Raw genomic sequence first — 55,415 nt, 5'->3', positions numbered from 1 at the left:
GGTTAAAGACCTCTCCCTAGCAAGCCAGGGAGCCGCCAAGATATCCTGGGCCGAGCAAAACATGCCTGTACTGATGCTGCTGAGGAGAAAGTATAGTGAAGCCAAGCCGTTTAAAGGAGTAAGGGTAGGGGCCGTCCTCCACGTAACCAAGGAGACAGCCGTGCTTATGAAGGCTTTCATCGACGCCGGCGCCGAGGTGGCCCTAGCCGGCAGCAACCCTTTATCCACGCAGGATGACGTGGCAGCAGCCCTCGTAGAGTACGGTGTACACGTGTATGCTTGGAGGGGTCAGTCAGGGGAGGAGTACTACTGGTGCCTCGAGAAGATAGTTGAGTGGAGACCCCAGATAGTGCTGGATGACGGTGCAGACCTACATGCACTCATACATGAGAAACACGTACAACTGGCTAGCAGCATAGTTGGAGGCACAGAGGAGACGACCACCGGGGTCATAAGGCTCAGAGCCCTGGAGAGAGAAGGGTTGCTCAAGTACCCGGTGATAGCTGTAAACAACGCGTACACGAAGCACATGTTTGACAACAGGTATGGGACGGGGCAGAGCACCTTCGACGGGATACTGAGGGCAACCAACATGCTTATAGCGGGTAAGGTAGTCGTGGTAGCCGGCTACGGCTGGGTGGGCAAGGGGATAGCGGCCAGGGCAAGGGGGCTCGGTGCCAGACGAGTCATAGTGGTAGAGGTCAACCCGATTAGAGCGCTTGAAGCAGTCTACGATGGTTTCGAAGTAATGCCTATGAGTGAAGCCGCCGAGGTAGGCGACATCTTCATAACGGCCACAGGCAACAAGGCTGTCGTGAGAAGAGAGCATTTCGAGAAAATGAAGAACGGTGCAGTCCTAGCTAATGCTGGACACTTCAACGTCGAGGTATGGATACCCGACCTAGAGGCACTCTCCAGATCCAAGAGGCAGATACTGCCATATGTGACAGAGTACGAGTTAAGTGACGGTAGGAGAATATACCTGCTCGCCGAGGGCAGACTAGTGAACCTGGTGGCAGCTGAAGGGCATCCAAGCGAGGTCATGGACATGAGCTTCGCAAACCAGTTCCTTGCATCACTCTACATGTTGGAGAACAAGGGTAGCCTGCCTTTGAAAGTCATGAATCCCCCGGTGGAGCTAGATGAAATGGTGGCGAGGCTGAAGCTGGAATCCATGGGTATCCGGATAGACTCCATGACAAGGGAGCAGGAGGAGTACGTTAAATCATGGAGACACGGCACCTGAGCCGCTGGCAGGGGCTCTAAATGGGGCTCGTTAAGCGGAAGCCCAGTGGCACCGAGCTCCTTGAGCTAAGGGGGATAGCGAGGCTCCAATTCGGCGTCGGCGACGAGTTCATACCTGAAGACATCGAGGTCGCAGTAAGCCCCAACACGTTTAAAATACGCATGGTGCTGCTGAACGATTCAAGGTATCTAACCATCAGGGCCGGCGACTACAGGTTCAACCTACACGTGGCGTCAGGGAGGGTTTTAAACACCATGCTGCCGCATCCCAGGCTACGCGTCTATGTGAAGGAGGACTACGTGGGTTTCGTGGCTAAGGGAGGCAACCTCTTCTGTAAACACGTGTTGATGGCCGACCCAGACATAGCTCCCAATGACGAAGTACTAGTGGTATCCCCCCGGGGGGAGCTCATAGCGGTTGGCAGGGCAATCGTGCCCGGCCGTGAAATGGTTTACTATAAAAGAGGGGAGGCTGTTAGAGTTAGAGAGGGAGTGGAGGAGGAGAGCTAATGATATCCTTCATCAAAACCGGCAGCATAGACCTAAGGGAGCTCGAAGCCCCATACCTGGTGACAGGATACCAGGGCTTCGGGATGGTGGGCTACCTGACAACCAGGCACATAGTCCGGGAGCTCAAGCTTCAGAAAGCAGGCTTCATTAAAACCAGGTACATGCCTGAATTCACCCTGTACAGCAGGGATCGTGGACTAGTATACCCCTTCGAAGTGTACGCTGGGAGAGCAGGCGGCAGCAACATAGTTGTCGTCCTCCATAATGCGACGCCCGCTGAGAGGGAGAGAACCATGTACGCTGAATACCTGGCCTCACTGGCCAGGGATCTAGGCGTTAAAGAAGTAATACTGGTAGGCGGGCTCGACCCAAGCATCAGGGAGGATGAGAAGGAGAAGTACAGGTGGATACCCATAGGGGATACAGGGATAAGGCTTGACGCGAAACTCCTCGAGGATAGACATGTAATAGGGCCACTGGCCTTGACAATGGTGTTCATGAACGCGTACGGGTTGAAGGGGGTCACTATACTCTCATACACTGAGCTATATAGGCCGGATCCGAAGGCGAGCGCCGTAGCGGTTGAGGTTGTAGGAGACATACTCGGAGTGAAGATAGATACCTCGTCCCTTCTAGAGGAGGCATCAATAATAGAGGCTATTGAGGCCGAGAGAGAGAAAGTCGAGAAGGCTATTGAGGAATCAGAGAGGAAATCTCGTTTATCCTACATATAGCCAGCTTCCCCTTTAAAACCGGGGAGGACTCCACGAGCCTAGCATATAGTTCCCTATCAAACCATCCCGACTCAACAACCACTATCTTATCGAAGCCTCTTCCAGCGAGATCCATGAAGACCCCTCTAATCCTTTCAAACGGGATATCGCCCCTGGAAAACCTGGATTCATGCTGGTAGAACGGGTAGGTCGACGCCAGCTCCGGCGGCACCACGCCCAGGAAGGGATGGAGGAAGACTATCCTCACACTCCCATTACCCTTATACTTCTCTGAGACCACAGCATACTCCTCCTGGCTTGTATACGGCTTCCTGTAGGCTGGGATAACCACCAGGTATCCCCTGCCACCGGGCTGCCCAAGCATTCCAAGAACCCTTGAATACGTGGACTCCACTCTAGGGTTATACGCCGACGACCTGTCAACTATCAGCAACGCTCTCGCATCGGGCTTGGTCAACGGGTTGTACCGCTTCAATAAATCCCTGTGCTTCACGAGAACCCTGAATGCTTCGCGGAGGCTTGGATGACCCCTGCTCCGGTGCTCAAGCATCTCCCATAGCCTGCCCTCCATTATCGCCTGCCTAATGCTCCTCAACTCCTTGGCCAGCATGTAGAGGTTGTGGAGTGCCAGCAGTCTAACCCTCTCCCGTCTAGGTAGTTCAAGAAGCTCCCTCACAGTGTAACGGCTGCAGACAGGGCAGTTGCATGGGAGGTAATGGAGGTCCCTTATGCTCCTAGTACCGGTTTCAACCATGTATCTCTCGTCGCGAGCATACAGTATGTAGCTGGCTGAATCAAACAGGTCGCCGCCCGCTGCGACGAGGAAGGGGAGGATCATTGGGTGTCCTACCCCGAATACATGTATCGGCTTACCCGGGGGCAGCGTGATCCTTGCCAGGAGAGTTAGCTCAACTATCTTTGAGTAACTATACCTCTCGAGGAGAACCGTGGGCGATCCCACAGCATACACGCTGTACACTGGGAGCCTCCACGCCAGTATGGAGGATCTCAACACTAGATCCCTGTAGGGGAGTCCCTGGATCGGTAGGGTCCACAACTGGTCGCTCCCAGATATCAGTGGTGAGGCTTCAACAGCCCTCCTGTAGGTCTCGTAGACGCTTTCAACAGCCTCCCTGTACGAGGCGTTATTGCCAGTGGGCTTGTCGAGTATCACCCCGATGTCCACGCCTATGTCCCTCTGGTAGGCGACAATAGTCCTGTTATCTACCTCGACATCCCCGTAGACGAGAACCTGGTATCCTCCCGAATCCGTCATTATGGTTTTATCCCATTTCAGCTCACCGTGTATGGGTTTGACAACCCCCTTATTCCTCTTGTAGAACAGGTACGCGTTCGTTATTATCCCGTTGAAACCCAGCTCTAGGAGCTTGTCAAGTGAAACCTCCTGCTTCAATGGGTCTACAACGGGAAAAAGATAAGGTGTCTCGATGACGCCGTGCCTAGTGGTAAGGCGGGCCAGCCTGCCCGCTAGGTCGTATTCCCGGGGCTCGAAAAACACCTCTTATCCCTGTACAAGCTTCCTCCTGTACTCCATGTACTTCTTATAAATGCTGTGAAGGGTTTCAGCTATGGGGCCTGAGCCTATTACGCCGTCCTCGCCGACCCTGTAGCGTCCCTGAACCTCTACAACCCTTGCCTCCGGTATCACCTTAACCATGTGATCCGGGATCTTCATCTCCCTGAGCACCCATTCCTTGAACTCCTCCGGGTTGAAGAGGGGCTCCTCCATTATCACTATCTCCGAGATCCTCTCTCCCTTTATCATTACTCTTGGAACCCTGTTCCCCTTCTCGTCTACGGCACTCCTCAACATGATGTTGAGGCCTGGGTGATCGAAGCCTACTAGTACACCGTCATAGTATCGTCCATCGCTCAGTACCACACGTATCTTCTTATCTATCATTGATGCGAGCTCGCTGACAAGCCTCCTGGAAGCGTCGACAACCGACATACACAACCACCAAAGCTTATTAACACACTACAAGCCTTTAATTACATAGCATCCCGGAAAATAAAGACAGGTGTTCCAGATGCTCAGAGACGAGTGCGTTGTAAGCGAGGTGCAGCAACTGAGGACGCCGAAGGTCTACCGGTTGAAAACCACCTGTAGCGATGGCCTAGCCATAGAGGTTGAACTCCACGAGGATGTCATCGCACAGCCGAGGATCAGCTCGAAGGTCAGGATCAACGTGTCGGGAAGCAAGGAGGAGTGCCTTGGAAACGATTTCTGCGCACATGGATACGTGGTCTCCGGGACTGAGATAGGGGGCCTCCACAGGGTTGTAATATCCCTGGGTGGACTACTAGTGATCCTTAAGTCTCCCCGGCCACTAGAGTTCAAGCCCATGGATAAAGTCTACGTCGGGCTAACCATCACAGGTTAACCCGCCTACTCCTCGAGAACCCTGGTTTTAAACAAAGCGTTTCCTCTTCCCTCTACTCATCAACCAGCATAGGCTATAGTACCTCAATCTAAAAAAAGTGGTGTTTCCGCTGGGGGAAACACGTAGCTAAGCGGAGTGATAGTATATAATGTAGGTGTCGCCGTCATCATATATCTCCTGGGGTGCAACCGCGTACAGGTACTTCAGGGAGAACCCTGGGTTAGCATCAATGTCTGGGCCTCCCACCGCCTTGTAGCTGGCCCAGACGAGCTCTGAGCAGTAGTAGCTGCTCCCATAGACCTGCTTTGTGTACAGGCCCCAGTCATATGGTTTCCCCAGCTGCGATAGAGCAAAGGCCACAGCCCTTGAACGAATATAGTCGGTTGTAGCAACCCTTAGAACAGCCACGGTGTCATACCTGGATAGGAAGCTCTTCAACGGGTTCAACTGTACTCCTCCATCAGGCAGGGATTCAACCACTATCCAGTCGCCTCTGGCACTGTCGAACCACACGACCATACCTACATGGCTCCAGTAACCCGGGATCAGCTTGCTCGTTAAATCAGGTGAGTGGCCTATCACTATGTCGCCCGGGCGAATGCCCGAGGGGTATGGATGCGTGTAGACGCCCTCGCTCTTATATATTGCTGCAACAGCCGGTTGAAGCGTTGTCAACAAGGAGACCAGGGTGATCACGAGCAGTATGCTGCTCGCACTCCTCATCGAACCCACCATAATCCCTCCAGAATACATACTTCTCACGGGCTTTAAAAACGTGACGCACCGGTATCACTGCCCGGCCTCCTCCTGTAACTGGAAGCCCTGTTTCTCAAGGAAGGAGGTCAGCCACCCTGCCTCCAGCACTCCCTTAATAGCTCCCTCAGCCTCACAAGCCTCGTCGCAGTCCCAACATCTATTGAGAGGGCTTGGGAGACCTCTCTCCCAGTGAACGATGCTCCGGCATTCCGCTCCAGCTCCAATAGCTTATCGTATAGTTCTCTATGCACAGCCCAGTGGCTCACCCTGCCTTCTCCGAGGGAGACAACTATGTATGCGTCTCCAAGCTGAATAATGTACACGCCCCCCGTGATACACGTGGAGAGTCTCAGCTCCTCAACATGCCTGGCGAACCCCCTGCTGACATAGTATCTCCCCCCTGCCTCCTCAACAACCCCGCTTTTAAGAAGCCACCACAATGCTCTTTTAACGAGCTGCGTCCTCAAACCCGTCATACTCCTCAGGTCGTCGAGTGTAGCACCCTGGGATGAATATATCAGGTAGATGAAGGGGTAGAGCCATGGATCAGCCATCACTATGGAATATAGGAGCCCCCTGTAATCAGTTCTCTCATCACGTGGCTTAACACTGCCCAATTGATGACACCGTGAAGCATTCCTCACAAAGATATTGATCCCAACCCTGATACATGTTTTTAAACATCCCTGCGAAACAGTACGGTGCACTAGTCATGGTGACTGAGCAATTATAGGGGGAGACACTGTACACGTTGACCCTGCTCGCATAGGTGATAATAGCCGTCTACCCGCTCACCCGGTACACGTATGGTTTGATGGCTAGGTGAGGCACCCCAACAGGCTACACGCTGGCTGGCGCAATTGGTTTAACCTCAGCTATACTGGCAACCCTAGTGGAGCACTTCGAGATACATGAGAAGATCGACAACATAACTATCCCGGTGGTAAGCTTCACCACCCTACTGTGCTTCAGGCTCCTGTAGTCTCAAGCTTTAAAAGTCCTCCACATGATTTGTTAAACCGGGTAGTGCTGAGAGTGAGCGGTTATGGGCAAGGTTAGGATAAGGGTTGTCAAAAGGACTGCACGCGAGCTATTGGAGAAGTACCCGGAGCTGTTCACACGTGACTTCCAGCATAATAAGACAGTTGTATCTAAGCTGGTTGAAACCCGGTCAAAGAAGATACGGAACCTTATAGCGGGATACGTTACACACCTCGTGGCTGTCCGCGCTAAGCGTGAGGCCATGGCGAAGCATGAGTAGGAATACTATTCTCGAGTTCTCCCGCCTCGGAGACGGATTATACCGCGTGTTCTTCCTCGGTAGAAGCATATACCTGGAAATGTATCTCTGCCGTAAGAAGCATGGATCCCTTGGCGAAGAGGTTTCAGAACTGGGATTGGAGGGTGCTGCATCAATAATCCCTAGAAGCATGGTGTCAAACCCTTCTCAAATCGTTCAGGGAGCAATACACTTATCCATATACGGGGATAAGCTCTCCAGGTTCAGGAACAAGGGGCTACTGTTAATGATGCTTTCAACAGGCCATCAACAGTTGTCCACGCTACTCCAGGAGGCTGAGAAAAGATTCCTGGAGGATGAAGAATACTACTTGGTTAAAGTGTACACGGGTGGAGGCAGCGACCACGCCGTATCCACCATGGTGAGGAAGCCTGGGAACTGTAGAATCGTTGAAACACCCCTATGCAGCGAGGATTGCGCAGGACTCCTGGTAAAAAACCTTTATGCCCTACTCGCACTGGTCTAGGGGCCCTACCACTCTTCCTCTTCCCATTCCTCCTCTTCCCACTCCTCTTCCTCCCATTCCTCCTCCCATTCCTCTTCCCACTCTTCCTCGAGCCACAGCTTCACTACGCTGCACCTCTCCGCATCTCAATTATTTCTGGGATTGGAGGGGTATTTAAATAAACACGGGGGCTCCGAGCCCTCCACGTGTTCGATAGCCGTGTCCAAACCTTTATAACCCGGTTTAACCAGCAATAGTTAAGACGTGTGTCTACTGTGGTGAGATGAATGGTCAAGTTCTGCCCGAGGTGCGGGGGGCCACTGGTACCAGTTAAAAAGGATGACGAAGTAGTCCTGAAGTGCAACAGGTGCGGCTACGAGGCGAAGACCGATGTCAAGAAGGAGAGGTATGGTGTTAAATACCAGGTTGACGCTAGCAAAAGGGTTGTAACCGCGCAGGCCACTGAGGCCAAGGAGGCTAAGCTCTCGCCTGAGGAAAGGGAGATACTTAGAGAGTACTACGAGGTCCTACTCGAGGAGCTTGAACAGGAGGAAAGCGAGTCCGAGGAGTCGGATTAAAGCCTTATACACTGTGCCTCAGCTGCACATCCCTCCTCATCGAGTCCTCAGAGCCGTCACCACTCATCATGCCTCAAGCACATAGTGCTTGAAGACCCAACTATGCTTGTTGCACTCACACCTTATTAACTTGCAACAGGTAATAAAGCACAGTGAGCCCGCGACGCATACACTGGCGTTGTCCTCATCCATGGGCGCTGCACGCGTGCTTCAAGGGGGTTCGAGGAATGGTTAGGGTTGCAGTAGTAGATAGAAACTACTGTAAGCCGGATAAGTGTAGCCTGGAGTGCATCAGGTTCTGCCCTGTGAACAGGGGGAGGAGGAAGAAGGCCATAGAGTTAAGCGGCGACAACAAGTATGTCGTGATAAGCGAGGATGCATGTATAGGCTGCGGCATATGCGTTAAGAAGTGCCCGTTCCACGCTATATCAATAGTCAACCTCCCGGATGAATTAGAGAAGACACTGGTGCATAGGTACGGGGAAAACATGTTTAAACTATACAATCTACCGGCTCCAAGGACAGGCAGCATCCTGGGCGTGGTCGGCAGGAACGGTGCGGGGAAATCCACCAGCATCAAGATACTCGCCGGGCAGTTGAAGCCCAACCTAGGCAACTATAGTAGTCCACCTGACTGGGACACCGTGATAAAGTACTTCAGGGGCACCGAGCTCCAAGCCTACTTCACGAAGCTGGCCAGCGGCGAGGTCAAAGCGGTTGTGAAGCCACAGTACATTGAGGCGGCTAGAAGGATCCTGAAGGGCACTGTGAGAGAACTCATGGTGAGAGCGGATGAAAGAGGACTGTGGCGCGAAGTAGTGGACGAGCTCAACCTATCCCACCTCCTCGAGAGAAGGGTCGACGAGTTAAGCGGTGGAGAACTACAGAAGTTCCTTGTCGCAGCCGTGCTCGTGAAGAACGGTAACGCATACTTCTTCGATGAACCCTGCAGCTACCTGGATATCAGGGAGAGGATCAGGGTGGCCAATGTGATCAGGGAGTTCAGCGACTACGCCAGGAACTACGTGGTGGTGGTTGAACACGACTTAATGGTGTTGGACTACATGAGCGACAATATAGTGGTAGTCTACGGTGAACCCGGCGTATACGGCGTGGTGTCAAAGCCCTACGGCACGAGGACAGGCATAAACCACTATCTGAAAGGATACCTGCCAGCCGAGAACATGAGGATAAGGGAGGATGAGCTCAGGTTCAGAATCCAGGTGCAGGAGAGGAAGACTGAGACAGGAGCCTACCCGGTGCTTAAATGGGATGCAATGGTCTTCCAATACGAGTCATCAGGCTTCAGGCTCACAGTGGAACCCGGCGACGCTTACACTGGAGAGGTGCTCGGGATACTTGGCCCCAATGGAGTCGGTAAGACAACATTCCTTAAACTCCTCAACAGGGAGGCTGAGCCATTAGAGGGAGCTGTCCTGATATCCGCTGAGAAGATAAGCGTTAAGCCACAGGAGTTATCGCCCCGAGTATTCAGCGAGGAGACCGTTATGGCTAACCTTAAGTCGGCTTCGCCGGCAACCCTGGATCCATCCTCCTGGATCTATCATGAGCTCGTGAGGAAGCTCGGGTTGAACAGGATGCTGGAGAGAAGGGTCGACGAGTTAAGCGGTGGAGAACTACAGAAGCTCGCCGTGGCAGTGGCGCTCGCCAGGGACGCTGACCTCTACTTCCTAGACGAGCCCTCCGCCTACCTAGATGTCGAGGAAAGGATCAGTGTGGCGAAAACCATTCGTAGAATAGTCGAGGAGAAGGGTAAGACCGCGCTGGTCGTGGAGCACGATCTCCTAGTACAGAACTACATCTCGGATAGGGTTATGGTTTTCCTAGGGAAGCCGGGTGTCGAGGGCCATGCACACAGCCCGGTCAGCCTAAGGGAAGGGTTTAATAGGCTGCTCAGGGAACTAGACATAACTGTTAGGAGGGATAGTGAGAGCGGGAGACCCAGGATAAATAAGCCTGGCTCGGTTATGGATAGGGAGCAGAAGGCCCGCGGGGAATACTATCTGCCTGATTAATCTTTTAATCAATTAATTAAATATTCTAATACATGGAGCCAAAAAGATTTATTAGTTTTTCACATAGATAATTAAAAACGGTGCGAATCATGTGTGCGAAGGTAACACTCTCAGTTATTAAAGCAGACCTAGGCAGTATTGCAGGCCACCACATGCCCCACCCCGATCAACTAGCCGTTGCAACAAAAATACTGGCTGAAGCCAAGCAGAAGGGTTTGATAATAGACTTCTACGTAACCCACGTAGGCGACGACATCCAGTTAATAATCACCCACAACAAGGGACCCGACCACCCAGACATCCATGGGTTAGCATGGGACGCCTTCAAAGCAGCCACCAAAGTAGCCCGTGAACTCAAACTCTACGCGGCCGGCCAAGACCTCCTCTCCGAAGCATTCTCAGGCAACGTTAAGGGCCTAGGGCCCGGCGTAGCCGAGTTGGAAATGGAGGAGAGGGAGGCCGAGCCCGTGGTGACGTTCCACGCTGATAAAACCGAGCCAGGAGCCTTCAACCTCCCCTTATTCAGGATATTCGCGGACCCCTTCAATACGGCGGGACTAGTGATAGACCCCAAGATGCACGACGGCTTCGTCTTCGAGGTATACGATGTCTTCGAGGGCCGGAGCGTGCTATTGAAGTCGCCTGAAGAAATGTACGATATCCTCGCGTTGATAGGCACCCCTGGGAGATACATTGTGAGAAGAGTATACAGGAAGAGCGACAACCTGCTGGCAGCAGTTGTAAGCGTGGAGAGATTGAACCTCATAGCAGGCAAGTACGTTGGGAAGGATGACCCAGTAGCAATCGTGAGAGCACAGCACGGGCTACCCGCCGTAGGCGAGATCCTTGAAGCATTCAGCTTCCCCCACCTAGTGGCGGGATGGATGAGGGGCAGCCACAACGGGCCATTAATGCCCGTCCCCATGAGGTATGCTAGAGTAACAAGGTTCGACGGTCCGCCGAGAGTCATAGCGCTTGGATGGAACATCTCCAACGGGAGGCTAATAGGGCCGGCAGACCTATTCGACGACGTGGCCTTCGATGAAACAAGGAGGCTGGCGCAGAACATAGCCGAGTACATGAGGAGGCACGGCCCCTTCATGCCGCATAGACTGGGACCCGAGGAAATGGAGTACACTACCCTCCCAGCTGTACTGGAGAAGTTGAAGGATAGATTCGTCAAAAGCGAGGAAGTCAAAGTGGTCAAGAAGCACAGCGACATGTTATCCGGGAGCTGAAGCACAGCTACCACAGAGAGGAAAAGGGGTTGAAGACATGGTTAAGCCAATACTAGCAGTGAACTTTAAAGCATACTACCCGCATAGCTTCGGTGGAAACGCCTATAGGATAGCCCTCGACGCTGTCAGAGTCTGGAGGGAGACAGGGGTAGAAGTAATACTGGCCCCGCCCTTCACAGAGCTGAGGAGGATCCTTGAAGCCGTGAGTGGAACCGAGGTCAAGGTATACGCGCAGCACGCGGACCCCGTTGAACCCGGGGCCGTCACAGGCTTCATCCCTCTTGAAGGGTTAAAGGACGCAGGGATCCATGGCGTGATACTCAACCACAGTGAGCACAAGCTCAGGGTCTCAGAGGTAAACTACCTGGTTAAGAAGGCTAAGAGCCTCGGGTTGAAGACACTTGTATGCGCCGACACACCTGAGACAGGTGCAGCCGTAGCCGTGTTGGAGCCCGACATGGTTGCCGTGGAGCCACCCGAGCTAATAGGTACGGGTGTAAGCGTTAGCAGGGCTAAACCGGAGGTAGTGACGAATAGTGTGAACATGATTAGGAGGGTTAACGAGAAGGTGACCGTGTTGACTGGTGCAGGTATCTCCAACGGTGAAGACGCATACATGGCGGTTAAGCTTGGAACAATGGGTGTCCTAGTGGCATCCGGAATAGTTAAGGCGAAAGACCCCTATCAAGTCATGAAGGATATGGCTGAGGGCATGTTGAAGGCCCTATAGCTTTTTCCTCTAGGCGACCTCGGCTGGCGTGTGGAACCCGTTCTCGGGCAGGAGGTGTTCAGCTTTATAACGCTTCACACGTGATATACTCTAAACCAGGTGCCGCCGTAGCTCAGCCCGGTGGAGCGCCGGCCTCGTATCGGCTCGGTAACCGGAGTCGCTGGTCAGCCGGTGGACGCGGGTTCAAATCCCGCCGGCGGCTTCCCACGGCGTCACTGTAGCTGGCTAATCCTGATCTCATGCATGTTATCCCGTGGCTTAGCGTATGTTTCAACCACTATGTCGCCCGGCCTCACATGTCCTTTGCCAACCAGTGTTTCAAGCAGTTTCCTCACGCCTCTCTCATACTCGTCTTCCCCGCTGATCAACCGCGACATGTCAACTATGTTCAACCCGTATCTCAACGAGAGCTTCTCGGCAAGCAGTTTGTCGCCGACTCCAACATAGATCCTTATCTGCGGCCGGTACTTTGAGAGCAGGGTCGGCATGCGGCCCGACCTACTGTAGCCCACTATGACGCCTCCAAGGCTCTCTGCGAGCAATACTAGTCCCTGCACGTATTTATCCAGTAGATCCCTGGCCTCGATGCTACTCCTGTACTCTGACACCAGGGCGGTGGAGAGACTGGACTCGGCTGCGTCAATTATCTTCCTAGCCCACTTAACTACTTCGACAGGGTACTTGCCGACGGCTGTCTCATTAGTGAATAAGACGGCGTCGACGAGATCCTTTACAGAGTTGTAGAGATCAACCACGTCACTCCTGCTGGGCCTCGGGTTCTCAATCATGGATTCAAGCACTTCCGTTGCAACTATCACAACCCTACCCTGCCTCACAGCCTCCCTGACTATCCTCTCCTGTATCAATGGGAGCTCTTCCAGGGGGAAGTGCAGCCCTAGGTCTCCGCGTGCAACCATAACACCGTCCACCAGCCTTATGATCTCACCCATATTGTTGAAGCCGCTCCTCGTCTCTATTTTCGCTATGAGCCCCGGCACCCATCCATGCTTAGCCAGTATATCCCTAGCTACCTCGACATCCCTCTGCCTCCTCACATAGCTCAAGGCCACGAAGCTGGCTTTGACCTCACTGGAGAACTTGAAAACCCTCCTATCAGTTTCACTGGGGAATAATACATCGTACTCCTTGCCCTCCACGACCACCTTCTTCCTGGGCTTCACGACTCCTTCATTCAACGCCAGGGCCTCGACGAATCCCTCGCCCACCTCGCTGACGCGGAACGATACCTCGCCGTCACCGTAGAGTATGGTGTCGCCTATGGAGGCTGCACTGTAGAATTCCCGTGCCGGGACAACGATGTGCTTCCCTTCCTTAGCATCCGGGTCCATTGAGAACAATACTTTATCGCCGCGAACCACCTTGAACTCCTGGAAGTCGCCGCTCCTAACCTGGGGTCCCGGAGTATCCAGTATAAGTGGGATCGCCTGGTCGAGCTCCGAGGACACCTCCCTCACTATCTTCACGTACTCCAGCCAATCGGCTTCATCGCCGTGGGCGCAATTGATCCTGAAGCCCGCTGCACCCTCCCTAACCATCTTCTTAACTACATCGTGATCCCGGCTACTGGGCCCCAGGGTAGCTATTATTTTAACCTTGACCAATCCATCCACCTAGAGCTTGTCGACAACCTCTACTAGTTTAACACCCTTTAGAAGCCCCTGCTCCCTGGCCTTGACTGTGGCGTCAGATATCTCCTTCCCAAGCATGTCTTCAACGCTTCTAACCCCTGAGACCTTGACGGCGGCCACCCCTAGTCTCTCAGCCGCCTGAATGTCTAGTAGGCCGCACATTGCGAACCCTTTCTCACCAATCAAGATTACCGCGGGCGGACTGTTAGGTAAGGAAACCTCGATCCCGGTTAACGTCTTACCGCCTACGACGATCTTTTTCACCCTGACGAGCTCCGAGGACTCCATGGTGAAGCATGCACCCGGGTTCCAGTCTACGAGAGCCCAGTTATCTCCACACCGGCTTAAATACACGGATGCCTTGACACGGGTAGAGGAGCGGTGCCCGATCCCAGCTCAGAACGGCTGCGAGGCCTCTCGGACCTCACGGCCGTTCTGACGTGGCCGGCTTAACTTCCGGGTTCGAAACGAGACCGGGTGTTGCCCGGCCACTATGGCCGGGTCGGGCACCGTAGTCCCATAATCTATTACTGGGGTTTTAAAACCTTACTCTTCTCGACAGCGTAGATACCCGTGATCTTCGTTGCACCACCACACTTAGGGCACTTGCCTTTCTCAAGCCCTATGAAGTCCCCTGCCTCGAAGTCCCTTTCAATCCTGTAGCCGCAGCTTGTGCATTTAAGCAGAACCCTGGTTACATACTCCTCTCTCTGAGGCTTCCTGGGGCGGGACTCAAGGTAGAGGTAGACTATTAGGGCTACCACTATTGCGAGCATCAATATATTGTATAGTGTGTTAGGGTCTAGGTTCACGGCTGCCTCACCCAGGTATCCCCATGGTGTTCCCTATCCCAGCCACTATTATTGTTGAATACGGCTTAGTATGCTCCTCCATGATTTTCTCAAGATACTTCAGTGTTGTCTCAGCGCTTTCAAAGATCTCCTTACGCATAACCGTTATGGCTTCACGTAAATCCATCTTAACTATGAGCGCCCTCAAGGGGATCCCGTGCTTTGAGGCAGCCCTCTCTATAGCTATCTTCTCCGGGCCCGGGTCACCTATCGCTGCGCCAACACCCTCGGCAATCGAGCCCGTTGACTCCCCCTCAAGCTTCAATGCCGCGTCAACCGTGATTATGAGGTCTACCCCACCGTTCAACTCGTCGACAAGCCTGCTTATAACGGCTCCTGGATGCCCTACATTGCTGCCGGGTCCCTCGGCTTTCACGACGAATATCCTCCTATCCTTATACCATAGCTCCGTGATAGACGTGTCCTCGAGCACCCTTGTCGAGACCTTCTTACCTGACTCTATGAGCCTGTATGCTACCAGCGGTCCAACACCGTCGCCTATGGGTTTCCCCGTTGTGAAGGCGTCGAGGGCTTCATGATACGTGTTCACATACTTCAATATCTGGGGCATCTGTAACTGTAGCTGCATTATCAGTATCCAGTTGTTCTCTTTTTCACCAGTCAACAAGTAGTGTCTTACAACCTTGTAGATCATGTGGAGTACTCCAACTATTGAGAGCGTTGTCTCCACGAGGCTTCTCTCATACTTCCCCACGTGCGGCAGGCTTGACTCAACCATCTTCCTGACGGTTGTATCGGTTGTCCGGATCAAGTGATCCATTCTCTTTATTATGTCTATCGGCTCCACTTCAACGGGCTCTATAGTGAAGAACTCTATCACCCTGTCCACAAGCACCTCAGGTGTCTGGAGACCCAGGTTCCTTAACATGTTCTTCGCCCTCTGCTTATCCTCCTCCACGATGCTGCTGATCAAGCCGAGCTTCATACGTATATCAGTGATCCATATCTTCATCTGGATCTTCTGGTTAAGCCCGGTTACAATCAGGAAGAAGAGTATGAGCCAGATCACCTGTATTATGAGCGAGGTCGTATCCCCATCCATCGCGCATCCACTCCACTATAGAGGGCACCGGGGTCCAGGCTGCATCCACATGTAGACAAGCCTGAACCAGGCTCCACCCCGCCCAGCTCCCCGGGTATGGAGGCAACCTTCATCGACGCAGGGCTGCCACATATAATCACTCAATGAATTCAAGGGCTGGAGGAGTTTATAAGTTTCTTGCTCCCCGGCTAGCCGGGGTGATCACCCCCGTGATAAGGCCGGCTTCAAATAGTGGTCACTATGACGTCGCTCTGGGTCACTATGAACGTGTGCTCGAACTGCGACACCAATCCCCCGGACCTCTCAACCAGCACCGGGTACTCGTGGAGCACCCCGGCCTTAGCCATGAAGCGTACTGCCATCTGGGGGTTACCAGTGTACTTCAACAGCCATCTCTCGGCAAATGGGAGCGTCCTCCTCTCATTGAATACTTTCTCGTAGACCTCTACGACACCAGGGGGTAGCCTGGCCTTCTTCCTTTTAAGTGAATATATCGTAACGCTCCTCCCCTCTGACACAAGGCCGACGCCTGTTGAGGCGAATGGCTCCACAGCGTACACGCCGGGTCCCAGCCTCCATCCAGCGAAGAAGTCGTTGTAATTCGGTATGCTGAGCCCCGAGTGTATCACGTACTGGTCTATGCTGTGCCCGCTGAGGTTTCTCACGGGGTTGAACCCCCTCGACTTAATCGTCTCCTCTATGATCCTCCCTATCTCGCTCGCCTTGACCCCGGGCTTCACGAATTCGACAACTCTTTCCAACGCGCGTTGCGATGCCTCAACAAGCCCTTCGTAAGCCGGGTTGAATGAAACAGTTGTCGCTGTGTCAGCTATGTAGCCGTCGACATGCACACCTAGATCAATCTTCACAATAGATCCGTCAGGTATAATGCTGCTGTCACCGGGTGGAGGAGTATAGTGGGCTGCAACATGGTTGACCCCTATGTTCACTGGGAAAGCCGGCTCGCCGCCAAGCTCCCTTATCCTGCCCTCAACGCGCTCGGCTACCTCAAGGAGACTCATACCCGGCTTCACTAGTTTAGCAGCCTCCTCCCTTACAACTCTCGCTATCCATCCAGCCCGCTTCAGCTTGGAGACCGCGTCATCCGAGAGCATGCCCAGCCACCGGGCGTCAATGAACCCCGGTTGAATGGCGATCACTTAGATCACTTATTAACACTGCGTTGACCCTCCACCCTAAAGGACGAGGCTCTCGACTGCGAACCCGGAACAGATGCGGGAAGCAGTGAGCCGTAGCCGACTTTACATGATTTTTCTTCCTCTATGAGTATCGCCTTAACTCTTTTTCCATGTAGTTTCTTCAGAGGCCGGCAGGATATATAGCCCTCGATCAATAGAGATATCTTGTGGAGCCCGGTGACCCGGCATGGGTGTAATCAAGTACCTCGGCCACAGCTTCTTCGAGATAACTCTCACAGGCCTAGACGGTGCCGTTAAAAACATATTGATCGACCCCTGGGTTGAAAACCCGTTGAGCCCGGTGAAGGTGGGCGATTACAGGGATAGGAGGATAGACTACGTGATCGTCACGCATGATCACGGAGACCACATGGGGAACGCCATAGAGTTGGCGAAGGCCACGGGGGCCACGTTGATCGGCATATACGAGACAGCATTATACGCTGAGGAAAGAGGCGTGAAAGCAGTGGGCGGAAACATTGGCGGAGCACTTAAGATAAGTGATGTAGAAGTAGTGTTAACGCCTGCAACACACAGCAGTACAAGGGGCTCGCCCACCGGTGTGATCGTACATGGGAGAGACCTAACAGTGTACCATGCAGGCGACACCGGGCTGTTCAGCGAGATGGCCCTGATAGGTGAGCTCTACAGACCCGACGTAGCCATGCTACCCATAGGAGGACACTTCACGATGGGTATACGTGAAGCCGTTAAAGCCGTGGAGTTAATCAAGCCCAAGATAGCTATACCAATGCACTACAATACATTCCCACTGATACAGGCCGACCCAGAGGAGTTCAAGAGACTCGTCGAAGCCAAGACAGGGGTTAAAGTAGTGGTGTTAAAGCCCGGTGGAACCCTCACATACCCATAGTTTTTCACCCATTGCAATCAAGCACCAGGGAGCCACTGCCTTTTGAAGCGGTGGGAAGGCCAGAAGGGATATAAGGGTATACACCACGATAGTTCTAGGTGACAGCCCCGCTCCCACCTAGAGGAGCTTGTGGGAGGAGAGCCGTTGGCCTCGATGACCACAAGTGTTAGGGGTGGGGGACACTCCTCACATGTATGCAGCCATACCCGGGTCCCCTACCACTCTGCTCAAAGCCCTCGCCGCGGGCTCCATGGTAGTGTTTTTATCCTGCTTCACTGCTAGATATACTCATTGCTTGAAACCGCATGGTGATCCCATGGACATAGATGTAAAGGTCGGCCTCGCCGCACGGAACACGGTTGAAGTTGTAACAGTCGAGGAGCTCAGGAAAGTCTTCGAGGAGAAGCCCAGGCCCCGGGGATACATAGGGTTCGAGCCCAGTGGACTCGTACATGTAGGATGGCTTGTCTGGATGTTCAAGGTCAGGGATCTCGTTAAAGCCGGCGTGGACTTCCACATTCTCGAAGCAACCTGGCACGCCTACATAAATGACAAGCTGGGCGGGGACATGGAGTTGATTCGCAAGGCGGCGAGGTACACGAGGATAGTGTTGGACGCCATAGGGGTTCCTGAGTCCAGTGTGAAATACATTGATGCAGAGGAGTTGGCGAGCGATAAGGACTACTGGGCGACACTGCTGAGGGCGGCGAAGCACACGAGCCTTGCAAGGGTTAGGAGAGCACTCACGATAATGGGGCGTAGGATGGATGAGGGGGAGACAGACTTCTCTAAGCTGATATATCCCTTGATGCAGGTAACCGACATATTCTACCTGGACCTCGACATAGCTTTAGGGGGAATGGATCAAAGGAAAGCACACATGTTGACCAGGGACATAGCGGAGAGGCTTGGACGCAGGAAACCCGTGGCAATTCACACCCCGATAATAACAGGGCTGCAGGGACCCGGCGAGAGAATGGGTGGCGGAGAATATGATGAAGTGGCAGCCAGTGTGAAGATGAGTAAGAGTAAGCCTGAGACCGCTGTATTCGTGCACGACAGCCCTGAAGCCGTTGAAGCCAAAATCCTTAAAGCCTACTGTCCCCCGCGAACGGTGGAATTCAACCCTATAGTGGAGATCAACAAGTACCTCCTGTTCCAGCAGGAGGGCTTCAAGCTAGTAGTGGAGAGACCTGAGAAATACGGGGGAACCATCATCGTTGAAAACTACGCTGACCTGGAGAAAATGTATGTGAACGGCGAGATCCACCCATTAGACTTGAAGAAGGCTACAGCCAACGCGTTAAACAAGCTCCTAGACCCCATAAGGAGACGTATAGAAAGTGATCCAGAAGCACGTGGAGTACTTGAGGAGCTTTCGAAGGCGAAAATCACAAGGTAGCGTCAAACCTTTAAAACCCGGCTATCAATCACAGTGAATAATGGTGGGCCGGTAGCTCAGCCTGGAAGAGCGCCGCCCTTGCATGGCCTCTCCAGGCTTCACCGAGGTCGAGGAAAGGCGGAGGTCCCGGGTTCAAGTCCCGGCCGGTCCACTAATCCTCCCATACCTTATTACGACTGGAAGCCTCACCCTTTAGGGCGGGAGGAGGTCAGAGCAAGGCAGGGTGAATCATGGAGGCATCGATAGGCACGAGGCCTCTCCCTAAATCTTAAAAAAAGAAATGGGATAAGCGTGAAGAAGCGGCTACTGCCTCACCTTCTCCTCCACGATTATCATTGTGACGGTTGTCCTTATGTCAGGGTACTTCCTTATCTTGTTGGTGACTATCTCCCTTATCTTCTCAAGGGCCTCCGCCTCGATCTTCAGGACTATGTCGTAGGTTCCATACACTACGTAGGCCTCCTTCACCTCGGGTATCTTAAAGAGTTCGTCAAGGACCTTGGCCTCCGCGCCTATCTCCGTCTGAATGAGGATTATGGCCGATGACTTCGCCATTGCCATCCCCATGTTATTATTGTGTCCACAGGAATAATAAATGTTACCACGAACAGATGCGGGGAACCGGTGATCCGCCCTAAGGGAACCCTCGCCCCTTTAGGGCGGGGAGGGGGTCAGTCAATGCGGGATATTAAGGGTGGAACCACCTACTAGTGATCCCGTGGCCGGGGTACGTGGGGGAGGCGGCCTTTTGAACATACATGTCTACGTGTTGCTGCACCGTGAGGACGACCCCTTGAAGAACACTGCGGTGAAGATGGTTAGAATGGGGTTAGCCACACTAGTCGACGCTAGGAGGCTTAGAGCCAGGCCAGTGGTCCTGAACCCCTACTCCCAGGAATACCTTGGCCCATGGCTACGTGACACAGTATTGCAGCAGGGAATCCTAGTGGTTGACGCGAGCTGGAGGAGGCTCAGCCCCTCAAGGTTCACAGGTATAAGGGGCCTCCATGTGAAGCTGCCTCCACTACTACCAGGCAACCCTGTCAACTACGGTAAGCCCTGCATACTTTCAAGCATAGAGGCTGTTGCAGCATCACTCTACATAACAGGCTTCCACGAGGAGTACTCAAGGCTGCTCGGCCTCTATAAGTGGATGAAGACCTTCCACGAGCTCAACAAGGAGCTCCTCGACGCATACTCGAAGAGTAAAACCCCCGGTGAGCTGGAATCAGCGATCTCAGAGTTTTGGCCCGCCAGCCCTCCATGCTGATACAGCGCGGCCGGGCCGTAACCCGCATTCTGTTCACCCCACATTTGTCTATGCGGCCCACACCGGTCGCGTGGCCCTCACACCGGGACCGGGCCTTGCACCATGCGGGACGGCCGTTTCAACGCCTCCACCACCGTCCTCAACGGCTTGGCAACCCCGTCACCGGGGCTCGGCCGTCTTCACCGCCATCCAGTGGTGGCCGTACCGTTTCTGTGCCGTAGCCACGGGGACTGCCCGTGCCCCTTACGGGGCCGCACTGCCACGGGGTGTGCGGAGTTTCCTCACCCCGTCACAGTTCCGGGGCGTGAGTGGGGCGCCCGGCCGCGTATCAAACTCTAGTGTAAACCCCTTATAAACACCGTGGAGGGGTCTCCACCGGCAGCCCAGGGGTGGAACCAAAGGTTTCAATAGACTGCCGGCTTATAAACCCTGAATAGAACACCCCCACCCCTCCCCTTCCACTGGAATCCCGGATCCCATGTTCCATTTCCAATAAACCATTACGAGTTTCCATGATTGATCAAAGCTATTATACAAATAAATCATTATACAAACTGACTTAAGCAATTACTCCTCTCTCAGGAGGCAATGAAGAATCAATAAAATTTATTTCCAGTTGAAGCAAAGGGGTGGGGGACTGGTAGGAGGGGTTTCACTTGAACACCACCCCCGGAACCCTTGGTTCCAGGGGTGGGATGAACATGGGATCGCTTGAGACGGCTTGGACTCCACTCGCAATCATACCCTGGAACAAATGGTTCATGATGGATCAACAATACGGGTCCACTTGCACTCCACCCGTGGAACAAATGGTTCTACCCCTTTGCTTCTTATGGAGGCGTGGACAGTGAGGCTACTGTGAAAGCTTATATATCTTTCTCATGTGATAAGCTCCTATGTAGGGTGAATGATGTGAGTTCTGAGCGAGTCCTGAATGTGGGTAGGAAATCTCTCGACGACTACATTGTAGAGGTTATCCTAATGTTCCAGGAGGGGAGTGAAAGAGTAGTGTTGAAAGGGGTGGGTCCCTACATAAGTAGGGCGGTAGACCTCTACAACGCCCTTGTCTCGCGAATGGGGGACAGCGTCGAACTCGTTAAAGTCGGCATCGGCAGCGAGAGGATCAAGGGGAGGATGAAGCCCTTTATAGCGATAGAGATCAGGAAGAAATACTAGTGGCGCCTTCAACAGGCTTCCCCCATATATTCAGCCTGGAGCACACCTCGGTTAACAGTGTGCGCGCGTCAACCTCCCCCTTCCCGATTCTATCTATGGACTCCTCCAGCCTCCTAGTGGTTTCAACAGAGACCAGGTCCGGGTACCTTGACACCAGGTATTCGTAGACCTCCATGCCCCTCTTCGTTGGAATAAGCTTCAACCTCTTCTTTGAGGCTATGACATAGCCATGCCTCCTCACGTTCTCTATTATCTTGGAATAAGTGCTCGGCCTCCCGAGGCCGAGCTGCTTCATCAATGAGACCAGCTCGCCCTCCGTGTAGAGCGGTATCCTACTGGAGTCAGCGATCACCACGTCCTCGACGCTTACATCAAGGGATTCCACGTCATCAAGCTCACTGTGCACCTTCACCTTCTCGAACAGGTTGAAGCCGTCTTCAACTATCCTGGTCAGTAGTTCCACCTCTCCTAGCTTCAAGCCATCATAGTAGACTGCGAAGGTGGATTTAACCGATTTAAACGGCTTCATCTGGCTTGAGATGAACCGTTTGAATATCATGTCGTAGAGCCTCAGGTGTAGCCCGGTTAAAGGTATGACGACGTTGACCAATCCCTCGGCTATGGCCTTGAGGAGGTCGTCGACATCGTAGGGGTGGACAGGCCTTATGGCTTCATGTGTTCCCTGGGATCCCCAGTGGCTTGGCCTGGCCACCCTGCTGAAACCCTTCTCCTCCATGTACTTTACTGCCACGCTTATCCCGGTGTTGCTCACGTAATGGCTGTCCGTCCTATGGTATGTTATGAGCCCGGCTTCGAAGAGCTGCTGCGCGATCATCATTGCTGTCCCAGCTGGGAGGCCGAGCCTGGCTGCGTCAGCCAGTAGCTCGTCGGTCGTGTAGGGTGGCTTAGGGGAGACGACTACCTCCTCCCTCCTGGTTCTAACGAGTTTAAGCACCCTGGCATCCTTCAGCTTGCTGGGTAGCTCCGAGCCCTTGTCCACGAGGATGGTGAAGACGGTGTTCAACGGGGCTCCAAGCTTGAAGCTGACTCTCTTACACCTGTTCCTAAGGAAGCTCCTGTATCTCTCAATGACTAATCCGAGCACAGGGGTCTGAACCCGGCCTGCTCCAAGGAACCTTAATCCATGCATGGATTGCAACTCCTGGCTGAGCTTGAAGCCGATGAGCCTGTCGAGAACCCTCCTGTAGACTTCTCCTTCGACAAGCAGCGTGTTGATGCCTCTCTTACTGCCCAGTGCCTTCAGGAACTCCTGCACTGTTATCTCATGTAGCTCTATCCTCCATATTTTCTCATTATAGTATTTGACGGCTAGGTACACGTCGTAAGCTATCTTCTCCCCCTCTATATCCGGGTCGGTTGCTATGTAGACCTCATCTACTTCACCAGCGATCTTCCTTAAAGCAGCTACAACGGTTTTCGAATCCGTGAAAACCCTGCTACCGCAGCGAGGACACGTCTCCCCGCTTGTGAACTGGGTGCCGCACAGCCTACACCTCTTTATAGACTCGTACACCGGGCTGACGCCCCCCTCATTGATGAGGACCCCGTAGTATCCCTCGTTATCCGTCGTGAGGTCGAATATGTGGCCTCTGGTCGGCATTATGTTTAAGTGGACTATTTCATCCCCCAGTTTCACCGGGATCTCGTAGACCGATACATCCCCCAGCCTCCTAGCCACAGGCTTCCCGAAGAACCTCGCTATGGTCTTAGCCTTGGTGGGCGACTCGACGACTACCAGGATAGACCTGTACTTGAGGCCGTTGGATGCGCCCCCTCCCCTCCTAGTCGATGCAATGAGCTCTAATTCATGCTCGAGGTTCACGCCTCTTAGATCCGTGAAGCCCAGCTCCCTGTTGATGGCTTTGAGCCTGGCTTCAAGACCCCTCACCGTGTTAGCCAGTGGCTCGTACTCGACTACTATGGATAATCCATGCGTCATCCTCAACCCGTAGAGCCTGCTCGTCCTCCCACTGGCCTGTATATAGGTCATTACATCCGGTATCAATGCCAGGTAGTCGCCGTCCACGGAGACAAGTGTTATAGACCCCATTTCCACGACGTGCCTTTCATCCAGGATTGATTTAACCTTAGCAAGGGTCTCAGCGTAATAGTTCTTTATCTCAGGATACCTGGAGGAGAGCCTTTCACTGGATGAAAGGGTTTCCTCAGGTATCTTCCCTGAGAGGGCTAGCTTAACCAGCCTCAGTTCGCCTGGCGACAGCGTGTAGACCAGTCTCCTCAGGTCGGCTGCCTTGCCGCGGGCACCGGGGTCCCCGGCTAGGTTCGCTATCTCGAGGAGTGCACGTATCATCATGTTGGGGTTGGCTAGGAGTGCTTCAAGCTTCACTGCGAATACAGGGGACCCTATGAAAACCACGTATCTTATGGCTTCAGGCGCGTCGATGCCTCTGACGCTTGAGCCATAGTAGCTTGCGGAGCCAACGAGGAGGTCGAGGTCTCCTTTAACAAGCTTCATGACGTTGCCTGGGGTGGCCTCCCCTATCCTGTACCCTTTGCTGGAAAGAGTCTTCAACACGTTTCCAAGGATTTCCTCGAGCTCTTTCTTGAAGGGGTGGCGTGGCGCCACATATATTAGTCCACCGGGGCCGAGGCGCTCTATGAGCTCGGCGACGCCTCTGCCTGAATCCCCTTGTTTAATGAGGAGGTAGCTGTCTGTCACGTCTCTCCCGTAGATTGTTACCCCTGAGATATCCACGTGGAGGAGCTCCTTTAGAACCCTGCTCATTAAACCCTTCATTCGCCCCGTCGCCGAGGCCACTATGAACTGGCTCCGCGGGGTCTCAGCCAGTTTTTTCTCCAGCTCTGAGTCCACCTCTATATACTCCTTCACGGCCTCAGCGTACTTCTCCTCGCTGTTGAAGGCCCGGTTAACCATCAGCCTCCACATTAAGCTTATCCTTTTCTTGGCGAGCTCAACGACTTCATCCGTGTATCCCAGGATCCTTAGTAGCCGCACTATGTTCTTCTCGCTTCTAACAATGCTGTCAACATCGTCAGCTATAACGACGTCTGGTTTAACCGGTAGGAGGAGATCGGTTTTCCTTGAGAGGAAGCTATTGGTTACAACGAGGATCCTGTAGTCTCCCTGCTTGATCCTGGCGAGTGCCTCCTCCCTTTTCTTTTTTCCGGCTGACGAGTCATACATTAGTATCATGGAGTCGGCTAAACCGATCCTTGAGGCTGCGTCAAGGATCCTCCTGTAGACCTGTGTGAGAAGCACCCGGGTCGGCGCAATGTAGACAACCCTCTTCCCCCTCCTCGCAGCGTAAAGGGAGTAGACTATTAGCAGTGTTGTCTTACCCATGCCGGTGGGAGCTATGAGGACGGTGTTCTCGCCGGACACCAGTCTCTTAGACCATATCCTCTGTGCACCCCATATACTCAGCCCGTTCGTGGCCTTACTGAAGAAACCTGAGAAATCATCGAGGTCGCCTGCCACTATGTCTCTGAGTACGGGTGTCAGACTGCTCCTGGAGCACTTTTTACACGAGCCGTAAAGCTCTAGTTCGCTGGCGGAGACGTCTCCACCGCAAACCGGGCAGAAACCCTTGTATAAAGGGTCCACGGATCTCAGCAATTCAAATCCCTCGCTAGATCAATGGCTCCCCGCGTAACGGTTTAAAAGAGGAGGGGCTTGTAATACGGTTCCATGGATCCCGTTGCCTATCATTATGCAAACGAAAAGTTTTTATAGAACCTCCCTAATCTCAGATTCCGGTATAAAACCACGAGGAAACCTAGTGGAAGAGGTGGAATAAATGTCTCAGCCCCAAAGCGCAAACACCGTACTAGTAGGTAAGAAGCCTGTAATGAACTACGTGATAGCTGTACTAACCCTGGTACACCAGGGCGTGAAAGAAGTCTACATCAAGGCACGCGGCAGAGCCATAAGCAAGGCCGTCGACACAGTGGAGATAGTGAAGAACAGGTTCCTGCCTGGAAAGGTCGACGTGGACGAGATAAAGATAGGCAGCCAGACAGTGACCAACCCACAGGGAAGGGAGTCCAGGGTCAGCATCATCGAGATAAAGATAAAGGTAAAGGAGTAGGCAAGCCAGTATTTTTAAACCAGTTTCCCCACCCATTGTTGCCGGCCCGCTGAACCGGTTGAAACCATGCCGAGGCTTCTCTCAGGCTCCATCATCCTGGAGCCCGCGGGGCTCTCTCTAAGCAACCATGTCAAGCTCCTCGAGGCCCTCCAGGGGTATGTTGACAGGGTCGGCGTCCTCTACAAGCCTGGCGTTGTGAACGTGTTGCTCAACGGCGTGGTACTCGCCGTGGCTCTCCCACCCTACGCTGAGATCATAGCCGGGTTGAACCGGGAGCACAGCGGTCTAAACGAGTTGATCAGCGGCCTAGCCGGTAGAGCATACGTTGCCGCCAGGGATGCATGGCTGGACTACGCTGAGATCCCTGTGGACGCCCTTGTCTCCGGGCTGAGGGCACTGCTTGATAGGGGCAGGGTATGCGTGAGAAGGCTCTGCATCACTGTAGAGGAGGCCGGGGTTGAATGCGGGAAGGTGGTTGTGGCCGATGAGAGACTAATATATGTGGCCGGGCTCCTGGGCCATGCCTCGGCACGCCTAGCCCCATGGGTTCCAGGGAGGCACAGGGAGGGATACCTGTACTGTGAAACCAGTGGGGGGCTCACACCCCTGGTCACCGCGTCGGGAACCGGTGAAGCCTCATTCATCAAGGTGGTGTTGCCGAAGGGCCTCGACGATGTATTCCAGTGGATTATTGTCGAGCTACTGCTCGAGGAGTTCGCCGGCGCCTAGCCGCGGTGACCCGGTTTACTCGCCTTCCCCACTGTTCATCATCTCGTCGAAACCCATGTTCTTACGCTTCCTCGCCTGGTATTCCTCACTGGTTTTCTCGAGGATTATCTCGTAGAGGACTGCCTCTTTACCGCCTGGCTTCGGCCTCAGCAGCCTCCCTAGCCTCTGTATGAACTGGCGTCTGGAACCCGTGCCCGAGACCATGATGCCCACGTTGGCGTCAGGTATGTCGAGGCCCTCGTCTCCAACGGTGGTGACTACCAGTATCCCTTTATCCGTGTTCTTGAACTCCTCGAGGATGCGCTTCCTCTCCTCCGTGGGGATCTCACCTGTTAAGAGGTAGGCGTTCAACCTCTCACTTATCTCCCTGGCTTGATCCACGTACTGTGTGAACACTATTATCTTACCGCCCTTCTCCAGCTCGCTCCTAGCTATCTCAACCGCCTTATCGATCTTAGCCTTCGCCCTGGCAAGGATGCTCCTCATCTGGCTGTGTACTCTGAGCGCTTCCCTCGCCCTTGGGTCGGTTCTCGCGTCTTCAACCACCTGCTTGAAATCCCTTGATCCAGCGAGAGCCCAGTACTTCCGCCTCAACTCCTCATACGCTTTACGCTCCTCACCGCTGAGCCTTGTTTTCACCGTGACAACCCTGTAGCGTGCCAGGTAGCCCATCGACACTAGGTCGTTGGGCGTCTTATAGTATACTACTCCGCCAAGCAGCGGGAAGAGCTCCTCATGCCTCCCATCCTCCCTGAAGGGGGTGGCGGAGAGCCCCATCCTATACCTTGCTATGCTGTGCACGGCTATGTGCCTGAACTTCTCGGCGGGCAGGTGGTGTACCTCGTCTATTATCAGCATGTCGAAGAAAGGCGACAGAGTGTTTATCTGGCGGAACCCGCTCTGATAGGTCGTTATAGTGACTGGTGCAGGCCTCTTCTCCTCGCTGTGTATAAGGCCTATCATCGACGGCTCAATATTAGTGTACTTGAGTATAGCATCCCTCCACTGCATCATCTGCTCCTTCGTGTAAACCACTATGAGGCTACGGACACCGGTCTCAACGAGGGCTGCAACCCCTATAAGCGTCTTACCGGAGCCCGTTGGCAACGCTATGACCCCGCGGTGCTTGTTCTCAACCCACTTACCCAGGGCCTCCCGCTGGTAATCCCTTAAATCCACATTCCTAAGCTCAGGCTTCACTTGAAGCGTCTTCGGCCGGGTGAGCCCAGCCGGATCGCTCACCGGTATCCCGAGTCTTTCAAGGTCTCTTACAAGTAGATCCAGGTTCAAGGGTGGGATCCTGTAGGTTGACGTGTCAGGTGTCTCGGAGCTCTTTCTCGCCCCCACAAGGGAGAGGACGTTCTTCAACCCCGTGTAAAGGGTTTTAGGCATGTGGAGCATGATGAATCCTTCCACGCTATCCCACTCTAATGTAACCGAGTACTTGTTGAACGCGTTTCTCAAGTCATCGATGGAGCCCTCGACCTCGGCCTCCAGCTCCATGAGTAGGTTTAAAGCATCCTCGACGCCGTACCCGTTTCTCAGGGACTTCTCCACATTGAGCGTGAACACCCGGTAGCCATCCCTGTAACCATTGTAGTCAGCTATCTTGAGGAGCTCCTTGAACTCGCTTTCCTCAAGCCACCTCTTAACCTTGAACACAACCATGTTAATCGCCTCCGAGTAAGAGTACTTCCTCATACTCCACGGGCTCCACGTCCACGGCTACTAGCTTATCCCTGCAGGTCATATAGTAGACCCCGACCGCTGTGCCGGGGCCAGCGTAGAACTCCACGCTTCCCCGGCGGCTCCTAACCGTTGACGCGTAGCCCAGTAGCTTGACTACATATTCGTCGACCACGGTGTCCGGGCTCACCTCCACGGATACCCCTGTAAGCTCGGCTAGGAAGCCGTCTCCAAGACTCTTTAAATGTATGTATATGCACACCTTTCTCTCACCACAAACCCCGCAGGCCCTCAGGTACTCGTAGCCGAGTGCCACGGCATCCTCTAGGGGTCTTAAAAGGTGCTCGGTGCTCGCGATGGATGAGAGCTTTCCATCGAACTCCAGCAAGGCTGTTCATCCACCGTGCAGGGGTCGTCGCGTGGGTTTTACATCACCGGTGTTCAGTTCTTAAAACCCTCTTCATCCCTCGCGTCTCACTATATTTTTATATCCTTATTTAAAAATGATGGTGTAGTATTGTGATCCATGACTCAGGGACGGTGACCCATGTGTTTAGGGTTAGAGGAGGCAGGGTACTGGTCGTCAAGAAGCCCAGTGAAGCTGAGGTGAAGGCTTTCGCTCAGAGATTAATGGAGACCCACTCGAGGAGCAAGGCTGATAGAACGAAGATGAGGCTCATGGCCAGCGAGATACTCAGGCTCCTGAAGCCGAGTCTCTCATACAGGGATCTCTACGAGATAACCGGTATACCTGAATCCGTCCTCTGCAGGTATGCCAGGGGCTCCATAATACCGAGCTTTGAGCAGGCGGCCCAGATACTCTCCAGGATAGCCCTATCAATAGATTTAAGCTACCTGCTCAGGGATCTAGTGGAGAAGGAGAAGAGCCCCATAATAGACCTGCTGAGGGTTCTCAAAGACCCCTATGTAGCCCGGCTCCTCTCAATAATACTGGTGCTCGAGTTAACGGGTAAAGAGGTATCCAAGATCATAGCTACCGCTGAAGCAGTCCTGCCACTAGCCACCATGCTGTCACTCGAGTTCAACGCCCCCATAATCCTGGTTAAGAGGAAGAGCTACCCTGGTGTACAGTACTATAGCACGTCGTTCATGAAGAGCCCTAAGGATGTTGAGACACTCTACCTCGACAGGGATCTCTTGAGTAGGAGGGACAAGGTCCTCGTGCTCTCGGATGTGGTTTACTCCGGTAGAACCCTGGAGGCCGTTCTCGAATTACTCTCCAAGTCCAGGGCTGAGATAACGGATATAATAGTGGTGCTGGGTTTAGGCGACATGTGGCGGGAGAGGCTCGAGGAATACAATGTGAAAGTACTCACCGTGATACCGTTCACCATCTAGGGATCCCGCACATCGGGGTCAGCGTGATGAAAAATATATGTGGGATTTAAAAAGGTATATTTACAAACATGTAATTATGCGGACGCAGCGTGGTGACCCTGAATGCCGGCCACCATAGAGGAAACGGTTAAGGTGGATCAGAAAGGCAGGATAACGATACCGATAGCGGTAAGAGAGCTCTTCGACATAAGGGAAGGCATGTACCTGTTAATGATAGCTGACAAGGAGGCACGGGAGATAAAACTGGTGCCGCTGCCAGTGGCCGCCAAGCTGGCTAAGCTGAAGCTACTGGTCGAGGACAGGACGGGAGTCCTCGCCGAGTTAACGAGGTTCATAGCAGGCTACAACGTTGACATAGTGTCGACGAAGTGCGTTGTATTGAAGCGAGAGGAGCTCGGCGAATGCGAGATGATAGTGGACATAAGTAAAACAGGGTGGGCCGATCCCTCAGTGATAGTGGGAGAGCTCAGGAAGCTGGAGCCAGTGAAAAACGTGGAGCTAGTGCAGCTAAGCGTGTAGGCGCCGGGAGCCAGCGATGATTAGAGTCGGGTGCTGCGGGTTCCCGGTCTCCAGGAAACGCTATGTTGAAGAGTTAAGCGTGGTCGAGCTACAGAACACTTTTTACGACCTACCTTCAAGAGAGTGGTGTAGGAGCCTCCGGGGGTCCCTCCCCAGCGGCTTCGAGATAACTGTTAAAGCATGGCAGGTTGTAACACACCCCTCTACGTCGCCCACCTGGAGGAAAATGAAGAGTAAGCTTAAAGGGGACCCAGCCAACTACGGGTTCCTTAAGCATACAAGGGAGAACGTGGAGGCATTCATGGAGGTCGTGGACAGGGCGAGGATACTCGGAGCCAGGATAATAGTCCTCCAGACACCGCCCAGCATGCCCTGCACACCCCTGAGCCTCGAGAGCGCCGAGGGCTTCCTTAAGGAGGTGCTTGGAAACATTGGTGAAGGCATAATGATTGGATGGGAGCCTAGAGGAGAGTGCTCTGAGAGGAAGGAGGTAGTTGAGCTGCTTGGGAAATACGGCTTGATACACGTAGTGGACCCGTTTAAAAGGAAGCCTGCTTCAACCCCTAACGGCGTAGCCTACCTCAGGCTGCATGGGAGAGGAGCCGGTGAGACAAACTACAGGTACAAGTATAGTGACAGTGATCTAGAGGAGCTCTACGCGATAATAGAGGGGATTGGCTCAAGCGAGACATACGTGTTGTTCAACAATGTATACATGTTCGACGACGCCGTTAGGTTCAAAAGACTCCTCGCCTCCAGAGGCGTTAAGGTAGCCTAGTGATGAACGCCCTATCCAGGTGACCGTGTGCAGCGGGATGAGCATTAACGAACCCTGTCTGATGAAGCCTCCGGGGTCAGCCCCGGGGTGCGGCAGCCCCCGGTAGGCTGGCGATATCCGCCAATCTCCCACGCAGCTCCTCCTCAAGGCCCTGGAGGCCCGTTGGCTCCACGCACTTCCTCATAGCGCTTCCAGGCGGGGGCTTCACATATGGATTTACACTGCCCCACACCACCTTGACCACGGCCATGCCTCGCCTACCCTTCCTAACGTAGAGGAAGCCGCTTCCCGTGTTCAACACCGTGTCCCCGGCTACTGCTTCAGAGGGGAGGAGAACCCAGGCCTCAACACAGATCCTCCTGGTTAACATAGACGAGGACTTCAACGCGTTGAAGAGCATGCTTAAAGCGTCACCGGGGTCCCTGAGACGCATCCTCTGAACCACCCTCAGAGTATCCGGTGAAAGTATACGTGTAGCAAACCCCATGCTTCTAAGATGCTTCTCCAGCTTCGCAAGCCTCCCCGGCTCACACAGGACGTCGACCAGCACGCTGAGAGACCCCTCCATACCCAGCCCCCCCAAGTTTAGTTCAGACGGGGATAACCTCATCAATGAATCAGGGAGAGACTCCTCATCACCAAGCTCTACACCACGATCATTCCCACCCCTCCTTATATTCATTCACACCCAGGGCCCCTGCCTCGCACAGAGCCCACGGGCCACAGCCTCAGGATTACAGGCAGCCGCCGTATCCAACAGCCAACAGTACGGGACCCACCCAGCTCACAAATATCCACTACTGGAACACCACCAACAGCCCCGTCGCGACAACACCTTGAGCTAGGCGGCCACGGAAGATGTGCCGAGCAGGCTGACAGGCGCCAGCCCGGGGTGGCGGGATCTCCATGTTTAATCCATGTAGGAACCATCGGTGTAGGAGGTTTCCGCGGGGTTTGCTTCAACGCGGGGTTTAGGGGAGCCGGCTCTAGGTCTTCTTCATAACCTTGCCAGGGGCGGAGTTGTGAAGAAATCGATCTACATATACCGGGTGGCAAAGAGGGGTAAAGAAGGACCGCGTGTCTCCGGGGGATAAGTGGTGTTTGATATCTTGTGCAGCATCTATGCTCCATTCATGTCCCTATTCGTTTTTGAATGGAAGAGGGGAGCCCCCTGACGCTGCAGCCCTTGCACACTTAGGGCTGCAGGAACCCCAGGGATCCCTGCATAGGCTTCCATGTCTTCGGGGTTCATCTACGTGTTCAATGGTGTCTCGGGCTGGGGCTTGGTGTTGCTTTGTTGATGCCTAGTGTGTGAGCCGGTGTTTTCCGCTTGTTTTTAATGTGGTGTCAGAAACACGGACCTTCTTCACGTCTCCGTGAAGTGGCGATTCATCATCTGCTATAACTTAATGTTGACTAGGAGTTATTAAGGGTTCGAGCCGTAGGTATTGTGAGGTGGTATGTGAAAGGGGTGTAGTGGTGTGTCCAGTCCGTTTTCAAGGAGGACAACGATACTGGTGCAGGCTGTCTCCATATTGTTGTTCGCGCTTGTCTCAGCGGTGGTGCCTCAGTACGCCTTCGTAATATTCCTACTATACTTCATAGTCTTCATGGTGCTCGCCATGAAGGCTACGGCTAGATCCATGAAGGTTCCCCCCAGGAGCGAGCTGGGCTCCCCGATCTTCAAGGAGCCGAATGCTGTCCAAGCAATGTTGACGGATAAGATGCTGCAGGCCGAGATGGGCAGGCAGATGAAGCTCATGTTCCTGAATCTCTCCATGGTCTTCCTAGTGTTCATACTGCTCCCAGTGTACAGTGAATACATATGGCCCTTCATCGCTGAGAGAACAGGGCTCACGGAGAGCAACCTCCTAGACAACTTCGTAAGGTACCTGGGCATGTACATGTTCTTCATAGGCGTTATGCAGGGCTCCAGATACCTGTTGATGCGCGGGCAGCAACCGGTGCAACCAGTGTTCTCGGCGAGATCCTTCGCCGTGTACAGGAAGGGGGTTGTACTGGATGAGAGGCAGTTCATACAGTTCACGCAGGACGTGTGCTTCAACGCCGAGCAGGAGAGGAAGTTCGTGGAGCTCAGGAACTCTAAGAGCAAGGCAACCCTTACAAGGCTCTACACGCTTGAAGTCGGGAGGCTCGTTGAAAAGCTGCGGGAGGCTGGTCTAGGTGAGTGCCAGCCGCAGGCATAGATGCGTGGTCTGCGGGAGGGTTTTCCCAGAGGGGCAGGGCATAGTTGTAGTGAAGGATGGTTTAACCCTGGAGTTCCATAGCTCTAGATGCGCCTCCAAGTTCCTCAGGGCGCTAGCCGAGAGAATGCCTGCCGACGAGTTCCTGCCCTACGCTAGGAAGCTTATAGACGAGTTCAACGAGTTGAACGAGCAGAGGGAGAAAGCCAGGGCGAAGAAAATATAGTTGGGTATCGGCTAAACCCTGCCCTCATCACTCCATCAGTGATCGAGGGCCACCTCATCCTGAAACCGGTTGAAGCAAGAGTTTATCCATCCATGTAGGCCTCCCGCCTCGAGAGGCCTCAGTCCGCGGTAATTTCTTCATCCCCTAGTGGTCGCTTGGGGGCAAGTGGTCCTCATCGGGACTCATCCAGGGATCCCTGTTTAAATGATTCGCGTTCACCCTCTGCATGGCAGTCATTGCCGTGGGGTAGCCCCTCACCTTAGTCTCAGTGCCTGCACCGTATTTAAATACTTCAACTGTCTTGAAAGGCTGGTATGCTTCAAGCACTATCCAGTTAACACCTCGCCTTATCCCCCACCCTCCTCCTCACGTTCTCCAATGCTTCATCGGTTAACCCTATTTCGCCAAGTATTTCCAGCGCCCTGTGGAGGGCTTCTTCATCGCTATACGCCTCCACGTTGACGAGTATGTTTGTTCCTTTAACACAGATCCTGTAGCGCTGGGTACCCAGGGACCCGTATTTTTCAACTATCACTAGATCCCTCGTGGATACCATTTGATCCCCCCGTTATCTCTGTGAGGGCCTTCCTAAGCATCGAGTATGATTCCTGGAGGCTTACGGGGAGGGTTTTAGCCCCGGCTATTACACCCATGAAGTTCGTGTCACCGACCCAGCGGGGCACCACGTGGACGTGTACGTGCCCCGGTACACCTGCCCCTGCAACCCTACCTATGTTAACCCCTATGTTGAATCCATCCGGGTTAAACGCCTTCCTAATAACCCTCATGGAGAGTTTGACCAGCTGCATTATCTCGAGTAGTTCTTCATCGCTCAAATCCTCCAGGCTGCCTACATGCCTGTAGGGTGCCACCATTACATGCCCTGAGTTATAGGGGTATGCGTTTAGGACTATGAAGGAGTGTCTCCCACGGTGGAGGATCAAGGCCTCCTCATCCACCGCTGTCTTCAGCCTGCAGAAGAGGCATTCCCCGCTCTTCTCATCCCCGGTGCTGAACCGCCTTATGTACTCGTATCTCCATGGGTTCCAGAGGATCCTCATATCTGAGACCCGGCTGCACATGGCTCCCGGTGACACTGTATTACGGGTTGAGGATAAAATGCTTGTTTTTTTACCCCGGGTCCACTGTATTCAGGCTCCTGGTAGACGTGTATGCAGCCCCTGTGGGATCCGGTGAACCTGCTTGAAGCGGTTAAGGCGGTGTACACCCTTGTCTTCCTAGGGGTGTTCTCGCTCCAGGACTATAGGAGCCGTGAGATAAGCGATAGACTAGTATACTTGTTCACAGGGGGCTCAGCCGTCTTCCTGGCAGCCACGTTAATGCTCCACGGCTTCGACCCTGTCTACATGGTTTTCTCCGCGGTCGTCCCGTTGACGTTCACACTGCTCTACTATACAGGGTTAATGGGTGAGGGAGACGTGTATGTTGTCGCATCACTCTTCATGCTGTACCCGTCGCCGCCCCGCGCTGGCTTCCTCCCTAGGTCGCTTCTCCCCCCGTTGATACCGATAGTCCTGTACTCAACGGTCTCCGTGGTACTGATATCACTTCTCTACGCATCCTACACTGTTATAGTGCACCGCAACCTGCTCAAGGGTATGCCATTGAAGTACAGGCTCATATACCCCTTCATAGCGAGACCCATGAGGGTCGCCGACTTCATTGAAACCCGGTTCTACTATCCTTTAACGCTAATAGAGGCCGGCGACGGGGAGACGGTGACGGTTTACAGGCTACACTATAGTGTAGAAGAGGATCCAGGAGTCTACAGGGAGTTGTTCAGGAAGCTGGTTGAGGCAGGGACTATTTCAGCCGACACAGTCATATGGGTCTCCTACGGGGTCCCCTACATAATACCATTGACAATAGGAGTGGCAGCATTCCTCATTATAGGAGACGCCCCGGTGCTCGCACTGATAAAACACATAGCTGGGCTCACTTCTTAAAACAGGGTCAACACTGCTTCAGCCGTGGCAAGGGAGCAGGCTACCAGTATCCCCAGGGGATTCCTCGAGTCACGTTGCATGAGGATCAACAGGGTCATCAACACCGGCTTATACATTGGTAGACCTAACTACTATGGATCGCTGAGGCACATGTAGACGCACCTTCTAGCATAAAGATAGTTGCCAAGGACTCCCCAAAGCCTGGAACCGGCTGCAGCGACCTTGGGAGGCATGGGAACCGGAAGGCTGATACTGTTACAGCTGAAAGCCCCGGGTTTTCAGGGCATGGATAAAGGGTTTAAATGTAGTGAGTGGGCTGTTACCATTTAAATGACTGGTGAAAACGTTTATAAGTCTTGGTGCTGCATGTTTCCCCTGGATGATGATCAATGAGATAGGCTTGTGGAGTCTAACCGGGGTGCCCTGGCTGTGACGCGTGAGCCGGGGCAGGCCCCACGGGGCGATGGGAGCAGTGCTCCAAGCCCCTTGGGGCCTCTGGGAAGCCTGGCGGAGGGCCGCGTGCCGTTCGGCCCCATGCCCAGTGAACCCGCGCCGGAGGCGGCTTGGCTGCCCTGTGAAGGCGTGGGCGAGGAGAAAGCCCCTAGATATGATCGAACATAAATAGATGAGGATGAATATCTAGGGGCAAACGGTGAAATCAGGGATCCCTAGTTGCATCGTCTGCCCTGTAGATGAGGAGTCTGACCTCCTCTCCGCCCTAAAAGGGGGTTTCCTTTAGGGCGGTTCATGGGTTCCCCGCATTTGTTCGGGTTTACATCTGTCATTTGCGGGGCAGTGGGGGTGGTCAGAGATCCCCCCATCTGGTTGTCTCTGCTCGGGAACAACCCCTCGTGAACGAGGGGTTGCAGCCCCCTCACCGCTAAATACGTTTCCCCATCACCATTACCCATACATAAAAAAACAAGCCTATAAACCTTCATCCCCGCCTTGAAAGACGAGGCTTTCGGTTGTAAACCCGGATGGATGCAGGGGAAACTAGTGAACCCCTGAACGGGGAGCTCTCAGTCTTTAGGGCGGGGGAGCACTACCATCTTCTGTGGAGTCTCCTATAGTAGAGGGTGTATATTGATACTCCCGTTAAGAATAGTACTAGTGATGAAGAGGCAGCGTAGAGTACGTATAATGGGCTTCCAGGGTTGAAGTCGTATAAGTGTTCGACTTCTCCCCGGGACAGGAAGTATTTCGCAACGTGGAGGTTGCTTGACACAGGCCAGGTTCTCGAGAAGGCTTTTAGGTTCTCGCTGAGTGCGAAGTAAGGTGTGAAGACGCCGGACACGGCTGAGGTAACCACCGCTAGCGATATGCCTGCTGCTATGCTAGCCCTGCCCATGGGCACCAGGATTAAGCCGACGCCGCATGATGCTAACAGTATCAGGAGGATAAAGAGGGATGCGGAAAGAGCCTCTTGAATGGTTACACCAGTATACCTTGCCCCCAGTGCCACACCGGTGGCCAGGACCACAGCTGCAGCAATAGTTGAGTAGAGCGTGAGGCCCATGAGTCTTCCAGCAACCTCCGCCAGCTTACTGTGCCTTAGTGGGAAGAGGAGTTCGAAGAGACCTCTGACTCTATCAGCGAGGATGGAGCCCGGGAGCGTTGCCATACCTATACTCATCGCTGAGAAAGCCACCATTTGCAATGTTGCACCCCACTTGGCTTCAGCAGCATAGGGGCCCTCAGGCACGAAAGCTGTGTTGGCTATGAGTGTCCAGATAGCTGGCCATCCAAGCGTCCAAAACAGGTTCGTGGGATCCCTTATGCTCTCCAATAGCTCCTTGTATGCGAAAACCCATGCGGTTCTAGCGGCCCTCCCCACCCTCAACCACCACCGCGGCTCTGAAGGCGTCTTCGAGGCTAGGCGGCTCCCTGACCAGCGTGGCCTCCGGCATAAGCCTCTTCAACAACTCCTCGGCATCTCCCAGCTTGTCGAGGGGTGCAACTACTCTAACGCCTTCAGCCACCTCCTCAGCTGTAAACCCATGTAGCTTCAGCTCGCCTACAGCCCTCCTTGCTCCAAGTCCCCTGGCTACTAAAACCCCTAGCCTTCCAGCGTACTTTTCAACTAGCTCAACAGGCCTAGCATAGTCCACCACTCTCCCAGAGTGCATGAACACCACTTTATCCGCCTTCTCAGCGTCGACCCCTATATGTGTTGTGAAAACCACTGTTGCACCATTGGATTTAGCTGCGTGGAATGCCTCTAGTACACTGGGCCTTTTAACGGGATCAAGCCCTGCCGTGGGTTCATCCATAATGTAGAGCTCCCTATCCATCGCCAAGAGAAGGGAGATGGCCAGCAACCTCTTCATACCCATAGAGTATTTCTTCACAAGCCTCTTGAGGTCCAGGCGTGAAAGCCCCAGCTCCTCGGCCACCGACACCGCTTTATCAAGGTATCCTCTTCCGAGTCCAGTCAACCCGGCGAGGAACACCGCGTTCTCCAACCCCGTCATATAGGGGGCTAGGCAATCGGCTTCAGGCAGGTACGCTATCTTCCCTAATGCATCCTGGGGCTCGGTGCCCAGCAGCCTCACGAAGCCCTTTGACGGCTTCTCAAGCCCTATGACGCTTCTAAGCAACGTGGATTTCCCGGATCCATTTGGACCCATGACTGCGACTACTTCCCTCTTCTCAATACTCAGGGAGACTCCTCTAAGGGCTTGGACAGGCTTATCATGGAGGCCCCTGTATTCAACCCAGAGGTCTGAGACCTCTAATGCCTTGGTCAAGACCGCCACGCTCGACCTCTATGAGTCCTCCACGTTATTTAAAGAGATTTAAAGAGGTGTTGTGGCTGGGGCCTGTTGCAGGGTTTGAGTGTTTTTCACTGTTCTTCAGAGTCTCTTATGCCTTCTTCAAGTATTACGAAGACGGCTTCTCCCTCTGGTAGATGGGGGGCGTCGACTACTCTCGCTATCCTCTTGTTGCCCTTCGACTTCTTGAGCTGTACTCTTACTCCTGGGGTGTGTGCTAGGACGTGGCCGCCTACGGCTATGGTTGGGTCACCGTAGAATATGTCGGGGCGTGCCATCACCTGGTTTGTTACGACTACTGCGACATTGTATGCTTCCGCCAGCCTCACTAATTGGTGTAGGTGGGAGTTCAGCTTCTGCTGTCTTTCAGCCAGGTGGTCTCTCCCAGGGTATTCGGCTCTGAAGTGGCTTGTCACGCTGTCTACTACTACGAGCTTTACATTGTTCTTCGGTATGAATGTGAAGAGCTCGTCGACTATGGATATCTGGTGGTCGCTGTTATACGCCCTCATATAGTATATGTTGTCCATCACCTTATCGGGGTCTAAGCCAAGCGCCCTGGCCATTGCCTCTATTCTCTCCCAGCGGAACGTGCCCTCCGTGTCAATGTAGACGGCTCTACCCTCTAACCCCCCCTTCTCAAGGGGTAGTTGCACGTTGACGCTTAACTGGTGGCATAGCTGGGTTTTACCTGAACCGTATTCGCCGTAGAACTCTGTGATAGTCTTGGTTTCAACTCCACCGCCCAGCAACTCGTCGAGGCTCCTGCTCCCGGTGGTTATCTTCCTTATGTTAAGCCTCTCCTGCTTGACCTCCCTGGCGGTCTTGAAGGTTATGCCCAATGCCTTCCTAGCTGCCTCGATGACTTTTTGAACCGTGAGCACGGGTAGCCCCGTCTTCTCAGCGAGCTCCTCGGGGCGGGCTACCACAATGCTCCAGGCGGACACGTATCCAGCTGCCTCGAGCTTGTCGGCGATAGCGGATCCTACTCCAGGCAGGCTTCTCACAGTGATGAATTCCTGCTGTTGCCTACTGTTCTTCTCCTCGCTCACGGTTCTCACGCTCCACCATAATACTATGCGTCTCCTCCTAATATATGGTTAGAGCCCTTGGCTCCGGTCAGCAGTGTTGAAACACATGTTTAAATATCCTCTGGGATAATATCGTGTCTCAAGGTGTCCGCGTTGAGGCTACTGTTGATCCATGCCCGTAGATTCAGCTACGAGGTGGTGAAGCCAGCTGTAGAGGAGCCCGAGCCCCTCGGCGAGGCCGGTGGGAGCGGGGCTTTCGAGAACACCCTTGTAGTCTTCACCAGTGTGGAGAAGGGGGACGATGAATCAGTTGTACCCGGTGCGGTAAGCGAGATACTCAGCGTGTTCAACCAGGTTAAAGCATCCTCTATAGTTGTATACCCCTATGCACATCTCTCGCAGGATCTGGCACCGCCCTTTGAAGCCGTGAAGATACTTGGCCGCCTGTACGCAGCCTTGAAGGAGGCAGGGGTTGAAGCATACAAGGCGCCCTTTGGATGGTATAAGGCGTTCACCCTTGAATGCTACGGTCACCCGTTGAGCGAGCTGTCTAGGAGTGTCAGGAGGTCTGAGACCGGGGCTAGGAGAGTCGTGGAGAAGAAGTTCTACATTATGACCCCTGACGGCGTCCTCCACGATCCAGCAGGCTTCAACTATGCAGGGTACCCTGAGCTGAAGGCGCTTGTGGAGAAGGAGGTTTTCGGGAAGGAGTTCACCGGCGGCGAGAACAAGGTTAACGAGTACTGTAGGAAGTTCGGGTTTGAATGGGAGCCCATGAGCGACCACGGCCACATGAGGTACGGGCCCCACGCGGTTTCGATAATGGAGTCGGTGATGAGGTATTCATGGATGGTGGCGCAGAGCCTCGGCATACCTGTTTTCAAGGTCATGGGTAGCAACATGTTTAACCTCAAGGAGAAACCCGTGTACGAGCACGCAGTCCTCTTCGGCGACAGGCTCTACGAGGTTCAACTGGATGAAGACCGCTTCGTCCTCAGGTATGCGGCATGCCACCAGCAGTTCGCCATGCTGAGGGACTGGGTTATCAGCTACAAGGAGATGCCTTTCGGAGCATTCGAGGTGGCCGACAGCTATAGGCTTGAGCAGCGGGGTGAGCTAGCCCTCTGCTTCAGGTTGAGGAAGTTCTACATGCCGGATCTCCACATATTGACCAGGGACATTAATGAGGCGATAGAGGTCTCCATGAGGGTTCAGTCGAAGATACATGAGGAGGCTGGGAAGGTTGGGAGGAGCTATGTAGCCTTATACAATATAACCGACGAGTTCCTTGAAAAGTACAGGGATAAACTAGTCGAGTTCGTTAAAAGAGAGAAGTACCCGGTTCTACTAGCAGTGATACCCTCTGGAATATACTACTGGGTTCTAAACGTGGAGTACCATATAGTGGACAACCTGAACAGGCCGAGGGAGATAGCAACCTTCCAGATAGACGTGGGGAACGGTGCGAGATTCAACATAACATACGTGGATGAGAAAGGGGAGAAACACCACCCGGTTATAATACACACAGCCATACTTGGCGGCGTCGAGAGATACATATACATGGTTCTAGACACAGCGGCATTAATGGAGGCGAAGGGGCAGACCCCCTACATACCTACATGGATGAGCCCTGTTCAAGCCAGGGTAATACCTGTCTCCCGGGAGTTTAACGAGCACGCCTTCAAGGTAGCCGGGGAGCTGGCGTCAAGGGGCTTCAGGGTCGACGTGGATGACAGGGATGAAACCCTTGGGAAGAAGATAAGGGATGCTGGGAGAGAATGGGTGCCCTACATCATAGTTATCGGTGAGAGAGAGGTTGCAACCGGTACACTCAACGTCAGGGTTAGGAGGAGCAACGACCAGAAGGTTATGAGGCTCGAGGAGTTCATAGACCTCCTCAACAGGGAGGTTGAAGGATACCCGAGGGTTGAGATGACGCTGCCCATGAAGCTGAGCTCGAGGCCGCTTTTCTCATACAGGCAGTAGCACCTACTCCTCCACATACCCTATTATTTCATGGAAACTGTTTTTACCGCAGTTAGAGCAGTAATGGTACAGCTGCTTAAACTCCTTCTTCAAGGGGAAGCTGACGAGCAGCCTCCACTCCAAGCCGCACTCCCTGCATCTTAAAACCCAGTACCCCATTGAGACCACCAGTCGCCTTCAAACAGCAATGTTTTAAGGGATCGCCGACAACCCTATTAAATAGTGATGAGACCACGGGCTTGACCAAGGGGATGAGAAGACCTGTCTCAACTGACATATTCAACCACGGCTCGAAGCCTCCGGGTGCAGCCCGATGCCCAGGGCGCGCTTCATAGGGAGGCATATAATGCTGAAAGGATGGTACGCCGGGAAACTCCTATCCGGCGAGAAGAAGGCGACCATTAGGCTTGGAATAGTGAAGCCCAGGTACAAGGAAGTCATAGTGCACGCTGGCGGGAAACCCATAGCTAAGGCGAGGATTAGGAGGGTCTACTATAGGAGGATGAGGGATTTAACGGATGAGGAGGCCAGGCTCGAGGGCTTCAAGAACAGGGATGAACTCGTTGAAGAACTCCGCAGGCTCTACGGGGATATAAGTGGAGACCAGTACTTAACCGTGCTAGAGCTCGAGGTGGTTCAACGCCTAGACGAACTAGACCCCGGGCACCCGTATGCAGGCATGAGGCCAGCCGACATAGCTAGACTAGCCCTCAGATACCTGGCGGGCGCGCTGAGCAACGAGGAGCTGGAGGTGCTAAGAGACCTCACTAGGACTGACAGCATTAGGAGAACCGCTGTGAACCTCTACGGTAGCGTTGAGAAAAGAGGCATCGTGAGGAGGACGCTGAGAAAAGCCCTCAAGCTCCTGGCGGAATCAAAGCTCATATCCCTAGGCCACAGGCAGGAGGCGCCTGAGGAGCCCTCCGATAGCCAGCGATAACACCAAGGCACCGGGATCACGGCTGTGGAACCCGCCCTAAGGGAAGGCTAGTGTCCACCTCATGTAGACCGATACTTGGCCCTAGTAGAGTCGATCATCGCCGGCTTAATCAACTGGTGGTAGTCGTCAAGCCTGTAGTATTCCTTATAGATCAATTCGCCGCCCGATTTAACACTCCAGGTCAGCTTAGAGTCTATGCTACCACGGTACACCGTGAAAAAGCTGTCAATCGCAGGCTTCACATCCCTGTTCTGCTTGTATAGTTCACCTGGTTCAAGGAACTGGCACACTCTCCTAGAGTATACTTGAGGCTCCTCCATTAGGAGAAAGTGCATTTTCACATGCCTGTAGATAGCGGGTAAAGGCTTCGTTAAAAGCTCGTAAGCCCTGGCTGAAGGCACCCAGTCGTATAGGCATGCATACACGCCCTCAGAGGCGTTCCTCAAGTCCACCTGCCCCGGCCGGTCGCAGAGGATCACGCCGTCTAGATCGGCGTGTTTCTCCAGTAGTTCCAGGCTGCCCACGCCCAGCGTCACGGTGAAGCAGCGGCCGTCCCAGAAGCATACTTCAAACCTCTCGCCCAAAGCGTTCCACCCGGGTTGCTTCAAATGTGATTCAGCAACCTAAACTATATAAACAATCACAATCCCTAGGCCTCATCCCGTGTTTCACTCCACGGTTTCAAAGCCGTGGAAGAAGTGGAAGGGTCGACACGGCTTAAACGGTTGCTGACGGCTGAGAGGGGTGGGTTCGTCCGAAGACTGTTCACTAGGTGAAGGTTTTTAAGCTGGTTTGACTGCTGGAAGCACTGGAGGCGTGGCAGTGAATGGGGGTCTCTGCTGGATGCGTGTTCCCTCGCCTCGATGACGGCGGGGTGGCCATTAGAGGCGGGGGATTTACCTGGTTCCCTGTGGGGCGGGCCCAGTGGTGCCTGCTGATGCAGCCCCCAATGAGGTACTGATATTGGAGGGGAGGCCAACGCCCAAGACAACTACAAGTACCCGGAGCGTTCTAAGCGACTAGGATGATGGACATGGGCAACCACCCGGATCAGCTCCGTCAAGCTGTAAGGGAGAGTGTTTGGAGGAAGATTGAGGAGCTCGGCGTGGCGGATTTCCCGCTGCCTGCCCGAGGCAGGATCCCGAACTTCAAGGGGGCGGAGGAGGCTGCCAGGAGACTCATCTCACTGCCCGAGGCAGCGTCCGCTAGAGTGGTCTTCGTAAACCCTGATTCACCTCAGGCCCCGCTTAGGAGGATGCTCCTGGAGAAGGGTGTTCTCGTAGTGGTCTCAACACCTAGGATTTCATCCGGCTTCATACTGCTGGATCCACGCAGGATACCCAGGGGCCTCTACCACTGGGCCTCAACGATCAAGGGTATGGTGAAGCTGGGTGAGAAAGTACACCCATCTGCTCTGCCGAGGATAGACATGTTCATCGCTGGCTCAGTAGCCGTCAACAGGATGGGGGCAAGGCTGGGTAAGGGAGAGGGGTACAGTGAGCTCGAATACGGCATCCTCACCCACTACGAGAGGCTTAATGAAAAGACGCCGATAGCGACCACCGTCCACGACATCCAGGTCGTGGACGTCGACATCCCCTTGAAGCCCTGGGACTTCACCGTGGACATCGTGGCAACCCCAACCAGGGTGCTGAGGCGTGAGGGGCCGCTGAGAAGGCCCAGGGGCATAATGTGTGGGCTCCTCGACGCCGGGAAGCTGAGGGAGATAGGCCTACTGGCGGAGATATGTCGTGGAGACATGGCTTAAGGAGCGGGTTTCAGATCCCTGCACCCGCTGGGAACCCGCCTGGCAGCCCCGGGGTGTTTCCTAGTGGAAGCCTCATTATTCATGACTGGTATGTGTGAGGCGGAGGCCTCTGGATGCGGGTGAGCATAAAGAGATGGGGATGAGTATTCAGGGGCGAACGGTAAAATAGGCTAGTCTATCCAGTCGCCTGTTGATATTTTCTCGGGTATGTAGTGGTCGGCGAGGAATTTTAATCCCTTGCTGGCCATTGCCTCTATTTCAAGCTTGCTGAGGGTTTTGAAGAACACGCAGAGTTCTCTCACCCATTCAGGGGTTTGGAACCATGGGTACCCTGTTAATCCTTCTTTCTTCTTCAGCTTGTTCTTGTACTCGGCGTTGTCTAGGCATACGTCTGCCACGTTGTAGCCTATTAGCTCGACGGCTCTTTCAAGGTCGCGTTGCTTCGCCTTGATTATGTAGTTTCTTCTCTCGGCCTCGGTGAGGTAGGGTTTTTTCTTTGCAAGCTTCTCGAGTCCCCGTGCAATGGAGCCCAGCTCCTTCTTGGAGTCCTTGTCCTTCAGCATCTCTCTGAAGACGTCGTCGCCGAAGACATCCGTCATCATTACACCTATGAACTTCGCCCTGGGTGTTGCAAGCCTCTCGCTTTCATATGAGAGCGTGATACTACCTATCTTGAAGACGCTGTAAATATAGAACCCGTAGGGGTCGCTGTCGGTTAGAATGTACACTGGTAAATTATATTCATCGCTGAGCCTCCTCAGGAAGCGCCTGGTCGCCCTATCCGGTTGCCCGGCGCTCGTGATGAGTATGGCCTTATTCTTCTTCCAGAAGCCGTATCTGTGCAGCTGCTGGAATACGGCGTCCTTCTCGACCACGAGCACGTACTCGGCGTCTACATCCTTGAACTCTATTAGATCAGGGGTGGGCTCGATCGAGTAGGCTCCATGCCCCATGCGGCTTAGATCAATGGTGTCGTCCCCGCTTCTTATAACGAGGTTACCCACCACTTTACCCTTCTCCTTGCTCAGTATGAGGAGTTCCTCGCGCAGCACGTTCAGGAATACTTCTAGATCCCTTATCACGCTGTCAGACTCCTTCTGCTCATCCCACGTGTTCTCATGCACCTCCCTACCGCTGCTACTCCTATAGCTTATACTGTGCTTCCCCCTGTAGTAGAGGTCACGTATCGTTGGATACTCATTGTTCACCAGTGAGTCGTAGATTATCGAGGCCATTAGCACGGTCTGCATGAATTTCCTCGCCTCGTTGACGTCTGTGAAGCTCCGCTTCAGGGTTTCAGGCCCTAGTAGCAGGAGCTTGTTCTTGTAGTCGTAGATGGTGTTCGAGAGAGTCCTCTTAGGCATGACGAAGACGGGGCGCCCCTCCCTCTGTATCTCCTCGGCTACCCCGGAGAACATTTTCCTCATTAACTCGGCTGCCTTCCTCCTGGCCTCGAGGTCTACAGCGGACACCATTGCTCAGCCACCTACGCCCCTATTTTAACTGATTCAAGCACCCCCTGTATCTCGGTTACCGGTATGCCTGTGCGCTTGGAGACTATTGAGACCAGTCGCCGCAGTAACAGGGCCTCAGCCTCCTTGTCGCCGCCGGAGGTTATCAACGCCAGGCTCCTCGCTACTTCAGGAATGTATTTTGCCAGGTGTTCAGCCCTCTTCTTCAACTCCTCTTCTCTCGCCTTCTTCGACAAGTACTTCCTGAGCTCCCTTAACACATCCATAAGGGCGAGCTTGATTTCTCTCCGCACCTCTGGGACATCGGCTATGCTTTCTTTCCCAACGCCTTTAAACGGTATCTTAGTGCTGCAGACGTGTACGAGTATCGCGATGGGTGCTGGGAAGGTTATCATGTAGTTGTCCCAGCCTATGTCCTCCTTGACCACAAGTGTAGTAACATCGCTTCCCTCATCGTAGAGCAAGGGGATCTTGTTAGCATACCTGAGTATTATCGGTTTATCATTCTCGCTTAGAGGCGTCTTCCCCCCGTAGGCCACACCGGCCTCCACTACGAAGGGGTGTCCCTGGTAGGCCTGCGGCCGCCTCGAGACAGCGTAGGTGAACTCCGGCTGGAAGACGTGCTTCAAGCCGGCTTCAATTATCTCACTGCCCAGGGGGGAGATCGCCTTGGTTGAGGGTGCCCTTATATCCTTCATTGATCTAAGCGTGTTGACCAGTGAGAGGAGCTCGTTCTCCGTGAGGTCGACCGGTGGCTTAGCCGGGTCTACTCCAGCCTGCTGCAGTATGAGTCTCGCCGTTGCCTCACCTATGCTCTGGAAGCCCTTGATCAACAGCTCCTCCACGCTGCTATAGTTGTGCGAGGAGATTATCTGCTTCAACAACTCCAGGTCTACGCCGTGGGGATGCGGCTTCACCTCCACGGGTGGGGAGGGCAGCTTGTCAACCACCCTGGGGTAGTAGACGATTTCATCATCCGGTGTCAAGGCAACTATGTTAGCGTAGGGGGTTACAATAGCGGTTTTAAACAAGTATTCCTTTATCTTCTGCTTAGCCCTCCCCCAGTCGCCCTCTATGGTTATCGACACTATGGTTCCATGCCAATCCCTGTTCTTCCTCCAGGAGCTCCTCTCAATGATGACTGGTTCATTCTTGTTTACATCTATCCTCAGCTTGAAGTAGTAGATCCTCTTAAACCCTGATTTACTGGTGATTACTTCAACGGGTCTACCGGTGGTCATCTGCCCGTAGAGCACAGCCATCTTTACTCCGAGCCCGTACATTCCACGGGTCTGCCTGAGCACATACTTACTGCTGAAGAGGACTCTGCCAAAGGCGTCTGGAACCACGTCGGGAGGTATTCCTATCCCGTTGTCCTCAACGGTGATCCTGTAGAACTCCTGGATTTCGTCAACCCTTTTAATAGAGATCTTTACATCTGGAAGAATGCCGTGTGCATCCGTCGCGTCTAAAGCGTTCTCCACGAGTTCCCTTACGGTTTGATATATGGCTCTAGCCGGGCTCGAGAACCCGGCGATCTCCCTGTACTTGTAGAAGAACTCGGCTGGACTAATAGCCCTATACTTCTCGGCCGCCTCCCCCATGCCTGAAACACCTGAAACAGCTGGAAACCACTAGTTTTATGATTAATGAAACTACTTAAAAAGAAGGGGGTGAAACCTTTAGTAGACTGACCCCCCGTTCTGAAGAGTGCCCCCGTTTAGGGCGGAGGAAAGGTCAGACCTAGGGGGAACGGTTGAAGCGACCTTGCGGGGTCATCCTTTAACAACGCCTATGGGCCGCATTCTGACAACGGGTCTAGCTATCCCTACTTTATGTGCGACCATTACTACTCTGTCGACATCCTTGTATGCTCCCGGGGCCTCCTCGCTTATAACCCTCCTTGTCGCAGCCTTTAAGACCACGCCTTTCCTGCCTAGCTCGTCGACTACTTTCTCAGGGCTGTAAGACCTGATGGCGTCTCCACGGCTGAGCCACCTGCCGGCGCCGTGGGGTGCGCTGAACCATGTTCTAGCCCCGTTGGCTGTGCCGAGCAGTATGTAGCTGGCTGTACCCATGCTTCCCGGTATGAGGACTGGTTGCCCTATGGACTGGTAGTCGCCCGGTATATCTGGGTGTCCTGGTGGGAAGGCTCTTGTAGCTCCTTTCCTGTGGACGACCACCCGGTGTTTTTCACCGTTCACCGTGTGCTCCTCTATTTTCGCAATGTTGTGTGCTATATCATATATTATTTCTATGCCTAGCTCCTCGGGATCCCTCTTGAACACCTGCTTGAAGCTCTCCCTCGTCCAGTGCGTTATTATCTGCCTGTTAGCCCAGGCGAAGTTGGCTGCCGCCGACATCGCCTTGAAGTAGTCTTGTGCCTCAGGCGACTGGAAGGGCAGTGCAGCCAGCTCCCTGTCGGGTACCTGTATACCGTATTTCCTCATTGCTCTCTCCATCACCATTAGGTAGTCGCTTGCAACCTGGTGTCCCAGCCCCCTGCTACCAGTGTGTATCATTAATGTCACCTGTCCGATCCTCGTTATACCCATTGTTTTCGCTGCCTCTGGATCATATATTTCATCGACGACCTGTATCTCGAGGAAGTGGTTCCCAGCCCCAAGTGTGCCGAGCTGCTCGTGCCCCCTCTGCTTAGCCACCTTGCTCACCTTGCCTGCGTCAGCGGTCTTCATCCTCCCTCGTTCCTCTATATGCTCAATATCCCTCTTCCACCCGAAGCCGGCTTCCACAGCCCATTCAACACCCCTGTTCAACACCTCGTCAAGCTCGTTGAACCCGAGCCTTAGGTGGCCCGTGGAGCCCACGCCGCTTGGAACATTCCTGAACAAGGCGTCGACAAGCTCCTTGAGCCTCGGTTTAACGTCGTCGACGTCTAGCTCCGTTCTCAACACTCTCACACCGCAGTTGATATCGTAGCCTACGCCGCCGGGGCTTATCACGCCCTCCTCAACGTCGAACCCAGCTACCCCACCTATTGGGAAGCCGTATCCCTGGTGTCCATCAGGCATGACATACGAGTACAGTTTTATCCCCGGCAGGCATGCCACGTTAGCCGCCTGCTCGAGGGTTAGGTCGCCCTCCATCTTCTCAAGGAGGTATTCGTCAGCGAAGACCACGGCATCGGTCTTCATGCAGGGCTTGTAGCTCCTCGGTATCCTCCACTCGTAATCGCTTATCTTCTCAAGGCTTGGCCTAGCCATAGAAATGCACCTTCAACGTATCTAACCCTATTGTTAGTGGATATGGGTTAATAAACACGGGTCGACGGCGACTGCGCCCCCGGGTTAACCCCGCCCCCCATGCTTCTCAAGGAGCTTGATTAAGGCATCCGTGTCACCGGCTTCAATGGTTGACTGCATCCCTGTATGCATGTCTTTAACCGTGACAACCCCTGATTCAAGCTCTCTCCTACCTAGTATTACAACGGCGTCGGCGCCCTGCTTGTTGGCGAAGCCGAGGGCCTTGGACACGGTGCGCGCCCTGTAAGGGATAACGGCTAGGCCTCCACTGGTAATTCTCTTCACGAGCTCGTAGCCTGCTTTAAGCGGGACCCCTTCCAGGATGGAGACCACTATGAGGCTCCTCCTCGGGACAGCCTTCTCCGGGCTGAGCAGGAGTGCTATCCTGTCGAGGCCTAGTGCTAGGCCGGTTGAATACTCGTATTCCCCGCCGTAAACCCTTGTCAACCCATCGTACCTGCCTCCACCCCCTATGCTCACGGTGAGGCCTTCACTAGTCTTGTACTCGAAGATCAACCCTGAATAATATGCGAGCCCCCTCACCAGCCTTGGCTCGTAGACGGCGTGGAACCCCATCTGGTTCAGGAGGTCGATGAACTCCCGTGTCCTCGCTAACTCAGCCTCTAGGGTGGTCTGCTCCCCCTCCCCCAGGAGCCTGAACTCTCTCAGTATACCGGGGGCTTCGTCCAGCCCGCTGTTAAGGAGCTTGTTAAACAACTCTACGTGACCCCCGGTGACGACGCCGCCTAGTACCTTGAGTGCATCGCCGACCCTGTCCTTGTCTATTAAGTGGAGGATGAGGTCCTGTGTCTCCCCGGGTACACCCATCTTATCCATGAGGACCCTGTATGTTGAGACATTGCCTACCACATAGTAGTGTTTAACGCCGACGGCCTCGAGGAAGCTGCTGGCGGCGAAAGCCACGGATGCATCGGCATTTATATCGGGGTCCCCTATGACCTCTAGCCCGCCCTGCCAGAACTCCCTGTACCTTGCTTTCTGTGGCTCCTCGTACCTGAAGCACTGTGCGACATAGTATAGTCTAACCGGTTTAGGCAGAGCCCGCATCTCCTTCAAGTATGCTCTGACAACGCTTGCCGTCACCTCGGGTCTTAAAGCCAGGGTTCTACCGGCTTTATCCTGGAACACGTACATTGATCTCTTTATCTCCTCACCGCTCTTCATCTCGAAGAGCTTGAAGTATTCAACGGTTGGCGTTATAATGGGCTTGAAGCCGTGTCTCCTCGCCGTCTCCCTGAAGACGTCGGCAAGGTACTCGTGTAGCTCGGCTTCCACGCCAACTATGTCCCTCATACCTCTCGGCGGGTTGAGTATGTCTTCCTCGCTCACAGATGCCTCACCCCAGTGCCACCTCGCCTGCCTCGTAATACGTTATATCGCCCTGCAGGCTCACTATGGCTAGAACTAGTTGCAGGCTATTATCCCTCGCGTTCTCAGCTTCCTTCACGATGCTATCTATGCTGATGAGCTTCTTCTCCTCTAGGACGTAGACTAGTCTGAGACCGCCTGACTTGTCTTTAACGAGGAACCTGCCTTGATCCACCACCCTAACCCTCCTACCCCTATCCCTTAGATCCTTGTAGACCAGTAGCTGTGGCCAGAAGAAGTCCTTGAAGCACCCGTATGCCTCCCGCATAAGCTCCTCCAGGCTTGAGAGGACGACTCCGGTTGCCGTCTCCACGACGGCTTTTTTCTCGAGGATCAAGTATGCTACTTCGACTAGGTCTAATACGAGGTCTCCACGGCTCCTCCTCCCAAACCACTTCTCCTCGAGGATGCCCACGGCTCTCGGATCACTCGTGGAAGCCCTGCAGGTCGATGGATCGAAGAGTATTCTTAAACCGCTCTCCCCGTTCAACCCGGTCACCGGTCACCCGGTAGCGTTAATATCGGGTTAACGGCTTATAATTAGGGTTGATGCCGTGAGCTAACCATGGGTGGTGTAGTGTTGAAGAGGGATCTACGGTACCCGCTCAAGATCAGGGCTGTATGGTTCGACGAGGACTCCAAGAAGGTGTGCTGGATAAACACTCTTAAACTCCCCTTCCAGGAGGAGGTTTACTGCAGCGATGACCCGGGGAGAGTCGCCAAGGCTATAGTCGACATGGAGATACGTGGGGCCCCAGCCATAGGGGTTGCGGCTGCACTAGCGGTTGGAGCCTACTCCACCAGGATCAGTGGTCTCCCCCTAGGGGACTTCAAGGAGAGGGTTGAGGAGGCCATAGACACCTTGTGGAGGACGCGCCCCACAGCATACAACTTGTTCTACGCCTTGAAGAGGTTGAGAAGGGTGCTTGAGGAGGGTGTGGCAGGCGGAGTGGAGCCCCCGGTTCTCTCCAGGAGGATCCTTGAGGAGGCGCTCGAGGTGATGTGGGAGGACGTGGAGTCCAATATAATGATAGGTGAACACGGCGCGGAGCTGATACCCGACGGGGCCACGATACTGACGCACTGTAACGCAGGGGCCCTAGCTACCTCTGCATTCGGGACTGCTGAGGCAGTGATGAGGGTTGCATGGTATAAGGGTAAGAGGATAAGGGTGATAGCCACTGAGACCCGTCCAATGCTTCAGGGCGCTAGGCTAACAGTGTGGGAGCTGGTTAAGGAGGGCATCCCGGTAACATTGATCACGGATAACATGGCTGGATACGTTATCAGGAAGGGCTTGGTCAACGCTGTGATCGTGGGTGCGGACAGGGTGACCAGGGAAGGGTATGTTGTGAACAAGATAGGCACGTACATGATAGCTCTGGCCGCTAAGAGGCACGGTGTCCCCTTCTATGTTGCAGCCCCTACGAGCACCATAGACCTCTCGAGCACAGTCAACGATGTAGTGATAGAGGAGAGGAACCCCTGGGAAGTGAAGCACGTGCTAGGCAGGCCTATAACGCTCGAGGAAGCCGATGCTTTAAACTACGCGTTCGACATCACCGACCCAGATCTCGTTACAGCCATAATAACGGAGAAGGGCGTAGTATACCCGCCGTTCAGGGAGAGCCTTGAAAGAATTATGGGAGGCCGGTGAAGAAGATCGCTGAATCCACATGTGCATCAATAGTTAAATACCCTTTCCTCAAACTATTTTCATCAACAGGGGCCCGTCGTCTAGCCTGGACTAGGATGCGGGGTTCGGGACCTCGAGCCGCTGAAGAGGCGGAACTCCCCGTGACCCGGGGTTCAAATCCCCGCGGGCCCACTACACTGAGTGAAACTGGTTCAACCCGGATCCCAGGCAACCGGAGTAGGTGGATAATGGATCTACGTGAAACCCGTTCAAGGCTTTCAACAGACTCCTCAGCCCTCACTCTTGAGGGGAGGAATGCTAGGGAAGTGCTCTCCCTCGTCTACTCATACAGGTTCGTCAGGCTCGTGGTGAATGGTGGAGAAATATGGGTGTACACGGGTCCCGAGAGGGACTATGTGGCTATACCTGGCACCTACTGTAGCTGCATGGATTTCGCTATCAGGGTTGTGTCGCGTGGTGAAACCCCGTATTGCAAGCACCTCCTGGGGCTCGAGGTCGCCCGTAGGCTCGGCAAGTACAGGGAGGTTAGATTGGGATCCGAGGAGGCTGTCGCCGTGGTCAGGGAGGCTCTTTTCAAGGGGTTTTCGAAAACCCTTCACAGGATGCTATATAAATACTGAGAGCTTATTGGTTAGATTAATCGGTGAGCAGTATGGCTAGGAGAAGGAAGAAGAGGAAGATTATTAAGAAGGCCGTCAAGATTCCAACGCTGTTCCAGTGCCCTAACTGCGGCTCCAACACGCTGTCAGTAGTGTTCGCTAAGGGGGAGTCCGGTAGGAAAGCCATAGTCTCGTGCAGCAGGTGCGGGCTCTACTACGAGTACGGTAATGTACCCTCAATATATCAGGCTGTCGACGTATACAATAAGTTCATAGACTTATTCGAGGAGGGCAAGGTGAAAGTGGAGTTCAAGGAGGCGGCGGGGCTAGAGGAGCTGGCCGAGGAGGTATCGGAGGAGCTGGAGGGTATGGAGGAGGCCGGTGAAGAGTGAATGAAGAACCGTGTATACAGGTACATAGTTGACAAGCTTTCACAAGGGGAGAAACTACACTTCACACTGGTCGACCCGGATAAAGCGGGCAACCTAGATAAGCTTGAGGAGCTCGCGGATCTAGCGGCGAGCGCCGGGTCCGATCTCTTCCTTATAGGTGGGAGCACTAGTGTAACCCCTGAGGAAGCCGGGATTGTTGCTGATACATTGAAGAAAACAGGCCTACCAGTAGTGATATTCCCCGGTAACATAAACTGCCTGACCCCTCGGGCGGATGCAGTCTTATTCATGGTGTTGATGAATACTCTTGAACCATACTACTTGATGCAGGTGCAGGTGTTGGCTGCACCATTGATAAGGAAGTATGGTCTTGAAACCATTCCAACAGGATACATAGTGTTCAACATGGATACAGCTGTGGGGCACGTGGGGAGAGTATACCCTATACCCTACTCGAAGCCAGAGCTAGCCCTAGCCTACGGGCTTGCAGCCGAGATGATGGGGTTTAAACTACTATACCTGGAGGCTGGGAGCGGGGCGCCGAGCCCTATTCCACCGGTGTTTCCACAGGTGATTAAGAGGAATACGGGGCTCATAACAATGGTCGGCGGCGGTATCAGGTCGCCTGAAGCAGTGGTGGAGTTGTTGAAGGCCGGGGCAGACATAATAGTTACAGGCACAGTCATGGAGAGGGACCCCGTGAAAGGGGTTGAGGTAGTAAAGGCCGTTAAAAGCTACCGTGGCCGGGATACTTCTTCTTGAACGCCTCCTCTAAATCCACGTTGACAAGGTTAGCTATGCTGAGCAACCATGCGAATACATCGGCTAACTCCTCTTCAAGCATTCCTCGATCCATGTGGAGCAATGCCTCGGCGAGCTCTCCAACCTCCTCGGCGAACCATGTGAACGTTGCGAACACGCCTCTAGCACTATCCCTCTCATAGTAGAGCCGCTTGATATGCTCCTGGGCCTCCCTGATATCCATTGGCAGCCACCTTTAAACACGTAAACATATAAAAGGCTAGGAGTATTAATCTACCTCGTGCAGGTGGTTCCATGAGTAAGAAGGGGAGGCGTAGAAGGGACACCCCTGGCATGTTCTCGGCGGCCGGGTTGGTCAGGTATTATGAGGAGAGCGATGTAGGCGTGAAGCTGAAGCCCCATGTACTGGTGGCGTTAATGGTTGCATTCACGGTGGCCGTGATAGTTTTATCCAAGGTTGCGCCGCCTTGATGAGGCCTCGGGAAAAATCACATGTGTCTCTTAACCCACTCCCAGTTCATCTCAACATGCCTCAATATCTCCTCCACCTGCTCCCTACTGATGTTCTTGAACCTGCCCTGCAGCTTCAAGTATTCCTCCACAGGCTTCCGTTTCCCTGGGTCAATGTATGCCCTGCTCGGGCTGGACAGCGTTAACTTACCGTCATGGTACTCGTAGAGTATCCATAGCCCTGTTTCAACGGCGAGCCTGGCGATTCTCACCGTGTACTTTGGATCGAATCTCCAGCCTATCGGGCATGGTGCGTGGAGATGTATGAATCTGAAGCCCTTGATCCCCCTGGCCTTCTGCAGCTTATTGTAGAAGTCATGGGGGTATGCTACGCTGGCGGTGGCCACGTAGGGTACTCCATGCGCTATCATTATCTTCGCTACATCCTTCTTAGCCTCAGTCTTCCCCTTGATGGGCGTCGTAGTCGTCCACGCGCCTAGGGGTGTTGAAGAGCTTCTCTGTATACCCGTGTTCATGTAGGCTTCGTTATCATACATTATGTATATTATGTTATTGTTCCTCTCCGCTGCACCGCTGAGGCTGGCCATACCTATGTCAGCTGTCCCGCCGTCACCGGCCCACGCGATCACCTGGACGTCGCGTATGCCGCGGCGTTCAAGGGCCTCAGCCACCCCGGAGGCCACGGCTGCGGCTGATGCGAAGGGGACGTGCACTATGCTCGTCTTCAAGGAGTGGAACGGGTATGTTCCAACTACGACGGAGGAGCAGCATGCCGGTATAATCAGTATCATCTTGTCGCCGAACACTGCTGAGAGAACCTTCCACGCCATGGGTATCGGGCAACCGGGGCACGCAGCGTCCCCTGGGAGAACCACGTCCCTCATCCTGTAGGGTATGGGTGGCTTAGGTCTGCTGGCCGACATCCTCCTTCACCTCCTCACCCTGACCCATCTGAATCCCGGGGGTTGCCCCCCGTTCTCGACGACCTCTATGAATTCCCGTGTAAGCTTGTAGAAGTCGTCGACCGTGATGTTTACGCCGGCTATCCCGGCCACTATGTTGGAGACGTATGGTAGGGTACGTGTGTATGTTGCCAGTCCGCCAACGAGATCCGTGTAGATGGGGCCGTAGGAGCCGAAGCTTATGGATCTATCGTACACTAGTATCCCCTTCACGCCTCTAGCAACCTCCCATATATCCTCCACGGGGAAGGGCCGGTAGTATCTTATCCTGACTGCGCCAACAGGGTATCCCTCGCTCCTCAGCTTCTCTACTGCCTCTATCAGGTCACCGCTCCACGCCCCCATTGAGACAGCCACGTACTTGGCGTCGCTGCATCCAACGCACTCTACTAGGCCGCTGTACCTGCGCCCGAAGAGCTTGTTGTACTCCTCGTTCACCTCCCTGATAACCTTCTTCGCCTCGTTCATGGCTTCCTGTATACCGTAGAACATGTCCTCGGTGTCCTCGGGCATTGTGAGGCCTCCAAGTGCTATGGGGCTGTCTCCATCTATCACGTAGCCCTGTGTACGGGGGCCAAGCCATTCTCTGACAGCATGCTCCTCGGGTATGTCGACGGGCATCGTGGTGTGGCCCAGTATGAATCCCTCGATACCTACCATTACAGGCAGGTATACTGAGGGGTCTTCACTGATCTTGAATGCCTGGATTGTGAGGTCTAATGCCTCCTGGTTATCCATAGCGTAGCTCATCACCCACCCGGCGTCCCGTTGATCCATGAAGTCGCTGTGGTCCGGCCATATGTTCCACGGGGCGTTAATGGTCCTGGATACTATTGCCATAACCATCGGGGTCCTTGTTCTAGACGCCCAGTGCACTATTTCATGCATGTATAGTAGTCCCTGGCTACTCGTCGCTGTGAAGACCC

61 protein-coding genes, 3 tRNA genes, 1 rRNA gene and 1 other RNA gene (2 of these 66 only partly in view) are annotated in these 55,415 nt (G+C 53.8%); 34 read left to right on the top strand and 32 right to left on the bottom strand.

Annotation, left to right across the window (positions count from 1 at the left end):
- The 3 genes in view from ahcY to DESMU_RS06355 are tightly spaced (at most 20 nt apart) and all read left to right on the top strand, a layout consistent with a single transcriptional unit that may run on beyond the window.
- Positions 1-1,246, top strand: the 3' portion of a protein-coding gene (ahcY, locus tag DESMU_RS06365; RefSeq protein WP_013562769.1) for an adenosylhomocysteinase. 11 nt of this gene lie to the left of the window's left edge; the window shows 1,246 of its 1,257 coding nt (coding positions 12-1,257); the start codon falls outside the window, past its left edge; the stop codon is at positions 1,244-1,246.
- Between the two features lie 20 nt (positions 1,247-1,266).
- Positions 1,267-1,755 (top strand): PUA domain-containing protein, encoded by a 489-nt coding sequence (locus tag DESMU_RS06360; protein ID WP_013562768.1) that lies wholly within the window; start codon positions 1,267-1,269, stop codon positions 1,753-1,755.
- Positions 1,755-2,489 (top strand): proteasome assembly chaperone family protein, encoded by a 735-nt coding sequence (locus tag DESMU_RS06355; protein WP_013562767.1) that lies wholly within the window; start codon positions 1,755-1,757, stop codon positions 2,487-2,489. Before DESMU_RS06360 ends, DESMU_RS06355 begins: the two co-directional genes overlap by 1 nt.
- On the opposite strand, the gene tgtA is transcribed toward DESMU_RS06355, so the two are convergent.
- The gene (gene tgtA / locus DESMU_RS06350; RefSeq protein ID WP_013562766.1) at positions 2,446-4,008 is read right to left on the bottom strand and encodes a tRNA guanosine(15) transglycosylase TgtA; all 1,563 of its coding nucleotides are present in this window, start codon (positions 4,006-4,008) and stop codon (positions 2,446-2,448) included. The genes DESMU_RS06355 and tgtA overlap by 44 nt on opposite strands.
- A gap of 3 nt (positions 4,009-4,011) precedes the next feature.
- Positions 4,012-4,461, bottom strand: coding sequence for an Lsm family RNA-binding protein (locus DESMU_RS06345; RefSeq protein ID WP_013562765.1), 450 nt, complete (start codon positions 4,459-4,461; stop codon positions 4,012-4,014).
- A 79-nt stretch (positions 4,462-4,540) separates the two neighbouring features.
- Between DESMU_RS06345 and DESMU_RS06340 the strand changes: the two genes are divergently transcribed.
- The gene (locus DESMU_RS06340; RefSeq protein ID WP_013562764.1) at positions 4,541-4,894 is read left to right on the top strand and encodes a DNA-directed RNA polymerase subunit G; all 354 of its coding nucleotides are present in this window, start codon (positions 4,541-4,543) and stop codon (positions 4,892-4,894) included.
- Positions 4,895-5,020: 126 nt separating this feature from the next.
- Here DESMU_RS06340 and DESMU_RS06335 read toward each other — a convergent pair whose 3' ends face one another.
- Positions 5,021-5,617, bottom strand: a complete 597-nt coding sequence (locus tag DESMU_RS06335; protein ID WP_013562763.1) for a YiiX/YebB-like N1pC/P60 family cysteine hydrolase — start codon at positions 5,615-5,617, stop codon at positions 5,021-5,023.
- Between the two features lie 119 nt (positions 5,618-5,736).
- Positions 5,737-6,267: a hypothetical protein gene (locus tag DESMU_RS06330; RefSeq protein WP_013562762.1), complete on the bottom strand. Its 531-nt coding sequence runs from the start codon at positions 6,265-6,267 to the stop codon at positions 5,737-5,739.
- Between the two features lie 428 nt (positions 6,268-6,695).
- Here DESMU_RS06330 and DESMU_RS06325 point away from each other — a divergent pair, with 428 nt between their 5' ends.
- The 7 genes from DESMU_RS06325 (at position 6,696) to DESMU_RS06295 (ending at position 12,179) form a co-directional block, all read left to right on the top strand.
- Positions 6,696-6,911: a 30S ribosomal protein S17e gene (locus DESMU_RS06325; RefSeq protein ID WP_013562761.1), complete on the top strand. Its 216-nt coding sequence runs from the start codon at positions 6,696-6,698 to the stop codon at positions 6,909-6,911.
- Complete coding sequence (locus DESMU_RS06320; protein WP_013562760.1) at positions 6,904-7,416, top strand: hypothetical protein; 513 nt, start codon at positions 6,904-6,906, stop codon at positions 7,414-7,416. The genes DESMU_RS06325 and DESMU_RS06320 overlap by 8 nt, the downstream gene beginning before the upstream one ends.
- Positions 7,417-7,682: 266 nt before the next feature.
- Complete coding sequence (locus tag DESMU_RS06315; protein ID WP_013562759.1) at positions 7,683-7,973, top strand: DNA-directed RNA polymerase subunit M; 291 nt, start codon at positions 7,683-7,685, stop codon at positions 7,971-7,973.
- A gap of 227 nt (positions 7,974-8,200) precedes the next feature.
- The gene (locus DESMU_RS06310) at positions 8,201-10,009 is read left to right on the top strand and encodes a ribosome biogenesis/translation initiation ATPase RLI (RefSeq protein ID WP_013562758.1); all 1,809 of its coding nucleotides are present in this window, start codon (positions 8,201-8,203) and stop codon (positions 10,007-10,009) included.
- Positions 10,010-10,098: 89 nt separating this feature from the next.
- Positions 10,099-11,247 (top strand): fructose-1,6-bisphosphate aldolase/phosphatase, encoded by a 1,149-nt coding sequence (gene fbp, locus DESMU_RS06305; RefSeq protein WP_013562757.1) that lies wholly within the window; start codon positions 10,099-10,101, stop codon positions 11,245-11,247.
- Between the two features lie 37 nt (positions 11,248-11,284).
- Complete coding sequence (gene tpiA / locus DESMU_RS06300) at positions 11,285-11,977, top strand: triose-phosphate isomerase (protein ID WP_013562756.1); 693 nt, start codon at positions 11,285-11,287, stop codon at positions 11,975-11,977.
- Positions 11,978-12,078: 101 nt separating this feature from the next.
- Positions 12,079-12,179 (top strand) — tRNA-Thr (locus DESMU_RS06295).
- A gap of 10 nt (positions 12,180-12,189) precedes the next feature.
- Here the strand turns inward: DESMU_RS06295 and pyk are convergent.
- The 6 genes from pyk to map form a co-directional block, all read right to left on the bottom strand.
- On the bottom strand, positions 12,190-13,608 hold the full coding sequence (gene pyk / locus DESMU_RS06290) for a pyruvate kinase (RefSeq protein ID WP_420834709.1): 1,419 nt from the start codon (positions 13,606-13,608) through the stop codon (positions 12,190-12,192).
- The gene (locus DESMU_RS06285) at positions 13,609-13,914 is read right to left on the bottom strand and encodes a YunC family protein (protein WP_013562754.1); all 306 of its coding nucleotides are present in this window, start codon (positions 13,912-13,914) and stop codon (positions 13,609-13,611) included.
- Between the two features lie 98 nt (positions 13,915-14,012).
- A 5S ribosomal RNA gene (gene rrf / locus DESMU_RS06280) occupies positions 14,013-14,131 on the bottom strand.
- A 22-nt stretch (positions 14,132-14,153) separates the two neighbouring features.
- A complete protein-coding gene (locus DESMU_RS06275) occupies positions 14,154-14,438 on the bottom strand; it encodes a hypothetical protein (protein ID WP_013562753.1) in 285 nt (94 codons plus the stop codon).
- Positions 14,439-14,445: 7 nt separating this feature from the next.
- Positions 14,446-15,540 (bottom strand): DUF1512 domain-containing protein, encoded by a 1,095-nt coding sequence (locus tag DESMU_RS06270; RefSeq protein WP_013562752.1) that lies wholly within the window; start codon positions 15,538-15,540, stop codon positions 14,446-14,448.
- A gap of 224 nt (positions 15,541-15,764) precedes the next feature.
- On the bottom strand, positions 15,765-16,655 hold the full coding sequence (gene map / locus DESMU_RS06265; RefSeq protein WP_013562751.1) for a type II methionyl aminopeptidase: 891 nt from the start codon (positions 16,653-16,655) through the stop codon (positions 15,765-15,767).
- Between the two features lie 271 nt (positions 16,656-16,926).
- On the opposite strand from map, the gene DESMU_RS06260 reads away from it, so the two are divergent.
- From DESMU_RS06260 to DESMU_RS06250, 3 genes are all read left to right on the top strand, one after another.
- A complete protein-coding gene (locus DESMU_RS06260) occupies positions 16,927-17,613 on the top strand; it encodes a metal-dependent hydrolase (protein WP_013562750.1) in 687 nt (228 codons plus the stop codon).
- 316 nt (positions 17,614-17,929) lie between these two features.
- Positions 17,930-19,015, top strand: coding sequence for a tyrosine--tRNA ligase (locus DESMU_RS06255; RefSeq protein ID WP_013562749.1), 1,086 nt, complete (start codon positions 17,930-17,932; stop codon positions 19,013-19,015).
- 45 nt (positions 19,016-19,060) lie between these two features.
- Positions 19,061-19,166 (top strand) — tRNA-Ala (locus DESMU_RS06250).
- Positions 19,167-19,318: 152 nt separating this feature from the next.
- Here DESMU_RS06250 and DESMU_RS06245 read toward each other — a convergent pair.
- Positions 19,319-19,570 carry an Lrp/AsnC ligand binding domain-containing protein gene (locus DESMU_RS06245; protein WP_048078572.1) on the bottom strand — a complete coding sequence of 84 codons (252 nt, stop codon included), beginning with the start codon at positions 19,568-19,570 and terminating at the stop codon, positions 19,319-19,321.
- A 163-nt stretch (positions 19,571-19,733) separates the two neighbouring features.
- Between DESMU_RS06245 and DESMU_RS06240 the strand changes: the two genes are divergently transcribed.
- Complete coding sequence (locus DESMU_RS06240) at positions 19,734-20,285, top strand: DUF367 family protein (RefSeq protein ID WP_245526434.1); 552 nt, start codon at positions 19,734-19,736, stop codon at positions 20,283-20,285.
- Positions 20,286-20,291: 6 nt separating this feature from the next.
- Here DESMU_RS06240 and rnpB read toward each other — a convergent pair.
- Positions 20,292-20,610: RNase P RNA component (gene rnpB / locus DESMU_RS07005), an RNA gene on the bottom strand.
- A 587-nt stretch (positions 20,611-21,197) separates the two neighbouring features.
- On the opposite strand from rnpB, the gene DESMU_RS06235 reads away from it, so the two are divergent.
- The gene (locus DESMU_RS06235; protein ID WP_013562746.1) at positions 21,198-21,461 is read left to right on the top strand and encodes a DNA-binding protein; all 264 of its coding nucleotides are present in this window, start codon (positions 21,198-21,200) and stop codon (positions 21,459-21,461) included.
- Here the strand turns inward: DESMU_RS06235 and rgy are convergent.
- Positions 21,445-25,080, bottom strand: coding sequence for a reverse gyrase (rgy, locus tag DESMU_RS06230; protein ID WP_013562745.1), 3,636 nt, complete (start codon positions 25,078-25,080; stop codon positions 21,445-21,447). The two genes, DESMU_RS06235 and rgy, sit on opposite strands and share 17 nt — an antisense overlap.
- 181 nt (positions 25,081-25,261) lie before the next feature.
- On the opposite strand from rgy, the gene albA reads away from it, so the two are divergent.
- Together albA and DESMU_RS06220 are read left to right on the top strand one after the other, a co-directional pair.
- Entirely contained in the window at positions 25,262-25,552 is a 291-nt protein-coding gene (gene albA / locus DESMU_RS06225; RefSeq protein ID WP_013562744.1) for a DNA-binding protein Alba, read from the top strand.
- 66 nt (positions 25,553-25,618) lie between these two features.
- A complete protein-coding gene (locus DESMU_RS06220; RefSeq protein ID WP_013562743.1) occupies positions 25,619-26,281 on the top strand; it encodes a hypothetical protein in 663 nt (220 codons plus the stop codon).
- A 15-nt stretch (positions 26,282-26,296) separates the two neighbouring features.
- Here DESMU_RS06220 and DESMU_RS06215 read toward each other — a convergent pair whose 3' ends face one another.
- Together DESMU_RS06215 and DESMU_RS06210 are read right to left on the bottom strand one after the other, a co-directional pair.
- Positions 26,297-27,982, bottom strand: a complete 1,686-nt coding sequence (locus tag DESMU_RS06215; protein ID WP_013562742.1) for a DEAD/DEAH box helicase — start codon at positions 27,980-27,982, stop codon at positions 26,297-26,299.
- On the bottom strand, positions 27,951-28,355 hold the full coding sequence (locus tag DESMU_RS06210; RefSeq protein WP_013562741.1) for a hypothetical protein: 405 nt from the start codon (positions 28,353-28,355) through the stop codon (positions 27,951-27,953). Before DESMU_RS06210 ends, DESMU_RS06215 begins: the two co-directional genes overlap by 32 nt.
- Before the next feature lie 161 nt (positions 28,356-28,516).
- Here DESMU_RS06210 and DESMU_RS06205 point away from each other — a divergent pair, with 161 nt between their 5' ends.
- The 3 genes from DESMU_RS06205 to DESMU_RS06195 all read left to right on the top strand — a co-directional run bounded on the left by DESMU_RS06205 (position 28,517) and on the right by DESMU_RS06195 (position 30,623).
- Positions 28,517-29,326 (top strand): phosphoribosyltransferase family protein, encoded by an 810-nt coding sequence (locus tag DESMU_RS06205; RefSeq protein ID WP_048078577.1) that lies wholly within the window; start codon positions 28,517-28,519, stop codon positions 29,324-29,326.
- A gap of 102 nt (positions 29,327-29,428) precedes the next feature.
- Entirely contained in the window at positions 29,429-29,845 is a 417-nt protein-coding gene (locus DESMU_RS06200; protein ID WP_013562739.1) for an AbrB/MazE/SpoVT family DNA-binding domain-containing protein, read from the top strand.
- 16 nt (positions 29,846-29,861) lie between these two features.
- Entirely contained in the window at positions 29,862-30,623 is a 762-nt protein-coding gene (locus DESMU_RS06195; protein ID WP_013562738.1) for a DUF72 domain-containing protein, read from the top strand.
- 76 nt (positions 30,624-30,699) lie between these two features.
- Here DESMU_RS06195 and DESMU_RS06190 read toward each other — a convergent pair whose 3' ends face one another.
- Complete coding sequence (locus DESMU_RS06190; protein ID WP_013562737.1) at positions 30,700-31,191, bottom strand: hypothetical protein; 492 nt, start codon at positions 31,189-31,191, stop codon at positions 30,700-30,702.
- Positions 31,192-32,104: 913 nt separating this feature from the next.
- Here DESMU_RS06190 and DESMU_RS06185 point away from each other — a divergent pair.
- Both DESMU_RS06185 and DESMU_RS06180 read left to right on the top strand, forming a co-directional pair.
- Complete coding sequence (locus tag DESMU_RS06185) at positions 32,105-32,830, top strand: DUF2208 domain-containing protein (RefSeq protein WP_013562736.1); 726 nt, start codon at positions 32,105-32,107, stop codon at positions 32,828-32,830.
- Positions 32,808-33,053, top strand: coding sequence for an eL24 family ribosomal protein (locus tag DESMU_RS06180; RefSeq protein WP_013562735.1), 246 nt, complete (start codon positions 32,808-32,810; stop codon positions 33,051-33,053). Before DESMU_RS06185 ends, DESMU_RS06180 begins: the two co-directional genes overlap by 23 nt.
- Before the next feature lie 144 nt (positions 33,054-33,197).
- On the opposite strand, the gene DESMU_RS06175 is transcribed toward DESMU_RS06180, so the two are convergent.
- From DESMU_RS06175 to DESMU_RS06165, 3 genes are read right to left on the bottom strand one after another with little or no spacing between them, the layout of a single operon-like run.
- On the bottom strand, positions 33,198-33,380 hold the full coding sequence (locus DESMU_RS06175) for a hypothetical protein (protein WP_013562734.1): 183 nt from the start codon (positions 33,378-33,380) through the stop codon (positions 33,198-33,200).
- Positions 33,381-33,387: 7 nt separating this feature from the next.
- Positions 33,388-33,609: a hypothetical protein gene (locus tag DESMU_RS06170; RefSeq protein WP_013562733.1), complete on the bottom strand. Its 222-nt coding sequence runs from the start codon at positions 33,607-33,609 to the stop codon at positions 33,388-33,390.
- Positions 33,578-34,114 carry an HIT family protein gene (locus tag DESMU_RS06165; protein ID WP_013562732.1) on the bottom strand — a complete coding sequence of 179 codons (537 nt, stop codon included), beginning with the start codon at positions 34,112-34,114 and terminating at the stop codon, positions 33,578-33,580. Before DESMU_RS06165 ends, DESMU_RS06170 begins: the two co-directional genes overlap by 32 nt.
- A gap of 111 nt (positions 34,115-34,225) precedes the next feature.
- Here DESMU_RS06165 and DESMU_RS06160 point away from each other — a divergent pair, with 111 nt between their 5' ends.
- On the top strand, positions 34,226-35,020 hold the full coding sequence (locus tag DESMU_RS06160) for an A24 family peptidase C-terminal domain-containing protein (RefSeq protein WP_013562731.1): 795 nt from the start codon (positions 34,226-34,228) through the stop codon (positions 35,018-35,020).
- 24 nt (positions 35,021-35,044) lie between these two features.
- Complete coding sequence (locus DESMU_RS07275; RefSeq protein WP_275451558.1) at positions 35,045-35,176, top strand: hypothetical protein; 132 nt, start codon at positions 35,045-35,047, stop codon at positions 35,174-35,176.
- Positions 35,177-36,065: 889 nt separating this feature from the next.
- Here the strand turns inward: DESMU_RS07275 and DESMU_RS06155 are convergent.
- The 3 genes from DESMU_RS06155 to radA form a co-directional block, all read right to left on the bottom strand.
- Positions 36,066-36,857, bottom strand: a complete 792-nt coding sequence (locus tag DESMU_RS06155; RefSeq protein ID WP_013562730.1) for an ABC transporter permease — start codon at positions 36,855-36,857, stop codon at positions 36,066-36,068.
- Entirely contained in the window at positions 36,841-37,779 is a 939-nt protein-coding gene (locus DESMU_RS06150) for an ABC transporter ATP-binding protein (RefSeq protein ID WP_083799353.1), read from the bottom strand. The genes DESMU_RS06155 and DESMU_RS06150 overlap by 17 nt, the downstream gene beginning before the upstream one ends.
- 86 nt (positions 37,780-37,865) lie before the next feature.
- Positions 37,866-38,855 carry a DNA repair and recombination protein RadA gene (radA, locus tag DESMU_RS06145; protein ID WP_013562728.1) on the bottom strand — a complete coding sequence of 330 codons (990 nt, stop codon included), beginning with the start codon at positions 38,853-38,855 and terminating at the stop codon, positions 37,866-37,868.
- A 123-nt stretch (positions 38,856-38,978) separates the two neighbouring features.
- Here radA and DESMU_RS06140 point away from each other — a divergent pair, with 123 nt between their 5' ends.
- Positions 38,979-40,814 (top strand): threonine--tRNA ligase, encoded by a 1,836-nt coding sequence (locus DESMU_RS06140; RefSeq protein ID WP_013562727.1) that lies wholly within the window; start codon positions 38,979-38,981, stop codon positions 40,812-40,814.
- 3 nt (positions 40,815-40,817) lie between these two features.
- On the opposite strand, the gene DESMU_RS07210 is transcribed toward DESMU_RS06140, so the two are convergent.
- Entirely contained in the window at positions 40,818-40,982 is a 165-nt protein-coding gene (locus tag DESMU_RS07210; protein ID WP_187286350.1) for a hypothetical protein, read from the bottom strand.
- A 145-nt stretch (positions 40,983-41,127) separates the two neighbouring features.
- Here DESMU_RS07210 and DESMU_RS06135 point away from each other — a divergent pair, with 145 nt between their 5' ends.
- Positions 41,128-41,754, top strand: coding sequence for an ASCH domain-containing protein (locus DESMU_RS06135; protein ID WP_013562725.1), 627 nt, complete (start codon positions 41,128-41,130; stop codon positions 41,752-41,754).
- Between the two features lie 59 nt (positions 41,755-41,813).
- On the opposite strand, the gene DESMU_RS06130 is transcribed toward DESMU_RS06135, so the two are convergent.
- Positions 41,814-42,338 (bottom strand): hypothetical protein, encoded by a 525-nt coding sequence (locus DESMU_RS06130; protein ID WP_013562724.1) that lies wholly within the window; start codon positions 42,336-42,338, stop codon positions 41,814-41,816.
- Between the two features lie 449 nt (positions 42,339-42,787).
- On the opposite strand from DESMU_RS06130, the gene DESMU_RS06125 reads away from it, so the two are divergent.
- Positions 42,788-43,522: a 5-formyltetrahydrofolate cyclo-ligase gene (locus DESMU_RS06125; RefSeq protein WP_013562723.1), complete on the top strand. Its 735-nt coding sequence runs from the start codon at positions 42,788-42,790 to the stop codon at positions 43,520-43,522.
- A gap of 170 nt (positions 43,523-43,692) precedes the next feature.
- Here the strand turns inward: DESMU_RS06125 and DESMU_RS06120 are convergent, their stop codons facing one another.
- The 5 genes from DESMU_RS06120 to DESMU_RS06100 all read right to left on the bottom strand — a co-directional run bounded on the left by DESMU_RS06120 (position 43,693) and on the right by DESMU_RS06100 (position 50,145).
- Positions 43,693-44,997 (bottom strand): DNA topoisomerase IV subunit A, encoded by a 1,305-nt coding sequence (locus DESMU_RS06120; protein ID WP_013562722.1) that lies wholly within the window; start codon positions 44,995-44,997, stop codon positions 43,693-43,695.
- A gap of 11 nt (positions 44,998-45,008) precedes the next feature.
- Positions 45,009-46,598, bottom strand: coding sequence for a DNA topoisomerase VI subunit B (locus DESMU_RS06115; RefSeq protein WP_013562721.1), 1,590 nt, complete (start codon positions 46,596-46,598; stop codon positions 45,009-45,011).
- Between the two features lie 171 nt (positions 46,599-46,769).
- Positions 46,770-48,218 carry an RtcB family protein gene (locus DESMU_RS06110; RefSeq protein WP_013562720.1) on the bottom strand — a complete coding sequence of 483 codons (1,449 nt, stop codon included), beginning with the start codon at positions 48,216-48,218 and terminating at the stop codon, positions 46,770-46,772.
- An 84-nt stretch (positions 48,219-48,302) separates the two neighbouring features.
- On the bottom strand, positions 48,303-49,607 hold the full coding sequence (gene hisS / locus DESMU_RS06105; protein WP_013562719.1) for a histidine--tRNA ligase: 1,305 nt from the start codon (positions 49,605-49,607) through the stop codon (positions 48,303-48,305).
- A gap of 7 nt (positions 49,608-49,614) precedes the next feature.
- Positions 49,615-50,145 carry an endonuclease gene (locus DESMU_RS06100; RefSeq protein WP_425358428.1) on the bottom strand — a complete coding sequence of 177 codons (531 nt, stop codon included), beginning with the start codon at positions 50,143-50,145 and terminating at the stop codon, positions 49,615-49,617.
- A gap of 66 nt (positions 50,146-50,211) precedes the next feature.
- On the opposite strand from DESMU_RS06100, the gene mtnA reads away from it, so the two are divergent.
- The 5 genes from mtnA (at position 50,212) to DESMU_RS06075 (ending at position 53,056) form a co-directional block, all read left to right on the top strand.
- Positions 50,212-51,303, top strand: coding sequence for an S-methyl-5-thioribose-1-phosphate isomerase (gene mtnA, locus DESMU_RS06095; protein ID WP_048078753.1), 1,092 nt, complete (start codon positions 50,212-50,214; stop codon positions 51,301-51,303).
- A gap of 69 nt (positions 51,304-51,372) precedes the next feature.
- Positions 51,373-51,474, top strand: a tRNA-Pro gene (locus DESMU_RS06090).
- Positions 51,475-51,530: 56 nt separating this feature from the next.
- Positions 51,531-51,923: a metal-binding protein gene (locus DESMU_RS06085; protein WP_013562716.1), complete on the top strand. Its 393-nt coding sequence runs from the start codon at positions 51,531-51,533 to the stop codon at positions 51,921-51,923.
- Positions 51,924-51,955: 32 nt separating this feature from the next.
- Entirely contained in the window at positions 51,956-52,294 is a 339-nt protein-coding gene (locus tag DESMU_RS06080) for a hypothetical protein (RefSeq protein ID WP_013562715.1), read from the top strand.
- On the top strand, positions 52,295-53,056 hold the full coding sequence (locus DESMU_RS06075) for a phosphoglycerol geranylgeranyltransferase (protein ID WP_013562714.1): 762 nt from the start codon (positions 52,295-52,297) through the stop codon (positions 53,054-53,056). It begins immediately after the preceding gene.
- On the opposite strand, the gene DESMU_RS06070 is transcribed toward DESMU_RS06075, so the two are convergent.
- Entirely contained in the window at positions 53,022-53,279 is a 258-nt protein-coding gene (locus DESMU_RS06070; RefSeq protein ID WP_013562713.1) for a MazG nucleotide pyrophosphohydrolase domain-containing protein, read from the bottom strand. The genes DESMU_RS06075 and DESMU_RS06070 overlap by 35 nt on opposite strands.
- Before the next feature lie 71 nt (positions 53,280-53,350).
- Here DESMU_RS06070 and DESMU_RS07050 point away from each other — a divergent pair, with 71 nt between their 5' ends.
- A complete protein-coding gene (locus DESMU_RS07050) occupies positions 53,351-53,527 on the top strand; it encodes a preprotein translocase subunit Sec61beta (RefSeq protein ID WP_013562712.1) in 177 nt (58 codons plus the stop codon).
- A gap of 17 nt (positions 53,528-53,544) precedes the next feature.
- Here the strand turns inward: DESMU_RS07050 and DESMU_RS06065 are convergent, their stop codons facing one another.
- Positions 53,545-54,450 carry a 3-methyl-2-oxobutanoate dehydrogenase subunit beta gene (locus tag DESMU_RS06065; protein WP_013562711.1) on the bottom strand — a complete coding sequence of 302 codons (906 nt, stop codon included), beginning with the start codon at positions 54,448-54,450 and terminating at the stop codon, positions 53,545-53,547.
- A 6-nt stretch (positions 54,451-54,456) separates the two neighbouring features.
- Positions 54,457-55,415: the 3' portion of a pyruvate ferredoxin oxidoreductase gene (locus DESMU_RS06060; protein ID WP_013562710.1), read on the bottom strand. 223 nt of this gene lie beyond the right edge of the window; the window shows 959 of its 1,182 coding nt (coding positions 224-1,182); the start codon falls outside the window, past its right edge — the gene reads right to left on this strand; it ends in the stop codon at positions 54,457-54,459.

It is taken from the genome of Desulfurococcus mucosus DSM 2162, from assembly GCF_000186365.1.
GTDB classification, from domain to species: domain Archaea; phylum Thermoproteota; class Thermoprotei_A; order Sulfolobales; family Desulfurococcaceae; genus Desulfurococcus; species Desulfurococcus mucosus.
This window is presented reverse-complemented; position numbering and strand designations above follow the sequence as displayed.

Bases quoted from the DNA above. Each gene is read 5' to 3' on its own strand.
- DESMU_RS06360 (WP_013562768.1), top strand. From the start codon at position 1,267: ATGGGGCTCGTTAAGCGGAAGCCCAGTGGCACCGAGCTCCTTGAGCTA.
- DESMU_RS06355 (WP_013562767.1), top strand. From the start codon at position 1,755: ATGATATCCTTCATCAAAACCGGCAGCATAGACCTAAGGGAGCTCGAA.
- DESMU_RS06345 (WP_013562765.1), bottom strand. From the start codon at position 4,461: ATGTCGGTTGTCGACGCTTCCAGGAGGCTTGTCAGCGAGCTCGCATCA.
- DESMU_RS06340 (WP_013562764.1), top strand. From the start codon at position 4,541: ATGCTCAGAGACGAGTGCGTTGTAAGCGAGGTGCAGCAACTGAGGACG.
- DESMU_RS06335 (WP_013562763.1), bottom strand. From the start codon at position 5,617: ATGAGGAGTGCGAGCAGCATACTGCTCGTGATCACCCTGGTCTCCTTG.
- DESMU_RS06325 (WP_013562761.1), top strand. From the start codon at position 6,696: ATGGGCAAGGTTAGGATAAGGGTTGTCAAAAGGACTGCACGCGAGCTA.
- DESMU_RS06320 (WP_013562760.1), top strand. From the start codon at position 6,904: ATGAGTAGGAATACTATTCTCGAGTTCTCCCGCCTCGGAGACGGATTA.
- DESMU_RS06315 (WP_013562759.1), top strand. From the start codon at position 7,683: ATGGTCAAGTTCTGCCCGAGGTGCGGGGGGCCACTGGTACCAGTTAAA.
- DESMU_RS06310 (WP_013562758.1), top strand. From the start codon at position 8,201: ATGGTTAGGGTTGCAGTAGTAGATAGAAACTACTGTAAGCCGGATAAG.
- fbp (WP_013562757.1), top strand. From the start codon at position 10,099: ATGTGTGCGAAGGTAACACTCTCAGTTATTAAAGCAGACCTAGGCAGT.
- tpiA (WP_013562756.1), top strand. From the start codon at position 11,285: ATGGTTAAGCCAATACTAGCAGTGAACTTTAAAGCATACTACCCGCAT.
- DESMU_RS06285 (WP_013562754.1), bottom strand. From the start codon at position 13,914: ATGGAGTCCTCGGAGCTCGTCAGGGTGAAAAAGATCGTCGTAGGCGGT.
- DESMU_RS06270 (WP_013562752.1), bottom strand. From the start codon at position 15,540: ATGGATGGGGATACGACCTCGCTCATAATACAGGTGATCTGGCTCATA.
- map (WP_013562751.1), bottom strand. From the start codon at position 16,655: ATGCTCTCGGATGACGCGGTCTCCAAGCTGAAGCGGGCTGGATGGATA.
- DESMU_RS06260 (WP_013562750.1), top strand. From the start codon at position 16,927: ATGGGTGTAATCAAGTACCTCGGCCACAGCTTCTTCGAGATAACTCTC.
- DESMU_RS06255 (WP_013562749.1), top strand. From the start codon at position 17,930: ATGGACATAGATGTAAAGGTCGGCCTCGCCGCACGGAACACGGTTGAA.
- DESMU_RS06245 (WP_048078572.1), bottom strand. From the start codon at position 19,570: ATGGCGAAGTCATCGGCCATAATCCTCATTCAGACGGAGATAGGCGCG.
- albA (WP_013562744.1), top strand. From the start codon at position 25,262: ATGTCTCAGCCCCAAAGCGCAAACACCGTACTAGTAGGTAAGAAGCCT.
- DESMU_RS06220 (WP_013562743.1), top strand. From the start codon at position 25,619: ATGCCGAGGCTTCTCTCAGGCTCCATCATCCTGGAGCCCGCGGGGCTC.
- DESMU_RS06215 (WP_013562742.1), bottom strand. From the start codon at position 27,982: ATGAGGAAGTACTCTTACTCGGAGGCGATTAACATGGTTGTGTTCAAG.
- DESMU_RS06200 (WP_013562739.1), top strand. From the start codon at position 29,429: ATGCCGGCCACCATAGAGGAAACGGTTAAGGTGGATCAGAAAGGCAGG.
- DESMU_RS06195 (WP_013562738.1), top strand. From the start codon at position 29,862: ATGATTAGAGTCGGGTGCTGCGGGTTCCCGGTCTCCAGGAAACGCTAT.
- DESMU_RS06190 (WP_013562737.1), bottom strand. From the start codon at position 31,191: ATGGAGGGGTCTCTCAGCGTGCTGGTCGACGTCCTGTGTGAGCCGGGG.
- DESMU_RS06170 (WP_013562733.1), bottom strand. From the start codon at position 33,609: ATGGTATCCACGAGGGATCTAGTGATAGTTGAAAAATACGGGTCCCTG.
- DESMU_RS06165 (WP_013562732.1), bottom strand. From the start codon at position 34,114: ATGAGGATCCTCTGGAACCCATGGAGATACGAGTACATAAGGCGGTTC.
- DESMU_RS06160 (WP_013562731.1), top strand. From the start codon at position 34,226: ATGCAGCCCCTGTGGGATCCGGTGAACCTGCTTGAAGCGGTTAAGGCG.
- DESMU_RS06135 (WP_013562725.1), top strand. From the start codon at position 41,128: ATGCCCAGGGCGCGCTTCATAGGGAGGCATATAATGCTGAAAGGATGG.
- DESMU_RS06125 (WP_013562723.1), top strand. From the start codon at position 42,788: ATGGGCAACCACCCGGATCAGCTCCGTCAAGCTGTAAGGGAGAGTGTT.
- DESMU_RS06120 (WP_013562722.1), bottom strand. From the start codon at position 44,997: ATGGTGTCCGCTGTAGACCTCGAGGCCAGGAGGAAGGCAGCCGAGTTA.
- DESMU_RS06115 (WP_013562721.1), bottom strand. From the start codon at position 46,598: ATGGGGGAGGCGGCCGAGAAGTATAGGGCTATTAGTCCAGCCGAGTTC.
- DESMU_RS06110 (WP_013562720.1), bottom strand. From the start codon at position 48,218: ATGGCTAGGCCAAGCCTTGAGAAGATAAGCGATTACGAGTGGAGGATA.
- mtnA (WP_048078753.1), top strand. From the start codon at position 50,212: ATGGGTGGTGTAGTGTTGAAGAGGGATCTACGGTACCCGCTCAAGATC.
- DESMU_RS06085 (WP_013562716.1), top strand. From the start codon at position 51,531: ATGGATCTACGTGAAACCCGTTCAAGGCTTTCAACAGACTCCTCAGCC.
- DESMU_RS06080 (WP_013562715.1), top strand. From the start codon at position 51,956: ATGGCTAGGAGAAGGAAGAAGAGGAAGATTATTAAGAAGGCCGTCAAG.
- DESMU_RS06075 (WP_013562714.1), top strand. From the start codon at position 52,295: ATGAAGAACCGTGTATACAGGTACATAGTTGACAAGCTTTCACAAGGG.
- DESMU_RS06070 (WP_013562713.1), bottom strand. From the start codon at position 53,279: ATGGATATCAGGGAGGCCCAGGAGCATATCAAGCGGCTCTACTATGAG.
- DESMU_RS07050 (WP_013562712.1), top strand. From the start codon at position 53,351: ATGAGTAAGAAGGGGAGGCGTAGAAGGGACACCCCTGGCATGTTCTCG.
- DESMU_RS06065 (WP_013562711.1), bottom strand. From the start codon at position 54,450: ATGTCGGCCAGCAGACCTAAGCCACCCATACCCTACAGGATGAGGGAC.